This window comes from Bianquea renquensis (assembly GCF_014384895.1).
Classification (GTDB): domain Bacteria; phylum Bacillota; class Clostridia; order Lachnospirales; family Bianqueaceae; genus Bianquea; species Bianquea renquensis.
In genome coordinates this window covers 57,672-115,342 of sequence record NZ_JACRSQ010000005.1, presented here as the reverse complement: position 1 = coordinate 115,342, position 57,671 = coordinate 57,672, and the positions used below count along the sequence as shown (strand labels likewise).

The following is a 57,671-nucleotide window of genomic DNA, read 5'->3' as shown; positions in this document are numbered from 1 at the left end:
ACGTAGCGGTCAGCTCCACCATATCCTGGCGAAATATGTACGTCGTCTTCAGCGCAGTGATGGAAATCTGGGTCTGGGAAAGCGCTGGCAGATTTTCCTGTGCGCCCATAAACCCATAGGACTGCCCATCAATTGAGACTGTTCCAAGTAGCGTGTTGGGCTTTCCAGTCCAATGCCGGGTTGTATCGCCCGCTAAATGGTCAGCCATGGACCAAACACTGAAATAGGGGTCCACCGTTATAAGAGGAACGGCTGGTGCTCGCAAATTCATTCGGATTCCTTCTTTCATAAAAAGTACTTGCTTTTTCCATATTTGTAGTATACCATTGGATATATCGCAAAGAAATAGAAAAAACAAGTAAAAAGTGAGGAATCCTATTTGTACGAAGACTTACAATATTTCCCTGGTATGGATCCGACACTGCCATTTCGAATCCTTCTCACAGGCATCTCGTATTGCGACGGCAGTTATCGGATCTCTCGAATGAAAAGTCCCTTAACCGTTCTGGAATACGTGGTAAAAGGGACAGGTTCGATCCTCTGTGACGGAGAATCTTTTACCGCCTCCTCTGGAGATGTCTACATTCTGCGGAAGGGCACCTGCCATACGTATTCCTCCGACGCGAAGGATCCATGGATAAAACTATTCTTTAACCTTGACGGCTCCCTGGTTGAACTTCTCCTGGACCAGTATGAGATCGGCAATCCCGTGGTCCTGCACCGCTGCCCTGTGGAACCCCTTTTTCGCGAGTTTATCCAGACTGCCTTTACATCCGGTTCCGATACACGGCGCACCTTTCATCAGTGCGCACTTCTTTTCCACCGCATTCTCACCGTGCTTTACGATACAAAGCCCCATACACCTGCTATTTCAAGCGAAGCAGTCATCCTGCGGCAGGCTCTGGACAAGGCGGTGTCCGGTTCCATCTCCATCTCACAGCTCGCGCGCGCCATCGGCCGGTCCCCGGACTACACAACCAAACTGTTTAAAAAAACGTTCCATATTACGCCCTACGCCTATCTTCTCCAGCAAAAACTTGCTGCCGCGCAAAACTTGTTGCAGAATACCACCTTGCCGGTTCAAGAAATTGCACGGCAGCTGGGATACGACGACGCTCACTATTTTTCCAATGTTTTTAAGGCGCAATTTGGCGTATCGCCAAGGGCATACCGGCAATCGAAGACGTTCCTATAGAAAAAACGGCGGGTAGACCGCCGTCCCATTGACTATTTTCGAATATAGATGATTCCCAGAGTTCCCGGTCCACAGTGGTTGGTTACGGTACATCCCGCCCATGTGTCCAATCTCTCTGTAAAGGTCTGATATTGTTTTGTTTCCTCCAATACCTTTGTTACCAGGTCCTTTTCACACCGCGTATGGGTACAAAAAATACGGTGTGTTCGGATATCCGTTCTTCCGGAGAGCCTGTCTCGTACATAATTCATCACACACGATTCATAGGACCCCCGGTATTTTTTCCCTACCAACATCCGCCCATCAATAACCTCAATACAGGGCTTTAACTTCAACACATTGGCTCCGAGCATGGCAACGGACGAGCAGCGCCCCCCTTTATGCAGATAGACCAGCGTATCGATGAGAAAGCTGATCTCAACCTTGGGGATCAGATTTTGGATTTCGTCTACAATGGACTGAGGATCCATCCCCTGCTGCGCCATCTCCGCCGCCTCAATGGCGAGTATTCCCGTGCCGGAGGATAGGCTTCTGGAGTCGATGGGGTAAACCCCCTCCATCTGTGCCGCAGCCGCCATTGCGTTCTGGTGCGCGCTGGAAAAATCAGAGCTGATATTAAAGTGAAGGATGGCATCATAGTCCTTTTTGTAAGCGCGAAATAGCTCCGTATAATCCTCGATGGTGGGCGCCGATGTCTTCGAAAGCTTTCCCGTCTGGTTGACATAGGAATAAATATCATCCGGGACAATATCAATCCCATCCCTGTAGGATTGCTCCTCCATATTGATATAGAGCGGAATGACATCCATGTCATACTGCTGTAGCAGCTCTTTTGACAAGTCCATGGTACTATCACCGGTGATTTTGATTTTATACACTCCTTGATCCTCCCGTTCGTCTTTCATTTTGTCAATTCATGTTCCAACAGATGGGATATGCTGTGATACAGATCCTGGACGATACTCTATGCCAGCACCGCATTCTCCGATGTGCAGGAGTCGCCCCTGGGATCTTGGGATCCTCAATGTATTCAGATTTTGTGTAAGCCTCCATCTCCACACCTCCCTCTGGATACGATGATCATATCACAAAGGGACAGTGAATGCAAGCTTTGCTGACCCTCAAAATTTCGATAATACCATAGCGCTGCACTTAGCACGATTGACGCTCTTTCGGATGGCAATCCCTATAATACGATTCCATCTTTAAAAATAGAGATTTCACTGTAACCGCCCCGCTCATTGGCCGTCTCTTCGCCGGAGGCGACACGAAGGACATAGTCCAACAGCGCCTCTGTCATCTCCGGCATGGTTTTTCCCTCCAGCAGCGGGGACGCATCAAAATCAATCCAGTTTTTCTTTTTTTCTGCGAGTGTACGGTTTGTCGCAATCTTGACCGTCGGCACGGGACCTCCCACCGGCGTTCCCCGCCCAGTGGTAAAGAGCACCAGTTGGACACCTGCGGCGACTAGGTTTGTAACGGCGACTATGTCATTTCCCGGCCCGTTCAACAGGGAAAGCCCATTCTTGGTCACCATATCCCCATAATCCAGTACATCGGCAATTGGACTGCCGCCGCCCTTCTGAACGCATCCGAGGGATTTCTCTTCCAGCGTCGTAATGCCCCCTGCCTTGTTTCCCGGCGAAGGATTTTCATAGATCACCTGATGATGGCGTGTGAAGTAGTCTTTAAAATTATTGATCAGCTCCACTGTCTTTTGAAAGAGTTCCTCTGTGGGACAGCGCTGCATTAGCAGATGCTCTGCGCCAAACATTTCCGGCACTTCCGTCAGAACACAGCTTGCCCCGTAGGAGACTAGCCGGTCCGACAGTGAGCCCACCAGCGGATTGGCGGTGATTCCGCTGAAACCATCGCTGCCGCCGCATTTAAGTCCAATTTTTAGTTTGGAAACCGGCACCGGCACTCGCTGAAAAGTGTCCGCATACCGCTGCAACTGGCGGACAAGTTGCACGCCCTCTTCGATTTCGTCTTCGCATTCCTGAGCGTTTAAGAAAGACACTCGCTTAGGGTTCCAGCTTCCAAGTACCTTCTGAAATTCTGCAATATTGTTGTTTTCGCAGCCGAGTCCCAGCACAAGAACGCCTGCTGCATTGGGGTGATTGACCAATCCCCGCAAAATCAGCTGTGTAATTTTCTGGTCATCCCCTAGCTGCGAGCAGCCAAAGGGATGCTCAAAGCACTTTGCTCCCGTAAGCTCCGCAATCCTTTTGCCCACCTTGTTCACACAGCCGACGGTGTGGATGATCCAAACATCGTTGCGGATCCCGACCTCGCCATCTTCGCGCACATAGCCTAAAAAGGTCTGGCTGGTAGGGACCCTCTCCGTCTCCACATAGTTGGGCTGATACCTGTACTCCAGATTGCCGCTGAGATTTGTCCGCATATTATGGCTGTGAACATGCTCGCCCTTGGCAATATCCCGGATCGCATGTCCAATGGGATTGCCATATTTAAGAATCATTTCACCGTCTTCGATAGGACGCAGCGCATACTTATGTCCATTTTCCAGATTGACCTCCACATTATCCAGGGGATGAATTCTCATAAGGCGCGCTCCACAGCTTCGGTCAGATACCTCAGGTCGCTGCCCCAGAGTGTTGTGTTGGATAGAATCGAGGGCACATCCGATTGCTTCATAAAGGCGATTATCTTATCGTCGTCGTTGGGCGTACCGGTTTTATAGAATTCAATCAGCTTGGCAAAAGAGAAGATCAAATGCTCTGGCAGCTCCCCGCACCGCTTTATGTATTCCAGGATGGAGGGCAGAACGCGCACCTTGAATTTGCTGACGGAATTCAAGGCTATGGAGGCACACAGATGCCGGATATATGGATTACAAAAGCGCTCGAAGACATTGTCGGCGTACTCGCGCAGCTCCTGCTCGGGCAGATCGAGGGTTGTAAGGATTTCATCGTAAACACAGGCCTTGACAAAGGCGCTCATCTTGGCATCGTCCATACAGTCACCCACCGTTTCCAGTCCGCTTAACATGGCGTAGGGAATCATGGCCGTGTGCGCGCCGTTTAAGATGCGCACCTTGCGCGTCCGATACGGCTCCAGATTATCCGTGACAATGATGTTCAGCCCCGCCTTGTGGAAGGGAAATTCCTCTTTGATGGAGGCCGGCCCCTCGATGACCCACAGATGGAAGAGCTCGCTGGTATTGACCATGTTGTCCTCATACTCAAGATCGATTTTTTCATCCCGGGGATACCCCGTCACAATTCTGTCCACAAGAGTATTGTAAAAGATATTGTCCCGCTGAACCCAGGCAATAAAATCATCACCCAGCCCCCAAAGTTTTGCATAGTCGATCACGCACTGTTTCAGTGTGGTACCGTTTTGTTCGATCAGCTCGCAGGGCAGAAAGATAAAGCCCTTCAATCCCATGGCAAAGCGCCGGTGCAGCAGCAGTGTCACCTTTGCCGGGAATGTTAGATTCGGCGCATGTTCGGGTTTATCCTCACCGTCGAAGACAATCCCGGCTTCCGTTGTGTTGGAAAGGATAAACCGAAAATCCGGATTTTCTGCCAGCTTGAGGTACGCCTCAAAATCCTTATAGGGCTCCACCGTTCTGGAGATGACGTCGATTCGCTTTTGCTCCACAGTCGGGATCCCGTTTTTCATTCCGCGCATGATGTGCGTATAGACACAGTTTTGCTCTTCCAGTTTTGCGCACATTCCATGCTCAATCGGCTGCACAACGACGACAGACGCGTTAAAATCCGTCGCCTCGTCCGTCAGCTGGATAATCCAGTCTGCAAAACCTCGCAAAAAGCCTCCTTCTCCAAATTGAATGATCTTTTCACACCGCTCTGGTTTGGTACCCATATCTTTCCTCCTATTCTCCCGCCAACCTTATTTTTTTAGTATATATCAATATTTTTATGTTTGCCTCTATTATTTTGCCTAGTTTCAAGAAAAACACGAATATTTTGATTGTCCCATCAGGTTTCCTGTGGTAAACTTGTAGTGTAGATACGCAAAAGGGGGAGTTCCATATGGATCTGGAAGGGAAAAATCCACTATTTTCTCACAACAAGGTGACCAACCAGCGCAAAATTACCGGTATCCATTGTCACAGCAGTTATGAGTTGTACTACCTGAGGAACGGGGAAACAAAATACTTTGTTGGCGATGAAATCTTTCATTTGGAGCCCGGCAATTTTATCATGATCCCCAAGGGGGTTCTGCACAAGACAGATAGCGAGACCTGTCTTCACAGTGAGCGGATGCTCATAAGCTTTAACGACAGTCTGATTGACAGCGAAACCCGTCCCCTCCTGGACGAACTCTGTGGGTGCAAACGGATCAGTCTCCCAGTCAATCAACTGTATCAGGTGGAAGAAATTCTGCACAAGCTGGAAACTGAATTTGAAAAGCACAGTGCCTTTCAGCAGATCATGATCCGTCTCTACATCCTGGAGCTTCTGACACTGCTCTGCCGCCTAAAATGCGATTCCATTCCGCATGAGAACGCATCCGACAAATTGATCCGCACCGTCTCTGAATATATCAGCGCCAATTATGCCAACGACCTGTCGCTGAAATCGCTGAGCAAACGCTTTGCTCTCAGCGAGGGATTTCTCTCCAGGAAATTCAAGGCCGTATCCGGCATGGGCATCAATGAATATATCACCCATGTGCGCATTCACAATGCCGCCCGGCTGCTAACAGCATCGAGCCGCTGTTCCATCACGGAAGTCGCCGCACAATGCGGATTTAATGACAGCAATTACTTTACCTCCGTTTTTAAAAAGATAAAGGGAATCACCCCTTATAAATTCTATAAAATGAATGCAGCGGTGCAAGCTAACGGTCTTCTGAGCTGAGCGAGGCTGCGTGCTGGGTGTCTCACATTCCAGCTTCACTCCGCTTGTTGGCAGGAAGGACAGTAGTAGATGCTTCCGCCGAGATAGGCTTCTTTCTTGATGATGGCATTGCACCGTGGGCACGGTGTCCCGGCGGTCTTACGGCTGAGGATTGTCGAATACCCTCCTGGCGCGCCCAATAGATCCTTTTCTGTATCGCGGCCGCCCTGATCCGTCATCTCCCGCAGCACAGTCTTGATTGCGTGATAGATACGCTCTTTGTCTTCGTCTGTCAGCGCAGATAGCTTTTTCTTTGGGTGAATTCCACTAATAAACAAAATATCTTGGAGGACTCCGTTCCCCAGTCCTGGAATCCGCTGTTCCGTTGCCAGCAGCGCTTTTACTGACAGCTTACCCGGCAGGCCAGCGCACAGCTTATCAAAATACACTTCAGAGAATTCATCGCTGAGCGGTGACGGCTTGTCCGCCGCGACTTGATAATAGCCGTTCTCCCACGCGCCTTTCGCGAAGGCCATGATTCCCCCGTACATTTGGGTCGTAACCACAAGCGCGGATCCGTCATCCAGCTCCGCTATAAATTGATGTTTGGCCGGTCTCTTTGTACCGGCTGGTATCAGGCGCAGGTTGACGCCGTCGAAGAAAACCATCTCCGAATCCTGTGCCTGGATCCGCACAAACCCTCCCACAGAAAAGGCGGATTCTATGACGCGGTCCGTCAAAATTTGAGGATACTGTGCAGGATCGCCGGCGTACCACGCGAATCCGTGGGGGGTATGGTTTGCCTCAACTTTTGTCATGGTCCTACCCGTCAGAAACTGATTGCTCTGCTTGGCTAATGTCTGTGCTTCTGGAATTTCGATCATACTGACTCCTCCTCATTATTTGGTTGCTTTGCCCTATATTATATCACAACAATAGGAGGATTGTATATCTTTTTTAACGCGCGTTAGCGTTTTATAGCTGACGCGCGTTAGCTGGTCAAGAGACTTAAAACCATCCATTTCTATAAAAACCGTGCGATTTCTTCCTTTGAGGACTTTCGGCGGAGCCAGATCTTGCGGATCAAATCGACCGGAATAATGGAAAGCGCCAGCAAAATAACAAACGCCAACTCTTTCGCAGTCAATCCGTAAGCCCGAAATACGGGACCTCCCAGATAGATCAGTCCTAGCTGTATGGCGAACGTCATCCCCATAATCCCTAAAAAGGCTTTATTCTTCCAAATATTGGCTAGCAGATTGATCCTCGGCGTCCTGGCATTGAGGGCATTGAAGATAAACGAAAACATGAAAAAGCCAAAGAAGCCTGTGAGAAGATAGCGCTGATCCGGCGCGCTGCGGAACATATTCTGCAGCAGGGGCAGCTTGTAGAAGGCAATACTCAGAAGCATGGTGTAGCCCCCGGCCAGTCCAATTTGGGACGCCATATAGCGGTTAATGATTTTATCCTCCCTCCGCTTCGGCTTTTCTTCCATATATTCAGCCAGGGGTGGTTCACCGGCGAAGGCAAGGCTTGACAGGGTATCCATGACCATATTGACCCACAGCATCTGGATGACTGTGATGGGCGTATCGATGCCGATAAAATGCCCGACAATAGAGATCCCCACGGCGCATACGTTGCTGGAGAGCTGATAGATGATAAATTTTCGGATGCTCTTAAAAATGGTTCTCCCGTATAAAATCGCGTTTCCGATGGATAGAAAATTATTATCTAGAATAATGATATCGCCGGCCTCTTTTGCCACCTCAGAGCCGCTGCCCATGGCAAATCCAACGTCCGCCTTCTTCAAGGCCGGAGCGTCGTTCACCCCGTCGCCTGTCATGCCTGTCACGAGACCCATTTCCCCGGCCACCCGCACCAGCCGGCTTTTATCCCCAGGTAGCGCCCTCGCTACGACTCGAAGAGAGGGCAAAATCCTCTTAACCTGTTCATCGCTTAGCCGATTGAGTTCATCCGAGGTCATGATCGCGCACTCCGGATCGCGACTGCCAACAAGACCTATTTCCCTGGCGATGGCCGCCGCCGTATCTTTTCCGTCCCCCGTAACCATCACCACCTGAACGCCTGCCCCCGTCACCTGCCGGATGCTATCTCTTGCCGACTTCCTCGCTTTATCGCGGATCCCCACAATCCCGATAAGAGTCAATTCTGGAAAGGAAGTCTTCTCTCTCACCTCCGCATCGGATACGGCCAGTGCCAGAAGCCGAATTCCCCGCGACGACATGTCCTTCATCTTCCGCCGCAGGGAGAGTTCAGCCGTGAATTCCCGCTTCTTGCCCGACATGTCATAATAATACCGACAGCGGGATACTATCTTTTCCGGCGCTCCCTTCAATAGCGTCGTGTTCCAATCTCCTGCAATCCTGGCTGCCGCATACTTGTTTTCGCTTTTAAAGGGAATCGTGGACAAAACTGTAATGGATTTTTCCTGGGGAAGCCCCCCTGACACTGCAAATTCTAGCAGTGCTCTGTCTGTAGAATTGCCGCCCATGACCGCTGGCCTGCCGTTTTCATGCCCCAATTGGGAGCTATTGTTATACACGGAGGAAATATAAAACATTTCCCATATATTGGGATAGGCTTGCAGATCCCGCGGTGTGTCCAACTCCGTCCCATCTCCATTTAAATAACTGGCAACGCTCAATTTTCCTTCTGTCAAAGTTCCTGTTTTATCGGTAAATAAAATATTCAGACTTCCCGCCGTCTCAATGCCCACAAGCTTTCGCACCAGCACATTGTCTTTAACCATTTTCTTCATATTCGAAGACAGAACCACGGTGATCATCAGGGGCAGCCCTTCCGGCACGGCAACGACGATAACCGTAACCGCCAGGGCAATGGCTTTTAACAAGTCCCCTAAGAGCCGGTACGGATCTGACACATGCGCCAGCATCGCGGCCCCGACAAAATGATTATCCAGGCCGATGGATTCGAATAGCGATGCACAAAAAACTAAAGCGGCTCCCATATAGCCGAATTTACTGATGGTCTTCGCCAAATCTGCCAAGCGGCGCTTTAGAGGACTCTCCTGGTCCTCGATCTGCAATTCCTTTGCAAGATCCCCGTAAAAGGTTGCGTCACCTACATATTGGACCCATAAAATCCCTTCTCCCTCGCACACGACGCTTCCGCTAAACAGGGTATGGGGATCCAGCAGATTTCGCCTTCGCTCTGTAGGCTTTTGAAGATATGGGGCCGCGGTCTTGTGCGCCTCCTTCGTCTCTCCATTGAGCGCCGATTGATCCACCTCCAGATTCCCTTGAATCAAAATGCCGTCTGCCGGTATGCGGTCTCCAGCCTGGAGCTTGACATAATCACCGACAACAACATCTGTAACTGGCAGCTCCTCCAACACATTCCCTCTCCATATTTTACACTTCGTCCTGGAGGCGTCCGCCATAAGCTTATCGAAGGCTACCTGGCTTCCATGTTCCGACATGGTGGATACCAGCGTCGCAACCAAGATTGAAATTGCAATCCCTACCGATTCATACCAGTCAAAATTACGAAGGAAAAATATGACATTCAGCGCGAGGACCACAAGCAAAATTTTAATCGTCGGATCTCCAAAGCTTTCGAGATACCGCCGTCCAAAACTCTTTGCCTTTTTCCTTGTAATCTCATTGGATCCATATTGGCGCCTGGACTCTTCCACCTGCCCCCAGTTCAATCCCAGCTGTTCTTGTCTTTTTGGTTCATTGCCGGACATCGTCTCCCACCTCACATACAGTCTTGGCTCTCCCTCCCTTTGTTGGGACAGGCAAGCCACTATTGCATATATATGAGGACATGTCCCGGCTTAGAACCGCTCTACTGATCTACTTGAAAAAGTTCGCGTTCCGCGAACTTTTTTCTCCGGTTCTTCGGATTCAGGTCCGCCTTTGGCGGACTCACCGCGGGGAAAAATTTTGTAAAATGTGTATTGACATCCCCGAACCCCTATGATATAATAATCTTCGCGTTAGGACATGGCCCGTTGGTCAAGCGGTCAAGACACCGCCCTCTCACGGCGGTAACGAGAGTTCGATTCTCTCACGGGTCATTTTTCGGGCCTTTAGCTCAGTTGGTTAGAGCATCCGGCTCATAACCGGACGGTCCCGGGTTCGAGTCCCTGAAGGCCCATTTTTCTTTCGATTCGCCTTTCGGGGATCGTTGAAAAATTTGGCGGAGTAGCTCAGTTGGCGAGAGCACGCGGTTCATACCCGCGGTGTCGGCAGTTCAAATCTGTCCTCCGCTACTACAACAGCATATTGCTGTTGCATATTGCTGTTGCATATTGCTGTTGCATATTGCTGTTGCATATTGCTGTTGCATATTGCTGTTTTTATCTGCGCGAATGGCTCAGAGGTAGAGCATCGCCTTGCCAAGGCGAGGGCCGCGGGTTCGAATCCCGTTTCGCGCTTGCTGATGTAGCGGGTTCCCGGTGGGGGACCTTTTTTAGTTCATGGCTCGTTCATGAAATTTTTGAAACTTTCGACCTCCCAGCAAACTTCTCCGCTTTTGATTCCACCTCTGCGCCCCATTTCCTGGAGTTCTTCCCGACTTCGTTCTGAATTTGGAATGAGGCCCTTATACTGGCTCGCTGTAATTCCTTGTCGGTCATGGGTGAAACGCAGCGCTTTTGATTCTCTTCTGCAATTATTGCTTCATCTGACACTCCTTTCCCCTGTAGGAAGGACGTCAATTGTCGTGTCTGCTTCTAGAATTTCAATGTATCCTCTGCCATTCTCTTCAATTCCTTTAGCTCTCTTGCCTTACTAGCCATATCGGTTATGCTCATCTTGGGGCGCCTTGCTTTTGATGAGATTAGCTTTGCATGTGGGTACATGTATTTCAATTGGCAAGCCTTATATATGTGGGAACACATATATTAAAAGTTTAGCCATATTGTATATGGACACACATATTTACATATGCTATAATGATCATGAAAGATGGAAAAGGCGCTGATTTATTTTATCGTCCCATTATTCCATAATAAAACCATTGAAATGGATGGTGAGGCTATGCCACAAGAAAAGAAGAGCACGTATACAGGGCAGACCGACGCTAGGCGCAAGGCTAATGCAAAATACCTAAAAGAAGCCGTTGAAGATGTGCGCATAAGAGTCCCTAAAGGTCAAAAGGCAATTATTAAAGCTCATGCAGAGAGCCAGGAAGAAAGTATGAATGCCTTTGTTGTTCGCGCCATAGATGAAACCATGGAACGTGACAATGAGGAATAGGAGGAATCCCATGCCATTACACGAATCCAAGAAAGCAATTTTAGCCGACTGGGAAGCCCTGGGCGAAGATGTTCGGGCTGAACTGATCGATGGCGAGATCTACAACTTGGCCGGTCCTAGTGCTAACCATCAACGAATCAGCACATTTCTAACCCGAAAAATCGGAAATTATTTAGAGGGCAAGGCCTGCGAAGTATTTACTGCTCCCTTCGATGTTTACCTCCAGCACGAAGACGAGGATACGCCCAACATCGTTCAACCTGACCTTATGGTCATCTGTGATCGTGATAAGATCACAAAGAAGGGTTGCATAGGCGCCCCCACATGGATTATAGAGATCGTGAGCCCTAGCACATCAAGACGGGACTACTTGACAAAGCTAAACCTTTACGCGGAATACGGCGTCAAAGAATACTGGATTGTCAACCCCGACAGAGAAGCGATCACCGTCTACCATCTGGCGGACCAAGACATTTCCCCAGAAGCCTACACCTTCCGCGACACGATCAAAGTTCACACCCTAGCGGACCTCAGCATTGACTTCACCCAGCTAGACCTTGCATAACCCCTCTCAGAGCCCCGTGAAGGGGCTTTTCTTTGGTATGGGGACGTCGGTTGTCAAAGAGCCGATTACAAGTGGGCAGATAGTGAATACCCTTAATCCTCTAAGATTTCTGCCAAGTCCACATCTAAGGCCGCTGCTATCTTCCAGCCTGTATCGTCAGAGCATGACCGGCCATTCTTTACAGCGGATACAGTTAGCCTTGACACTTCGGCTAGTTTGCCAACCGCTTTATTGTGTAATCCCTGCGCGTCGTCTTTGGGTGCCTCCCTGTCTTTGATGATACTATCATAGCACAGATATCTGTGTATTTTAATTGATTTAATACACTAAATTCTGTGTATTAATTTGTGCATATTATACATTGATTTCTGTGTATTCATGTGCTATACTGGATACAGTAGAAGCGATCTATACTATCAGTAAAGGGGGGGCACGCTTGCCACTTGTCTATAAAATAGACGTGCTTGCCGCTATAAAAGAAAAGGGCTATAACACCACTGTCTTACGCAAGGAAAAACTTCTGGCGGAAGGAGTTATACAATCGTTACGAGAAGGGAAGCCTATTTCCTGGAAAAACATTGAAACCGTCTGCAATCTTTTAGACTGCCAACCCGGGGACTTTATGGAATACATCTCAGATGAAAAATAGAAGGTGAACCATCCATAACAGACAGCGAAAAGCTAGACCTAATTCTAGAGAAGCTAGACTCTGTGGAATCTGAAATGAAGGCCCTTAGGCGGCAGCACATGAAAGACACCGCAGAGCTAAAGGCAATGGACAGCCTAATCCTTGATGAAGTGGAGGTGAACCCCATGCCATTGCACGAATCCAAAAAAGCAACCTTAGCCGACTGGGAGGCCCTGGGCGAAGATGTCCGGGCAGAACTGATCGACGGTGAGATTTACTACATGGCTCCGCCCAGCCGGAAGCATCAAGCAAGTGTAAGCTTTTTACATTTAAAAATCGCGTCTTATCTCGAGGGCAAGCCCTGTAAGGTCTATCCCGCTCCCTTCGGTGTCTATCTCCACAATGAAGATGGAACGACCGACGCTGTAGAGCCAGATATCAGCGTTATTTGCGACAGAGATAAGCTGTCCACCCGCGGTTGTGAAGGAGCTCCGACTTGGATTATTGAGATTGTCAGTCCTGGGAACATGGCCCATGATTACGTTACGAAATTAAGTTTATATCTGCGCCACGGCGTCAAAGAATACTGGATTGTCAACCCCGACAGAGAAACGATCACCGTCTACCATCTGGCTGATCAGGATATCTTTCCAACAGTCTACACCTTCCGCGACACAATCAAAGTTCACACCCTAGCAGACCTCAACATCGACTTCACCCAGCTAGACCTTGCATAACCCCTCTCAGAGCTCCAAATGGTTTTTTTCTTTGGGTATAAATCCCTGGTTCTGAACCAAGAGCGGCGGTTTGTTTGCTTCTGGTTTTCTTCCGGCTGCGCAGGGTGGTGTACAATTCTGCCTCCGCTCCTATATCATGTCTGTATATTGCCCCCGATATACAGACATGATATAATAGTGTCACAATGGATGATGAAGTCAAGTTGAGGATGGAAAAAGGACAAAAGGACAAAATCAAATTCCACGCAGAATCGTGCCATAGATGAGGCCATGAAACGCAATACTAAGGAATAGGAGGTGAACCCCCATTGTCACTATACGAAACCAAGAAAGCAACCTTAGCCGACTGGGAAGCCCTGGGCGAAGACGTACGAGTGGAACTGATCGACGGCGAAATTTACTATATGGCTGGACCGAGTGCCACACACCAACGGATTCTTAATTTCCTTCAATATACCGTATACGGGTATTTAAAAGGAAAGACTTGTGAAGTGTTCTCGGCTCCATTTGACGTTTATTTCCAGCACCAAGAGGAGGACACGCCCAACATTGTCCAGCCTGACTTGATGGTCATCTGCGATCGAAATAAGATCACCAAGAAGGGCTGCATCGGTGCCCCTGACTGGATTATCGAGGTTGTAAGCCCCAGCACCGCACACCGGGATTACCTGACAAAGCTTCCCCTATATGCGGAACATGGTGTGAAAGAATATTGGATCGTCAACCCCATGAATGAGACAATTACCACGTACCGTCTGATGGAAGAGCTGACCCCGGCAGTCTATACCTTCCGCGACACGATCAAAGTTCACACCCTAGCAGACCTCCGCATCGACTTCACCCAGCTAGACCTTGCATAACCCCTCTCAGAGCTCCAAATGGGGGGTTCTTTTTCTATGGGTATAAATCTACCCGTTTCTGTGTTTAAATGTCAGAAGCGCTGTTACAACCCTGGTTCTGAACCAAGAACGGCTGACTACGTGCCTCTAAAGGGGAGCTTTTTTCTACACATTCAGCAATATTTCCCCTTCACTATAAAATTTGTTAATCCTCTTGCATTATTCACATATTTGTGATAATCTTAGGATATATTTTGCAGATTGGAGTGGGTAATCTTGCATATAAATGAAGATGCTGGAATCTTTTATGATATGATATTCTATAACATATTTTACTTCAATAGAAAAACTATCGAGACTGACTATCAGAATAATGGATTTAATATCGAAACTTCGTTCTCTTACTATGACGATCTTCGAAGAGCTAAGACTAAACTCGATCCCCCTGATTGCTTATACCCCTTTTTCTTTTTGTATAATCATAACACTTGCGTCCTTTCCGAGTTCTTTCATTCCAATTTTGATTTATTTGAAGATACTATTGACTCTTTTATTCACAAGGTAACCCATACTCTTACTTTCAAATATTTCGTTTTTTCTTACTATTTATCCGATTTTAAGGATATCGTATCGATTGATGACATACACCGGCGAAATGGCGAAAGCATCGGGCACGCTTTAGCCCTACTCAGCAAACGGGTGGACATCGAGCATTTTACTTTTATGTTTTACCATTTCTCTGCGCTCGTTCAGAAATTAATTGCCTATCTCAACCAATTGCGGATTCCAATCGAGTCGCTTCACAATCGACAAAAAGAGGAAACGCGCCATGTCATCCAGGAGTTTATATCCGAAGACAATCAAGCTATCGTCAGACGATGTAACCCCGACAAGATGCGTGACCTTGGCAAGTTTGAAGCACAAACTTATTCCGTCTGCTATCTTCATAAATATTTGATTATGCGTACATATAATTCTACCATACATCGATATGCATTCCTAATAGGGTGTGATGTCTGCTCTGTTTTGCGGCATTTACAAGCCGTTAACTATGACTTCATGTCGGCTACTTCGGTTTTGATTTCGCTAGGCCATGAGGTTAAGCTTGACATACTCCACGAATTACGGTTTCGCGATATGACAATATCCCAATTGTCACGAAAACTCAACCTCGCGAGAACATCTATATCAAGGTATGTAGAGGATCTCTCATCTGAACTCGTCATTATTCGAATTAAGAAAAAGGGAGCTGAGGTTTATTACCGTATTAATCCTTCTTATTTTCGTAGGGCGAAACCCCTACTAAATGAATACCTTGATACTTTACTTGTTGAGACGGAGCGGTAAATTTTGGATTAGAAATAGATGTCTCATAGAATATTGACCATCTCTTCTTCTACCTTGTAGATTGTTGCATCGCCATGGGTACTTTCTCCAAATATATGTGCCACCTTGACATGGTCCAACTGCCGGCATCATTCCAGCGGCGAATATCACTGTTAGTTTGTGTCTTTGCGCTGCTCGACACAAACTATGTTACAAATGCAGCGCAGAAATGGAGAGTAAATTGAAAATTGCAGTTTCCTACGAAGACGGCCAAGTGTTTCAACATTTTGGACACTGCCAACAATTTAAAGTCTATGAGGTTAAGGGTTCATCCCTGCAGACGAGTCAAATTCTGGACGCCAGCGGAAGCGGGCACGGCGCTCTCGCTGAATTTCTGAAAAACCACGGCGTAACCGTCCTGCTGTGCGGTGGGATTGGCGGTGGCGCTCGAGAGGCGCTGGCCAGCGCTGGCATCACATTGTACCCTGGTGTGCACGGGGACGCCGACCAACAGGTTCAGGCGTTTATCAGCGGAACCTTGCAGTATGACCCTGACACCCAATGCCATCACCACCATGATCACCGCGAAGGCCATTGCCACGGCCATACCTGTTCCCATTGACGAGCTGACAGCTGTACCTTTTCCTCCATAGTCCGACAGAGGCTGACGCAAAACAAGAATTCATTCTGTTTTGCGTCAGCCTCTGTTGTTGTACGGCGGTGAGATTCCAAAATACAACACTGTATTTTTCAGCCGGAACGATTGCTTTTTCCCATCGTCCAAAGTATAATAGGACCCATCACAACCAATGGATTACAGTTAGGAGATAATCAGATGGAATCTATTTTTCACTATTCCTTGCTAGGCGGTGAGTCGGCAGTGGTCACCGCCGTGTCGGAACAATGCTTTCGCATTCGCATCCAGAAGGAAGGAGATCCGGAATCCGCGCTGAACCGCTATTCCATTATACAAGAACCCGCGGTGACATTCCCCCTCAAGGTCGAAGAGGCAGCGGATGCGCTTACCCTGACTACGGGAAAAGCGAAACTCCACTTTCAAAAGAAAGATGGCAGCCTGATGCTCTTTGACGCCAGCGGGAAGGTTCTGCTCCAGAGCGCAAAACCACCCCGCAATTCACAGAAAGTAGGGTTCGATGTTCAATTTCGCCTCACGGAGGACGAACGGCTGTATGGCATGGGGGATGTCAACCGGGAATGCATTCAACGCCGGGGCTTTAAAAAGAAGATGTGGGTCTGTAACGTGGCCAGCTATGTCCCCATTCCATTCCTGATGAGCTCGAAAGGCTACGGCATCTTGCTCAATACCACATGGAAGCATTACATCGATGCCGGCTGTGATGTTCCCGATGTCCTTCGCTTTTGGGGACGCCACGGAGAATTGGATTTTTATCTGTTTACCGGCGAGGATTACGGGGCGATTCTCAACGCTTACACTGACGTGACCGGAAAACCGAAGCTCCTGCCTATATGGGCCTATGGCCTGACTTTTGTGTGCAATCAGCAAGCTTCCGCCAAAGATATGCTGGATGACTGCCTCAACTTCCGCAGAGAAGAGATTCCCTGCGACATCATCGGGCTGGAGCCGGGATGGATGAGCCAGTACTATGACACCACCACGGAGAAAAACTGGGATTCCCACCGGTTTTATCTTCCCCCTTGGGCCCCCAATGCGCCGGAAACATTCATCAGCGCCGCCAGGCGGTTGGGATTTCGCCTGAGCCTGTGGCTCTGCTGTGATTATGACCTGAGCTTTTACGAGGAGGCTCTTCTGGGAAACAATCGCTACGACTCCACGGACAATTCGCCAACCTTCCATGAGGACGACTTTGAAAAGGATGAACATTTTGGCCACGGCGCCCTGAAAATGGACAAGATCACAAAGCCTGAGGAACCCTGGTTCCAGCACCTGCAAAAATTTGTGGATCAGGGCGCCTGTGCCTTCAAGCTTGATGGCGCCTACCAGGTCAATGAGCATCCGGACCGGATGTGGGGAAATGGTATGTGCGATGAGGAGATGCACAACCTCTACCCCGCAATCCTGAATAAACAGATGAGCCTTGGCTTTGAAGCGTACACTGGCCGAAGAAGCATGATCTATAGCTCAGGTGGATACACCGGCATACAGCGTTTTAGTGCCACCTGGGCTGGCGACACAGGAGGCGGCCCTAAGTCCCTGGTTTCCATGCTAAACCATGGTCTTTCTGGCCACTCTAACACAAGCTGTGATATGGATGTTTTCACAGCGGAAGGTATCCACTGCGGGTTCTTTCAGACCTGGTCCCAGCTCTCCAGCTGGGCGTACTGGAGGCATCCCTGGTTTCTGACAAAACCGTTGAAGGAGACATTTCGATTCTACGCAACTCTCCGCAATCAGCTGATCCCCTATATTTATACCGCAGCGCATCAGGCCTCAACCACAGGATTTCCTGTTATGCGGGCCATGTCTCTCGTCTATCCTGAATTGGAACAGGTGGATACCCTACTTCACCAGTATATGTTCGGCGAATTCCTTCTCGTGGGTGCCTTCTGTAAGGAAATCACTCTTCCTAGCGGCCGCTGGATCGACGCTTGGACTGACGAGAGCATCGAAGAAGGTGGACAGCAGCTCGACGTAGTCTACCCCTCCCACGCCGGAGGCGCGCTGTTCATCAAGGAAGGGGCCATCATTCCAACTTGGGCTGCCAGGGACAGCGTGGAGACAAGCACCACGGAGGAACTCGTTTTAAATATTTACCCTTCACGGGAAAAAAGCTGCTTTGTTCTCTATGAAGACGATGGAGAATCCAACCGCCATCTCAACGGCGCGTTCGCCACGACCGCCATAACGGCGGTCCGCCATGATTCCAAAACCTTGGTCACCATCGGCCCGAGATGCGGCCAATTCGAGGGACAGACCGCTAACCGTCGCTATCAAATTAAACTCTACGGTCTGAATGCCACCGGCACTGTGACTCTCAACGGCCAGCCCGCAGAGGCCACGGTTTCATACGAAGGCTGGTGCGGCCCTGCTAAATCGGGAATTCTGTGTCTTCAGGCTGACGCCATTGGGGATCATGAATTGCGGGTCGTGATACAAGAAGCCAAATAATCCAAACTCCATCCCATCACTGCAAAAAACGGCCATGGTGGGATGGAGTTTTTTCTATGGGATCGTCCGCCGTGAGGCGGACCTGGATCTTATATTCGGATCCCTTCTTTATATTGGCTAGGCGGCATGCCAAAGTGTTCTTTAAAGAGTCGGCTGAAATATAATGGGTCTTCATACCCTGCCATCTGGGCAATCTGCTTTAAGGGCAAATCTGTCTGCATCATCAGCTCACAGGCACGCCGCAGCCGGAGATCGATGATAAAACTTTGCGGCGATGTGCCCATGCACTCTCGAAAGACCGTCCGGTACCGGCTTACACTCAGATGCTCCATGGCTGCGAGAGCATCCAGTGTCAGAGATTCCGTGTAATGATGATGGATGAAATGAAGAGAGGTCAGAATCCGGTCCAGTTGTCCGATCTTTCGAGTTGCATTCGTCAGACATTGGCCGACAATTGTAAGAACGGTCATAAATCTACTGGCCGCCGCCACTTGATACCAGGATTCCCGGCGGATAAAATCCGTGAACATCTGTTTGATCTGCCGGATGATTTCATCATTGCTCCCGATGGTCAGCAGCTTCCCGCAGGGAACATGGCATTCCTCCAGGATCGAGGCCGCCCCAAACCCTGTAAAATGAACCCAATAATATCGGATCTCCTCCTCCCCCATCATCTGATACCGATATTCATGCTTTGGGTACATGACCATCGCCTGGCCCGGCAGCATAGGGCGCATTGTGCCCTCCACCTGCATGTTGAGTTTTCCCTTGCACAGATACAAAAAGTAGTAATCGTTGCGGCCCTGGGGAGCATGGGACGTAAAGTGGTTCGGCAGCACACACAGTCCAGTACAATTGATCACCAGATGACGGTCCATGGCGATTTCATTACAATCGATGCCGTCTTCCAATCGGTAAAATGATTGGCTATCCAATCGATCACCTCCAGGATTTAGTTGATTTCTCCATGTATATAGTCTCTTTCTACATTGTTTTATATCTTCTTTTAGTATATAGTAAAGCCAGTTCAAATGCAAGACATTTTACTAGAAAAGGGGTGTAAACCTTATGAAAAAGGCCATTAATGCATGGTCTGTTCCCGGCGGTATATCCTTCGAAACCATGTTTCAGCAGATTGCAGCGGCTGGCTTTGACGGAGTGGAATTGAATCTGGATGCAGACGATTCCTCCAGTCATTCTTTGACCATGGCCACCAGTGCGGCGCAGCTGGTCCAAATCCGAGAGCTGGCCAAGGCCACCGGACTCACGATCTGCAGTGTGTCTACGTCTCTATACGGCAGCAATCCCCTCGGCTCGCGCGACCCGGCAATGCGGGAAAAGGGGAAAGGCATCGTCCGGCGACAATTAGAACTCGCCAGTGCATTGGGCGCTGATGGAATTTTAGTGGTTCCGGGCGGTCTTGATCAAGACACAACGCTTCTACAGGCCCACGAAAATGCTTTCAATGCCCTTTCTTCCCTTACGTCTGAAATCAAGGCTTCGAAACTCCTCGTCGGCCTCGAAAATGTTTGGAATGGATTCTTTATGTCCCCCTTCGACATGGTATCTTTCCTTGATGCATTGGATTGCCCATCCATCGGCGCGTACTTTGATGTTGGAAACGTGGCGGTCCACTCAGAGCCAGACCACTGGATTGAAATTCTGGGAGGCCGGATCGTAAAAGTCCATGTCAAGGACTTCCTTCGCTCCCACGGGCTCTACTCCGGCTGGTTCGTCAACTTGCTGGAGGGCAGCATTCACTGGGACAAGGTCATGGAGTCTCTGCGCACAGCCGGCTATGACGGCTATCTGACAGCAGAACTTAGCGCCATGCCCCATAGCCCTACGTATCTGTATCAGATCACCTCATCCGCTCTGGATATTCTATTGCAGGCAGCGTAACGCCGCCTTGTCTACGCCGAGACCCTCCGCGCAGACAAGGGTGTCCAGGCGCTCAATGCTTGCTTACATCATTTGGCAAGAAACCATAAATCTGTTAGAGGCCCTATCCCTGATTGAAAGGCTGAAGGCAATTCGTCCAGAAGAGGCAAAACAACTGCTACCGATGCCAAATTTGCCTGAGAGAGAGATCGGAAACGGGTGAAGCGATCAATGAGTATTACTTTTCTGCCATCTCCGATCAGATGCCTGGAGCACAGCGTTATACCCGGAAAAAACGAATTGAATCCGTAAATATCAGCCTATTTCTTGTTGGCATAATTTTAAAAAAATGGCTGATGATTGTCATTAGACACTTATTCACAGCATTAAAATTCTGCCAAATCGTACATGAAGGCCGGGGATGGAAACAGTAGAGAGGCTACGGGCATGTTGCGCTGAATCTGGTGCAGGCCGCGAGGCGTCGGCAACACGTTGAAACGGAATAGGACCCTAAAAATTTTACAGTATCCAACTAAAGCAGGAGGAAGCAAAATGAAAAAATTAGCGATCATCGGCTGCGGCGGTATCGGCCGCTATCATCTGGACCATTTTTTACAATTTCGCGATATTGAACTGGCTGGTTTCTGCGATATCATCCTTGAGCGCGCGGAGGCTTTCGCAAAAGCCGCTGGCAGTGGGCAAGGGTTTACGGACTACAAAGAGATGTACGACGCAGTCCAGCCTGACATGGTCTTTATCTGTATTCCCCCTTACGCTCACGGCGACATTGAATTCGAAACCATTCGCCGGCGCATCCCATTTTTTGTGGAAAAACCCGTCGCACTCTCCCTAGATCTGGCCCACGAGATTCGCCAGCGTATCCAGGAGGCTGGTCTGATCACCGCCTCGGGTTTTCAGTGCCGGTACAGCAATCTTGTGGAGCCCACTGTAGAATTTATTCAGGATCATGAAATCGTCTTTATCGACTGCGTTCGAGTCGGCGGAATTCCCGGGACCGAGTGGTGGAAAAAGCGGGCTCTGTCCGGCGGTCAGATCGTTGAACAGACCATCCACCAATTTGACATCATCCGCTATGTCTTTGGGGAACCGGACACCGTCTTTACCATGGGCACGAAGGGCTATGTCACCGATGTGGACGGATACGACACGGAGGATCTAACCACCACCGTCGTCCGCTTCCAAAACGGGGCTCTCGCCGCCATCTCCACAGGTTGCTATGCCTCCGCTGGCGCCAGCGCTGACAGCAAGGTGACCTTTGGCGCGCGGGACAGCCGGGCAGACCTGTATATACTGGATAAGCTCCGCGTATTCGAAGAAAAGCAAGCTGCCGTGGAGGACTCCAGCCTTGTTGTCAAGGGGGATGGTGCGATGAACGGGAAGGGGACTACGGACACCGTCTACCGGCAAGAAGGCGACAGCGGTCTCCTCTGCGACCGCACCTTTATCGACGCTGTTTTGAGCGGCGATCCGTCCAAAATTCGGTCTCCCTATGAGGACGCCGTCCGCTCTCTGGCTTTTACCTTAGCTTGCAATGAATCTCTGGATACGGGCCTTCCCGTCAAAGTGAATTTGGACTGATACAAAATTTGAAACGCATGGCGAAACCTCCCAATGAGGATTCGCCATGCGTTTTTTGAGCTATTGGGCTAGCTCAGACTCAACGGCGTGAATGATCGTTTTCAGCGCCTTAATCCTGCCATATCGTTTATCATTGGATTCAATGATGTGCCACGGCGCGAATTCCGTTGACGTCATCTGGAACATATCATTGACGGCAATTTCATAGGCGCTCCACTTTTCCCGGTTCCGCCAATCCTCCTCTGTAATCTTCCACCGCTTCTCCGGCGTATTTTGACGGTCCATAAACCGGGCCAGCTGCTCGTCCTGGTCAACATGAAGCCAGAACTTGACGAGGATGGCCCCCCAGTCATGCAATTCCTTTTCAAACTCATTGATCTCTTGGTAGGCACGCTTCCAATCGTCTTCTCTGCAGAATCCTTCGATGCGCTCCACCAACACCCGGCCATACCAGGTCCGGTCAAAGATGGCGACATGGCCGGTCCTTGGAAGATTCTTCCAGAAACGCCAGAGATAGTGATGCGCAAGCTCGGTCTTGTCCGGCGCGGCGACAGGAATCACCTCGTAGCCCCGCGGGTCCAGCGCGGCTGCCACACGGCGAATATTGCCCCCTTTCCCCGCAGCATCCCATCCCTCATAGGCGATGATCAGGGGCCGCTTACTCAGGTACAGCTTGTTATGGAGCTTGGCCAATGTCTTCTGCGCTTTCTTAAGTTCGGCTTTGTAGTCCGCCTCCTCCATCCTTTTGTCCAGGTGGACCTCGGCGAGGTTGGGCATGGACACCATGGGAAAACCTAAAGGCGATTCATATGGTTTGGCCGCCGTACAGGGCTGAACCCAGGACATAACCCCATCCTCCCGATTTTGCAGCGCCGTCTCGACGGAGGTGACCAGGATTTGATAGACCGAAAGAAGTGCGCAGCGCTCATGGTGTGCATCAATCAAATGCCACGGCGCGCAGGCGGTATCCGTCTCCTGTAGATAGTGGTCATAGGCCGTCCAATATCTCTCATACTGCTTGTTTCGCTTCCAATCGCGCTCCGTCACTCTCCACCGCGTGGTTTTGTTCTCTTCCAGCTTGCGAAGTCGCTTCTCTTGTTCTTTTTGACCGATATGGAGGAAAAATTTGAGAACCACATACCCATCGTCTGCCAGCTGTCGCTCAAAAGTATTGATACTGTGCACGCGCCTTGCCACTTCGCTCTTCCTGATGTTCTCCTCCAGCGGCGCAATCATAATATCCTGATACCAGCTCCGATCGAAAATGGTGAACTGTCCGTATTCGGGCAATTTCATCCAATACCGCCAGAGCAGAGGTTTGCGCAATTCATCCTGGGATGGCTCGGTTATGGAATAGACCGAGTATCCGCGCGGATCCATGGATAGCATTACATCCGAGATGATACTGCCCTTCCCAGCGGCGCCCCAGCCTTCGAATAGAATGAGCACCGGCAGCTTCTTTTCCCGCACGGTCTGCTGTAGCATGGCCAGCCGCCGCTTTAGCTCCCTCACCTCCTGCTTATACTCCGCCTTTGGAATCTCCGTCATCAGATTTATAGAATCCAGCATACTTGCCCCTCCCAGTCGATTCGGTTATTTTTCCCTATTATACTGTACATGGGAACAACTGTCAAATAGTATGCGCACCCCAATCTCATTTCATACTAGATTACGTATAGTTGAATTTTCTATTCCACGGGAAAAGGCTTTCCCAGCTGTATTGTGCAACAGCCGGAAAAGCCTTATTTTTCTTCCGTAGAATCTGTGGCCCTGCCGCAGATGTTTGGTTTTGCATATATGATCTTTCGGATGCTGTCCGGAGAGAGACGGTATGCGTCGGAAAGCTCATCCACCGTCTGCCCTTGGTCAAACCGGTCTCGAATCTCTTGGTTGCGCTTTCTAAGATACTGCCTGGCCCCGCTGCCTTCGCCCCAGCTCTTTCGCCGTTCTTTGAGCTGCGGAATATACAGCAGGTCTCCCGCTGCATACTTCTGCACCTCTGCCAGCAGCGTCTCCGGAATGATATCATTCGCATTCTTATATTTCATTCTAACCTCTCCTCTAGCCGCGCGGCGGCGCATTGGGAGAAGAGAGGCCCACGCCCCTCCTCGTCCTTACATGTATGGGTTCCATCGCTTTAAGGACGCAATGTCGTTAGAATGAAACGGCGATCAAATCCTACTCCATGCAAGCCTCGCCGTCATTCCTCGGACATTGCATGGAGTACGCGTATGCAGAGAAAATCTAGTATCATTTGCATCCTCCTTTATTGGATCCGCATCACACGGAAGATGCTGGGCCGCACACCCGGCATGGAAGAACTCACGCGGACCACAAAGTCTTCCTCCGTGTCGGTTACTTCAAGGATATATTCCTTCCGCTCTAAGGACTCAAGGTCGAAATCCACTGGCTGCGCCAGTTTCCATCCAGCCCCTTTTGTCTCCGCCCAGACCGTCCCCTGAACCCGGTAAGGTTCATGATTCCAAAGGCGCAGAACCATCGCCTTTCCATTTTCCCGCGCCTCAACGGTAACGGCCGTGGTCACACAGGGGGGATTCTCACCGCGCAGATTCTTTTGCAGGCCGATTCCTGCCATGGAGCGCCCGCTGTAGCCCTTTCGGAATGCCTTCGAGTCTTCTGCGAGATTCCAGTCGCCCCACACCGCGTCCTGAAAATCCTCCGGGGTTGCCGATACATTCTCTTTATACAGATAGGTTCCATCCTCGGAGCCATTGGAGCGAACGTCCCACCTTGAATTGAATATATGGCTCAGAATCGCCGGTGTGTAGGGGATCTCCTCCCCGTCCCGGTACAGCGTATGAGTTTTGTCATCATAGCGATAGTGGAACTTAAAATCTGAGCAGAACACATTCCCCTGGATGAGGCCGCTGCCAGGCACCACATCCCCGTTTTTATAGCACTCGTCGATTTCCGCCAATTCCGGATATTTTTGCATGTATATGGGATCGGTGGCGCTGACCTCCACCGGGCTGGGATAGGCTTTGTTCTGTGCGTCCGTATTCTGAATGTGGTAAAACCGGTCTTTTAGAAACTGGGTTACCATTTTTCTCCATACCGGATGGTCATCTGATCCCCTGCAATCCACAAAAATTGCAGGATTGCACTTTACGAAGACATTATTTTTGACCGTGAAGTTTCGGCCGCCGCCCATCATGACTGACCGGGAGGTCTCGACGAAGTAATTATCTTCCATCACCGTTCCGGACACACAGTCATCATTGTAGATGCCCATCGTGCCCATGCCGACGCCGCCCAAGTGGTGTACATAATTATGGCAGACCCGGTTTCCACGGAATGTATAATCCCGCCCCGTGTAGATAGCGCCCGCATCCCCCGTCTCCATGACGACACTGTAGATCTCATTGTCCTCGATGGTCATGTCATTGCCCCAGTACAAAATCGCGGTGTGAGGACAATCATGGATCAAATTATTTTTCGCCGTCATCCCGACGCCTGTCATATGAATCGGAGGCTGATAGCACCGGGACCACTGGCTCAGCCGGTACATATGGTTGTTGCAGATTCTGAAATCCGCAGACTCCAGCGTCAAACGATCTCCGCCGACAGCCTCCACCCCACAGTCACCGCAGTCATGGAGAGTCGAGTTTAGGACCTGATTGTTTTTTCCCCGCAGCAAAATCACGCCGTGATTTCCAATATTGCGGATATGGCAGTTGTCAATGGTGACACCCGTACAATCCTCCACCAAAATTCCGCTGCCGCAGGCCGCTTCCACCTGCAAGTTACAGAACGTAATATCCGCGCTGTCCTTGACCGTCAAAAGTGGCTCATCGAGCAACGATAAAATGGCTTCCATCTCGGCCCCCTGAACCGGCGGGATACAATATAATTGATTCGTCTGGCGGTCAATGTAATATTCCCCGGGCTCCGTCAATTCTTCTATAATATTCAGAAAACAAAACCGCTGTCCCTTTTTGAAGGCGAAGTTGCCGTAGGGAGCCGCATTGACAATCTTGTAATTTGCAGTGTCCAGCTCCGCAACGCGCTCGTAGCTGTTGGCCCAATCCCAGCTCCAATAGCCATGGACCCAGATATCCTCGCTGGCGGACCAGGTCTTCGGTTCTTCATCGTCGTAGTAAAAACCAGCTTCCAGCTTGCCGGCCTCCTCCCCCCACTCATTGACATCCGCGTCCACAACGCCGGCAATGGTCAGGAATTCATCCTCCTTAGGGTACCGGGTGAGCCGCTGCGGTTCCCCGTCGATGAATAGCTGGGAGTGGGAGGGAACCACCGCTCGCCCATATCCGCGGGACACCATCGCCTTTGTATCTCCGATGCCATTCTCCCGCAGATCGCAGACAAGAACCGTCCCCTTGGCCTCCGGTGCGATCCTGTCGTCCTCTGCCACCTTCCAACCGGTTAACCGCTTTCCGCCAATCAGGCGTACTTTGCCCTCTCCGCGCACTGTCATGCCCGCGTGCTCTTTTCGGAGACACAGGCCCTTGTCAAGATCGTACTGCCCTTCCTGGAGCACGATCTCCACCTCCGCACCGGCATTCTGATCGAGAATCCGCTGAAGATCCGCGGTGTTTTGTACCATGTCTCTTGTAATTTGGATTGATTTCATTTCGTTTCCTTCTTTCCTACGATTTGCTTGTGTCATTGGGGCAGGATGGACGTGTAGGCCACCTGTGCGTAGACCCGATGAAAAAAATCATTGGGATGGTTGATATTGTTGCCTGTCATATCGATAAATCGCTTCTTCTTTAGCAATTCTCTCTGTACATCGCGCACGTTGGCCACGATGACGCCCTCCCGGCAGAGAGTGTCCAGGGCCTCCTTATAATCGGGCTGTTGATTGTAAAAGGGGATTCCCTCAAAGGTTAGCGCCTGCGGGTTTGGAAGGGATGGTGCGACAAGCACGAATTCCACATGGGGAGATGCCTTCCGTATCACATCCATCATCGCTTCTGTGTTCGCCGCAAATTCCTCCGGTGTACGGCCGCTGGTTCCATCATTCATGCCAAAGGCTAGGAAAACCAGATCTGGCGCGTGCACGCTGACCCTCTCTCCCACATGCTCAAGTCCCCACTTGCTGTCCATGCCAGCCTTGGAGGGGTTGTGGCAGCAGATAGCGGTATGGTACTCCGCCTCCAGATAGCGCGCGGTTAGCTCTCCCCAGGCGGGCTGCTGCGGCGCTACCCCGACACACCCGCTGGCGTTATAGCCTTCTGAGATGCTATCCCCGTAGATGATCATGGTTAGGTCCCGCTTATGCGTCAACTTTTCCGCGGTGTTGGGCAAGCGGTCCCCCTGTCTGGGCGGTATGTAGCCGGTCCACTGGCCTGGTTCACAGGTATAGGTGACGGCAATCTGCTTTTGATGGAAGGAATCGCCCTCGCTGAAATAGAGATAGCCTCCGCCTTTTTTGGGAAAGCAGGCCCCCTCCCGATACTGACTGATTTCCAGTTCTTCCTTTTCTGTTACGGGAATCCGGCTGCCCTTGGGGATAACCAGCATGTCATCCTCTAGAATCCAGTCGCGGCCAGGCTCATACTGGATGGTCAGAGCGGCGTTCTGAACGGCTGTGATCTCCTTGGGATGGCACAGGAGAGGTGCTTGGATCCGCTCTCCCTCGCGAACCATGAGGAGGGATTCGTTTTGGATGACTGTGGAAGCCCATATAGGGGTGGGCATCATCGGTGATCGTCTCCTTTGAAATGGCTTGGTTTTCTTTATCCTGGGGTATTATAGCACGGTTGGACGGGGTTGTCTAGATGGTGGGAAGGATTTTTGTGAAAAGGGTTTGAGTGAAAAAGCAGACTCTGAATTAGGTTTGGAGAGAGGGCGGTCAAAATCCGGCGCTCTCCATGGCGGCCATCCAACCTTGAATCACTATTTTCGCCATTTTTTTGGAACCAACGACAGCAGATATCGATATTGTCCAGTCAAAAATAGCATAATAAGATATGTTATTCCACACGCCAAACCTTTTATCAGGGCAGATATGATAACATGATCCACATCTATCCTTTTTATCAAAATCATGATGACACTCATTACAAGGACCATACTCAACTCAGGAAGCAAGTCTCGATAGAATTTAACAAGAGATTCGTGCAGACAGCGACGTATTAAAAAGTAGTACTCAATAACGAATCTAACAATGAAACTAACTGCAACAAAGATCGACAGTATCTCAATATTGCCAACGATTATTCCTATTACTATGCATACTATCTGAATGGGTACATAAATCACTCCACTGTAAAACCGTGTCTTTGAGTCGCCAAGACTTTTGAATACACTTGTGCAACTGGCGGCGGTCATTTGAAACCAAATAGATATGCTTAATGCCCTGACGCACGGAATCGCACTTTGCCATTGACGACCATATAGAATAAGGATAACTTCTTCAGCTGCGAAATAACAATATACAGAAAAAAATGTGCCCAACAATGAAAGCACTTTGAATATACGGATATACTTATCGTATATCGTTTTCCTTTCATTCTGATAATCAGACAAAATCGGATGTAACACGGGTGTAATCGCATAAGTCAAATAACTGACAGGGTACAACATCAAGTTGTACGCCTTATTATAGTACCCTAATGCTACTTTACCTATAAATTTGCCTGTCAATAAATTGTCCAGGTTTCGACCGAAGTAATTAAGAACTTCATATGCAAAATTAAAAATCGAATAATTCAAAATTTTCTTTATACTATTGTAATTAAAGCGTAAATGAATTCTCAATTTAACACTGCGGTAATTCCAAGCGAAAGCCAAAAAAGCTGAAACAATCGACTGAAACACAAGGGCATAATAGCGCCATCCCAATAAAGCCAATGCAATTGCCACACCATAACTAATCAATGCAACCACGACTGTGCGGATTGCGATTACAACGAACTGCTTCTCCTTCTGTAGGAGCGCATTAGGGATCATATTTATAGCATTAAAAAACAAAGAGAATGATAAGCAAACACCCAAAGTAAAATATACGCTGTCACCATACCATAATGATATAGGGTATGAACAAAGTATGAATAATACCATAAGTGCCAGTCCCAAATAAATCGTAAACGAAAATATATTGCTGATGTCATCATCATTTAAATCTTTGTTCTGTATTATGCCAGACCCCAATCCAATATCTGCAAATAGCAAAAAAAAGGTCGAAAAAACTGTAACAACGGCGACTACACCATAATCCTCAGGTGATAATATTCTTGCCAATATGGATGTAGCCAACAGATTGAAAATGACATTCGTATATTTTGCTGCCGCATTTAACAGCGTTGCTGTTTTAATCGATGTAACTTCTCTCATGTTTCCCTCTTTCTAGCCATAATCTCCGGTATGTAACGTGTAATTAGCCATGCAACGATCCCCAAAATCACAAGAGACGCCAAAAACACAAGCCACCAATTAAGTATCGCATTATTAAACCGAATTAGTTTTTTTAATACCGTAAAACATTTTATTTGAAGTGCATAATATACTAATGTATTCTTTCCTATGAATTGCAGTCCGTCTATCTTATGCATATGTCTGCATATCACTGTTAAGAATGCAATTGCACAAATTGCAGTAATAATAAATACTGGTATATTGGTATAGATACCTAAGTGAATATCAATATACATATTAGGAAAAATGAAATAGAGCGCTATATAAATCACAAAGCTGATTATAGCAATCCGCTTTTCCAATATACTCGTTATCCTATTCTCGTTCTTTCTATACAGCTCACCAATCAAGACAAATATCCCCATCGTCATTGCAGTCTCAATATGCCACGGCAATTGAATCCTCAAACTACTTAGAGTAAAGCCCAATATACACATACCGATATAGGCAATTGTCGTGGCTAAGAAATTCTCCTCAAATAAACACTGGATAATCCATGTTAAGATCTCACAGAGAATCAGGCATGAAATAAACCACAACATATCCTGGCCGGAGCCAGGAATCTGCACAAGAAATCCTATCACTCCTGCTAATATATCTGAATGAGTAAACAGCGCATCCGCAAGCAAATTAATCAGACCAAAAAAGATGAATGGGATGAACAGTGCTTTTATTCTCTTACATAGCCATTTAATATTCTTTTTCTTTGTCCCGGTAAGGTATCCAGAAACGAAAAAAAAACCAGTAAGAAAAAATGGAGAAAATAACCTATATATATAATCAGGAACCCCTAAATGGACCGCCAAAACTCCAAACATGCATAGGCCACGAAAATAATCTACCCATGCGATTCTACATTTTTCTTCATGATTGCTCACACTTATCCTCCTTTCTTAATCTGTACATGCACAATCCGATGCCTATAAATAGATTATAGAATACAATGTTATAGCTTGCTGTTCCAAAGTCTGAGAACAGGGTAAGAATCACATAGTAGAGAATGATTGCCTGCTCATAGGGCAATTTTATATATCTTTTAAGTCCGCTTACAATAACCTTTATATGCCCCCAATAGTACGACAAAAAAAATGCGATACCACCAATATCCAGTAATAAAATATAATTATTATGAGGATGCGATAGTCCATTATGACTCGCCCTGAAGTAGTTAAATGTTTGGTCAAACCCAAATCCGAAAAATACATGCTCATAGAATAATTGCAGACCCGTAATGGCCAAACGCACTCTCTCGCTAATTGACGAATCGCTTGATAAGGAACTAAATGAGCTCACCAGCGTAAGCAACCGATCACCTAGATTTCTATTTAATCCTGGTATTATATTGATAAGTTTTATCCCTACCATTAAAACAAGTACCAAAACAGCCGCATACTTAAATAGTCTAATCACATGTTTTTTATTCCTTCTGAACATATACATGACGTAAAAAAGTACTGGAACCAATATAGCTTTTCTTACACCAGAAAACAAAATCAGCAAAGAGCATTCACACAAGCCAATAAGAAGCAACGTTTTTACACGCCACCTTTGTTCTTCACTTATCACATAAATAAGAACACAGCAAATCGAAATAAGATAGTACGACAGGGAAATAGAGCTATCTATCTTTGTCCCGGTAAGCATACCATTATTTCCGAATCTGGTTAGTCCAAACTTATCATGGTATACAATTATTAGATATGTGCAGAACAAAACTCCAAAATAAGCATACATCTTAAGAAAATGTATTAAATCCTCATTATAGCGCATATTTTGTGTAACAGTATAAATAACAATGAATGAAAAGCAGATTGTAGTAAAATACGCAAAACTGGAACTGGTATATAAAGTAACTATAAAACTGAAAATAACATACACACCATACCAGATAATTGCATGATCCTTTACGATCTTCCACCTGTTATGTATCAATGTTAAACCTGCAAGTAAAATCATTAAAACCTGATCCAGTGATCCAGGAAGAATGTCTTTAAATAGCAAAACGAAACAAGATAGCGTCAACAAATATTGACTGATATATTTCCATCTTATTCTCATTTGGCTTTTTCCTCTCTTTCACCTACAATTGATTTAAGGTAATTCTCCCATTTCCTTCCTATTTCACTCGCATCAAATCGCTTTAAAGATTCCGGGCATTTATTCGCCTTTGCAATAGCCTCATCCATATGCTCGATTACATAGCAAACTTGTTTTGCAATCGACTTTGCATTCCCACATTCGGCGAGATATCCATATTCACCGTCAACCAGCAGCATACGGGCGCCTCCAGGGCTGCAGTCAGTAGCAACAATTGGAATTCCTACCATCATTGCTTCAATTACCGCGTTCGGAATTCCCTCAAAATCAGAAGTAAATAAAAAGATACTTGATTTAACCAGCTGCCTATAAACATCATTTGTGACCCCATTAAATCTGACGTTCTTGTGTATGTTTAACTGCTCGCACTGTGCTTTAACCGCCGCATTATCATATCCGCCGCCATAAACTTCAAGCACAAAATCGGAATGCACCTTTAAGATTTCACTAAATGCTCTGAACATAATATCACTACGTTTCTGAACCGGATCATATCGTCCAACATATACAATACTTTTATCCGCTTTCGTTGCATCCCACCTTGGAACATCATCTGCCGGAACTACTGGATTCGGAATAACTATCGCATGCTCAATTATATCTTTTTTAAAGAAATCACGGGCCCCTACCGTCTGGAAGACAAATCCATCACATGAGTAATACAACTTTCTTTTCAACCTGTCTCCCATACCGCGGCAATGATAAGGATCAACTCGTTCAGCCACTACCACTTTATAATCCAGCATTCCCCTAAACAGCAAGACAAAATATAGGCATGGGTCGCCCACAGAAAGCACAAGATCAAACTTCTCTTTTAATATAAGCTCATAAAATTTCCTACATTTTTTAATTAGAATCGACGTGTTCCGCTTAATTTTAGATGTAGATTCAGCAATCTCAAACGAAACGAACTTTACATTTTTGCCTAATCTATCCGTATAGTCACTATGATATACTGAACACAGAGTCACACCATTGCCCTGTTCCGTCAGATACCCTGCAAGCCAATTCATCATTTTAGATAATCCGCCATAGCGGAAACAGTCCATGACTATCAAAATATTCAACCCAATCCCACCTCGTATCCTAACTTTTTGTTATATATTTGTTCATACAAAATTGAATAATTACTGCCTCAATATGTAAATTGCTCCATAAACGCTCTGATATTATCCGTGGGAAGCTCAATTCTTGTTTCCCATTTTCCACATATCATATCGTCGAGCTGGTCAATGTCACTTTCCTGGATAACAGGAATCCCAAAATCTTTTTGAAGTTCTGTTGCCCGATTGTCGATCGCAATAATGATTGTCCTGCGGCCCATCTGCATTGCGCGCATACCGCCATGTAATCTAGTACCAACAAAATCCGTATCCTGATTAAGCAAAAAATCGTTGTAAGATTCCAAATTGGGTTTTAACAGTTTAATGCCCTCCGTTCTCTGCAACGTCTGAAAATAGGCAGCGTCACCATTGCCCTGTACCCAAAACCAGACATTCTTATAATTTCTTTTCAGACACGAGATCAGCTTTTCATCTCTATTTTTATCCTGTTTATAGTCTGTCAGTGTAAATACAACAGTTGATGCCTTTGAAGTTGGGATTGATGCGCACTTTTCTTCTGTTAAACTCCACATTGTAGGACATGCAGTATTCACTACATTATGGATACCTATGCTTTTCAATGCCTGCTCAGTATAACTATCGCGAACGGAGTGCAGATAATCTTTGTTAAATAGATATTGATAGGCACTTCTTGTGTAAGCGTTGATTTTTTGATTGTATTGCTGAGACCCTACACCAATAAAAACACAGGGACCCGCTTGCCTTATAGTAGAAGCGGAAAGAGCCCACTGGCGCATATGAATAAGACTATTCAATTTGCCTACAATTAAATTACTTCCGCAGACAATCTTCTGTGTCACAGGGGTTCTATGAATATATCTTAAATATCTCCAGGATAGCGGGTTATGCGTAGACATCTCGATCGTAAATGCATCCGATAAATATCCACTTAACGCATACTTAACACTATCTACGATGATTTGGTCACCAAAGTTATCGCTTCCAATTGAAGGCTCATACAGAATTACTTTCTTCATATAAACTCCTTTTTTGCTAATCAAATTTTTCTATTTAGCAGTTGACGACTTCTCTCAACCAGTGTATTCAACAACAAACCTAATCCCAAAACACATATCACCGCAATCAACGGTATCACATAGGAAAATGATCCCATTTGCTTTTGTAATTCTCTTTCGATCAAGAAACCAATATTCTGGTGTATCACATATATCGAGTAAGAATTTACACCAATATATTCCAGTAAAGGATTTCTAAGGAACGGAATCTTATTATACAGACATAGCACGACCATAACCGCTGCTATCACCATCTCAATCAGGCCGACATAAGTGTGCAGAATTACTTGATAGCCAATAGACATAACAAGTATTCCCCAGTGCACGACTCCCATTTTTTCCCGGTCAATTAAAACAGCTTGCATTAAAAGTCCAAGTACAAATAGTGATATATATCGACCACCGAGCAGTTGTAACACAAAATATGCCGCCTTCGCTGCAATGGTTTGACCAGATACCTGCTGTACAATATGTAGTACCATACTGGATACGATCCATACATTATAAACCCAAAATCTTCTGTTATAGAAAAACTTATATATTACAGCTATCACAAAGTAAATTCCAATAAGTGATGTAATATACCAGTGCGCACTGTCCACATAGTCCACACCAATAAACCCATTCACAAAGAATATATTTATGAAAAATTCTGATAAACTGCATTCACGTCCCGGCAAACTAAACAGATGAGTAAAAAAGAATATTACACAGATAGCTACAAAATATGCCGGCCAAAGCCTGCGAAATTTCTTTCTGGCAAACCCGATTATTGTCCACTTTTCATGCTTTCTCGTCATATATAAGCCTGATAGAATAAAGAAAATCGCTACACCTAACTGTCCCCAGTAGTTTATAAATGCAAATGTTATAGTTCTGTTATTATACAGTTCTTGATATCTACAAAACATATGGTAGCACACAATAAGAAGAGCGGATCCCCCTCTCAAACCATCTATTGAGTAGTTCCTTTCCTGCAAATTTGACATAGATTTCTGTCCTCTCGTCTCCCACCAGATCAGCCCTGCATATACAGTTCCAGATATTGAGTATACGCTATTTCTTTCTTATAATTATTAGCATGCTCAACACAGGCTTCAATAGATTTCGGATTTTTTTGACACTCAAGAATTGCCTCCTTTATTCCTTCCAGATCATTTTGCTCCACAATGATTCCGCATTCACAACCTACCGATTCTGGGCTTCCTGTTCCGGTAAATGTAATGACCGGTGTTCCACAAGCCTGCGCCTCTAAATTGGTTGTAGGGAAATTATCACATCGTGTCGGATTCAAAAACACATCAGCTGCTGAATACAGCTCTGCAAGCTCGTCAACACTCTCTGTATGCTTCAATGCAAGAATACGTTTGTCTATATTTTTAATTTGCATTTCAGTAAGCCCGACCATAATGATCTGATATTTTCTAAAATCTAATGTATCCGCCAAATACTCAAACACGTCCAGTCCTTTTGGATACCCCCAAACATTAGCTACACCCAAAATTACAAATTTATCTCCAATTCTATACTTTTCTCTAACACTGTTATCTCGGGGATAGAACACATTTACATCGATCCCGTTGTTAATTACCTCTATAGGATACTCTTTGAGAAATGATTGCTGCACTTCGCGTTTCAGCCACTGCGAAGGAGTAACGATCGTCATTCGATCAACACCACAGAAGCTTCGTCGTTTATCATTATAATTTCGTTTGGAGCCATCCCAGAACAAACTCTTTGGATGCTCATGTTTTCGGATACATTTTTTACATCCTGTTTTCCATTTCTCACACTTCTCCAAAGAATAATATGGGCAATGCCCCGTATAACTCCAGCAATCATGGAGCGTCCAAATCACACGCTTGTTTGTCTTCTTTAGATAGTCAAACAACAAAAATACATTAATGTAGTAACCATGAAGGTTGTGCATGTGAATTACATCTGGATTATATTCTTCCAGATAACGAATTAGCTTCTTTGTCGCAAAATACGAACCGTAGCCGCACGCGTCAAACAATCTGGTCAAAAGGACATGCAGATAAATGCCGGCCGTATTTCCAATTTTATATGTTGTAACGTCTTTCGGTGGCACTCCACGGCCATACACAATTGTACTCTCGATGTCATTGTTCGTCAAAACCCGATAACAGTCAACAGCAATGCGTCCAACGCTCCCACCGCCAAACATTGTTGTAATCTCCAACACCTTCACTAGTTACTCACATCCTTCCTCGCCTACACATTTTTTGATACCTTCCGCAAATGTTGTCTCTACTTTCCAATCCAGCGATTTTACAACTTTTGAATTATTAGGCTGCAAATCTATCGGCCCATCAGGGCCATACGATTTCGCTCCATATTCAATCAAACTCTCGCTGCCAATGACATCTCTGATCTCCTCAACATATTCCTTTAACGGTCTGATATTCCCACTGGCAACATTATAGATACCGTTTTCGCAATCGACTTCCGCAAATTTCACCATTGCTCTCGCGGCATCTTCAACATATAGGTAATCCCAAAGTTGTGTACAGGCTGTCACTTGAATGGATTCATTGCGCTTCATCTTCTCAATCGATGACATAATCAATGTTCCAGGATCATCGTATTTTCCGTAAACACTGAAGATACGAGTCCAGATAAATTTCATGTCATACTGCTTTGCCATGTCTGCAAGGGTCTCACAGGCGTGTAACTTCTCCTTGCCATACGCGGTGTTCGGATTGCATGGAGCATTCTCCTCAACAGGACTGGCTGTTTTTCCATACTCAGCCTGAGAACCGGAGCCAATGAACAGACTACAACCCATTTCATGCGCCGCTTCCATTGCTTTTACAGCGCTATCATAATTGTTTCTTTGTATCTGCACGTTGTCACGATAAGGTACTCTGGCACCTTCCCATGCTAAATGATAGAATACATCCGCTCTTTTAATGTGCTTTGGAAGCTCCTGATACTCAACCATTTCTAGCTCTATTACCTGAACACAGGTCTCGTTGGGAAGGCGATTCAAATTCTTGCTGTTAGGCCTTACAATTGCATAAATCGTGCATTCTCTCTTCGCCCACTCTCTAATCAAATGTACGCCAATAAAGCTTGTGGCACCTGTAATGACAACATTCCTTTTCATGCAATCTTCCCCATTAAAGTGAACTCAAATAGTTAAACAAAGCGCGGTCCATTAAGGGCTCCTGATCTTGATTAGGCTTTCCAAACTCAAGTTTCGGAAACACATATGTGTTTTCCTTGATACTCACTTCGATCAAACAAGGGGCCACTCCTTCGAATAAGCTAGCCCTCACATCATCAGCAGACTCAATCTTGTAGTATTCAATTCCATAAGCCTTCGCAATCGCGCCAAAGTCAGGCACAGTATAGCCCCCCGTTGCCACAGTCTGTACATAGTTTTCCCCAAAATACATTTCTTGGAAATGACGAATCATACCCAGCGCGGAATTATTCATCAGTACAATCTTTATCGGCAATCTCTCCCGTGCAATTGTTTGCAATTCCTGGATGTTCATCTGGATACCACCGTCGCCGTTGAAGCTGACGACCGGACCGTGTGATGCATAGTAACAGCCGATAGCGGCTGGAAGAGAATAGCCCATAGCTCCATGCCCGCCAGAGAAGACCACCTTCTGACGCTCTTTAACCCTTAGAGACTGTGCAACCCATATCTGGTTTTGCCCAACATCCGCAGTTATTACAGCATTGCTGGGAATGTGTTCACTTATTTGTTCGACAATCTCGTTCGGCAGCCGTTTATCCATGCCAGCCAGCATAAACCTAATGGTACTACAAATCTCCAGCCATTCGCTGTAATCGAGCAATATATTATCCCATATATCGTTCAAAACGCGAAGCACTGCTGACACATCTGCACAGATCGCAACTTCATTGTCATGTACCCGATATGCAAGCTCACCTTCATCCACTTCAACCCGGATCAATGTTGCATTGGGCGCAAAATTTTCACGCTTAGCACCAACCTGACGGACATCTAACCTTGCACCGAGGGAGAGGAGCAAATCACTCTTGGCTACAATGAAGTTAGCTGCTCTGTCGCCGTAAGCACCGATGAATCCATAGTTTAACGCAGACTCATTGACAATATCCATAGAAATCATTGTCGACACAGTCGGTATACCTAGCTTAGCAATTACCTTGCGGGCATCAGCTACTGCATTTGCCATCTTGATGCCATTGCCCAACAGGATAACCGGTCTTTTTGCTTGTTTTAAGGCTTCCCTGATCTGCGCTATCCTTGATTCATCAAGTGTGCTCTCGTGAATTTCACTAGCCTCATAGACGCTTACTTGATCAGCATCGATCTCCGCATGTAAGATATCCATCGGAATATCCAAAAGCACCGGTCCTTTGCGACCAGATTGTGCCTGGGCAAAAGCAAAGTCCAATTGCCATTTCAAGCCATCTGCATTGTCAACCTTCGCTGCATACTTTGTGACACCTTTCACCATAGACACGATATCCGTTTCCTGAAAGCCACGTTGTCGAACCGGCATCTCATTCTTGGCTTCGAACGTATTTACTTGCCCCGTAATAAAAAGTGTTGGAATTGAGTCAAAAAACGCATTGCAGATGCCTGTTATCAGATTCGTAGCACCCGGACCGCTCGTAGCATATGCGACGCCAACTTTGCCACTTGTCTGTGCGTAACCGCAAGCGGCAAACGCCGCCCCTTGCTCGTGATATGTTACATGCGCGGCTATCTGCCCTTGATACTTGCTGAATGAATCCATCAGATGTGTAACCATGCCACCCGGATATCCGAACACATCCGTTATCCCTTTACCAATTAAATATTCAACAATATAATCAGACGCTTTCACTGATTCGTCTCCTATTCTGACTTATCGGTTAATAGCCTCGATAATGACCTGCGCCATATAGTCGATCATCTCGTCGCTCATTCCCGGATACACACCAACCCAAAAGGTGTTATTCATAATAAAATCCGTGTCATCAAGGTCGCCTACAACTCGATATGCATCAGTTCCTCGGATCTGATCAAAACAGGGGTGCTTGATTAGATTACCACTGAACAGCAGACGGGTTTGAACATTGCGCTCTTCAATATATTTTGTGATGTCATTGCGCTTCCGTTCGCTCTCTGGCTTCACGGAAATTAAGAAACCAAACCAAGAAGGGCGGCTATCCTTCGCAGGCTCTGGCAAGATAATTTTATCCTGGACATGCTCCAGCGCCGCATGGAGACGCTCCCAGTTGTGACGGCGGCGTTCAACAAAGACCGGGAATTTTTTTAGCTGTTCCACTCCGACCGCTGCTTGCATATCTGTTACTTTCAAGTTATATCCGAAATGGCTATATACATATTTGTGATCATACCCCTGCGGTAATTCACCATTTTGTCCATCAAAACGACGGCCACAGAAATTGTCTTGGCCAGAGGGGCAAATACAATCTCGACCCCAGTCACGATAGGAGAGAATCAGACGATGCAGCTTCGGATTATCCGTGTAAACACATCCGCCCTCTCCCATGGTCATATGATGCGGCGGATAGAAACTGCTCGTGCCAATGTCACCCCATGTACCCGTAAATTTCGTCACTCCATCAATCGTATACTGGGTTCCGAGTGCGTCGCAGTTGTCCTCCACCAGCCATAGATTGTGTTTATCGCAGAAGGTTTTCACCGCAGCTAAATCAAACGGATTGCCCAAAGTATGTGCAATCATAACTGCTTTCGTCTTATTGCTCAGAGCTTCTTCTAGCTTTGTCACATCAATGTTATACTGTGGTACGGTTACATCGACAAAAACTGGAACGGCACCATACTGAAGGATAGGGTTCACAGTAGTTGGAAAACCGCAGGCAACGGTAATAACCTCATCGCCGCGCTTAATCTGGCGGTCTCCTAATTCAGGAGCCGTCAATATAGAAAACGCGATTAAATTCGCGGAAGAGCCACTATTGACTAGATGGGCATACTTCACACCAATCCACTCTGCAAAATCTTTCTCGAACTGATCTGAGAAACGCCCCGTCGTCAGCCAAAAATCAAGCACAGCATCTGTCAGACTGCACATTTCTTTTTCGTCAAACACACGGGAAGCATAGCTAATGCGATCGCCGGGCTTGAATTCTCCTTTTTTTTCCTTAAAATCATGATAATAGTTGACAACCATGGCTTTGATCTGCTCACGTGCTTCTGTTTCATTCTTCCAATTACCCATTTTGCTTTCCTCCATACATCCTTCTACTCATCGCTACCCATCTTGCAAAAACTCCTCAATCTGCCTGTCCATGCAATGCCTCACATCATTGCCATTGATCCAGCATTTGCTCCACTCCACAACCTTTTCAATGGCCTTATCTAGAGTCCAATGTGGCTTCCATCCAAAGGCCGCCCTGAGCTTTGAGCAATCCAGCTTCAGAAAGTTCGCTTCGTGTGGACCGCCATCACAGCGGCTGATCCAATTTATGTTATCACCCCAAAGTTTCACAAACAGATTGACAAGTGCTCCGGTCTGAAAACAGTCTTGCTCATCCGGTCCAACATTGTAATAACCGGCAAAACTGCAATCCTTATACTGCATTGCTGCAATCAACAGATAGACATACAGGGGCTCCAGTACATGCTGATAGGGTCTCGTCGAGTACGGATTTCTTACAAAAATATCCTGTTTATTGATTGCAGCACGGATACAATCCGGGATTATTCGATCATTGGCAAAATCACCGCCACCGATAACATTACCGGCACGAGCGGTAGAAATAGCCACACTTCCATCAGCAAAAAAGCTGTTCTTGAAAGAATGTGTAACAAGCTCGGAACAGGATTTTGAGTTAGAATAAGGGTCATAACCATCCAGTTCATCGTTTTCCCGATATCCCCATGCCCATTCCTTATTAAGGTAAACCTTATCGGTGGTTACATTCAGGAACGACTTTACACAGTTGCTGGTACGTACACATTCTAGAATATTGACTGTACCCATGACATTCGCTTCGTATGTATATCGGGGATCTTTATAGCTATCCCGAACAATCGGCTGAGCAGCAAGATGTAACACTATTTCCGGCTGCGCTTCATGAAAAGTTTTCTTCAGCTTTTTGTAATCTCTGATGTCACCAATAACAGAGTGAACATCCTGTTCAATTTTGGCTATCTCAAACAGGGAAGGTTCCGTCGGGGGATTTAGAGAGTATCCCGTAACAATGGCTCCAACATTCGCCAATATTTTACAAAGCCATGAACCTTTGAATCCAGTGTGGCCAGTTATGAATACCTTTTTTCCGCCATAAAATGATATATCAAAACTCATTAGTCTTCCCACACTTTCCAAGGCGCTTTTTCGCTGGCCCATAGTTTTTCGAGCTGTTCCTTCTCTCTTACAGTATCCATGCACTGCCAGTAGCCTTCGTGCTTGTACGCCATAAGCTGTCCCATCTTGGCCGCCTTCTCCAATGGTTCCTTTTCCAGCACAGTGGCATCGCCGTCGATTAAGTCGATAAATTCCGGTTTGCAAATCATATAGCCGATATTAATCATATTGCCATCCCCCCGAGTCTTTTCACGAAACTCCGTGATGTGCCCCTCAGGGTCAATATCCAATACTCCGAAACGCTGACCAGCATTATATGCAGACATGGTCACCAGCTTGCCATGCTCTTTGTGAAAAACAAGCTCTTTATCTAAATCTACATCCGCCACGCCATCGCCATATGTCAGGAAGAATGATTCATCCTCAATGTATTCGCGAATACGCTTCACCCTGCCACCGGTCATGGTGTTCAAACCCGTGTCCACCACAGTAATCCTCCACTGTTCGCAATTCTGATTGTGGACAATCACCTCGTTTTTACCATTGGTATAATCAAACGTAATATCACTATTGTGCAGAAAGTAGTCAGCAAACCATTCTTTAATCACATGCTGCTTATAGCCAGCACAGATGATAAAGTCTTGAACACCATAACTTGCATATAGTTTCATAATATGCCACAGAATCGGCATACCGCCGATTTCAATCATCGGCTTTGGCTTATAAATGGATTCTTCTGAAATACGAGTGCCAAACCCTCCCGCCAAGAGAACTGCTTTCATTGCTACTTATCTCCTTTGCTCTTCTCAAATAACATCGCATCTACCAAGTAACGGTACCAATATGCATGAAAATATGCGTAAAGTTTTCCTTCTTTACCATCTAAAAATCCAAGTCGGAAATAGTAACGATATATGTAATACATCCATGCTCTTAGCCCAGAGGGCAACTTATAATAAACTCGATATTTAAGTATTCTCTTGATCTTTGCACTTCTTTCGAGTCCTGACAATTCTATAGCCTTAGCATCTTCTTTTTTCTGGGCGAAGTCATTGGATGCCCACTCGGCATACTGCACATGCTTCTGTGACCAATTCACAAGTCCCTTATAATCCTTATGCAGTAAATAGCTATTCATATAAACCATTTCACCGCTGATCAGTCGGATATGCTGGTCGAGCAAGATATCTTCCATAAACGCTGTTTTAGGGCGAAACACCCGCAGCTTTCGCAAAGTTGAAGCGCCGTACTTCAGCGACTTGCCCATAAACTCGATACGGTATTTGACCACAATTCCATTTACGTTTGATGCTACATGCTGGTCACATAGCGATTTTAACTCGCTTCGAGACTCCTTTGTCAGGCGTTCATCTGCATCAATAAACAAAATCCAATTAGAATCGAAGGTGATGCTATCCATGCCGAACTGAAAGCGATCGAAGTATCCGCAATCCTTCTGATACACTTCTGCCCCACAGCACTTTGCCAATTCAACCGTGCTGTCCTTGCTACAACCATCCAGCACAATCATTCTGTCAGCAATATCTTTTACAGATTCCAAACATTCCGCAATGTTCTTTTCTTCGTTATATGTAAGTGTAACTGTCGTAATTGTTGACATTTCTTCTTCCCCTCACAAACCCAGAATTGCATTCTTATACTTTTCCAGGCTGACATCCTTGGTCAGATTCTGTTCTAAATTTTCACGTCCACGCTGCCCCATAGCAACCAGCTCATCGCTGTCAGCATTTTCAATGAACCAACGAATATTATCTTCAATAGTCTTACAATTACCAGGTTCAGACACCAAACCGTTCTGAGTTTCCTCTATGATAAGATGTACTTCTGAACCTTTCTCAAGAACAGCAAGAATTGCTTTCTGGCAGCTGGCAACCCCATAATATTTCGACGGACAAGAGACTCCTTTTATACCCTTCGCATTCACAACCCAGTGTACATCGGCCGCATTTAGGCTGTAAATCAAATTTGCCTTGTCCTGATAGGGAATAAATGTTACATTATCCATATGATGCCTATCTACATATTTTACAAGCTTATCCAGTACAGTACCAGCACCCACAAAGGCGAAGATAACGTCTCGTCCATCATTCGTTTTTGTTCCGGGTTCAAATTTTTCTATTACCGTGATCAGGTCCTCCAAACCATAGTACAACCCGATATTTCCTGAATACATAATGACAAACTTGCCTTCCAGCCCATATTTCCTCTTAAAAGCAACAACACCTTCATTATCTTTATCCAGCTGATAAATCTTCTTCTCGTCAATCCAGTTGTTGATCATCACCGTCTTTGGCACTTTCTTTCCCTTGAACCGTATATTCATCGTCTCTACTAAGTCTCGACCAACTGTAATAACCAAATCGCTCTGCTTACAACTAAACTTATCTAACCATATCATCGCTTTTAGAATCAGTGGGTTCTTGCTGTATCCCACTGCCATGACTTGTTCTGGATTGAAGTCTTGAATGTTATAGATATACTTGGCACGCTTGATCCATTTGCCCCATACCCCCAATAAACCGCCAAGGATTGGCGGTTGGGAAATGGAAAATACATAATTTTGCTTCCCCACTTTGAATGTGGCTACCATCGCCCCAAAGAAATACCCGAGGATATTTTTGATTCTGCTCATCTTGTTGGACTTTGTAAACTCCGATACCCGGACACGTAGCACGCGAACCCCGTCAATTTGCTCCTCATAAAACAGCTTTGTCTTATATGCCGACGCAATCGTACCTTCATATGAGGGCACGACGCAAATGACCGTAATATCAAAGGCATCGAGTATTCCTTCCGCCAATTCTCTCAAAATTTGACCTGTAGATGCCACATCCGGTACATAGTAATGGGCATAAATCAAAAGCTTCTTCCTTGTATCCATTGCTTCGGGTTCCCTTCATTCAATTCTCATACAGCCAGGACGCTTTTTTTCATCCCTCAGCGTTATCAATATAAAACGCCTTATACCACTGTGCAAATTTCCGCAGCCCTTCACGCAAGCTCGTACTCGGCTTAAATCCGAAGTCCCGCTCCAGCGCACTCGTATCCGCATACGTCACAGGTACATCGCCGGGCTGCATCGGTACAAGCTCTTTATGGCTCTCAAAATCGTAGTTCTCTGGCAGCAAGCCTGCATAAATCAACTCTTGCTGCAGAATATCTACAAAGTCCATCAAGTTTTCCGGGCTGTTGTTTCCAATATTGTACACAGCATACGGCGGGATAGGTAACCCGTCTTCTCCATTCACCTTCTCAGGCGCATGCTGCATAACACGCACAACACCTTCGACTATATCATCCACATAGGTAAAATCTCGTTTGCACTTTCCATAATTGAAAATCTGAATCGTCTCGCCACGGCGAAGCTTATTGGTAAAGCCAAAATACGCCATATCCGGACGTCCTGCTGGACCGTAAACAGTAAAAAAACGCAGGCCCGTTGAAGGAATGCTGTACAGCTTTGAATATGCATGTGCTAGCAGCTCGTTGCTCTTTTTGGTCGCCGCATAAAGCGACACAGGGTTATCCACTTTATCATCTGTGGAATACGGGACTTTCTTATTAGAGCCATACACAGATGAACTTGAGGCATATACCAGATGCTCCACCGGGTGATTCCGGCACGCCTCCAGAATATTGAAAAATCCAATTAGATTGGATTCAATGTACGCATCCGGGGCGATGATAGAATAGCGTACTCCAGCCTGCGCCGCTAGATTGACAACCACCTGCGGTTTATATTCAGTAAAAACCTCTTCAATCAGCTGTTTGTCTGCAATATTTCCCTTTACAAATACAAAATTCGGATATTGCACCAGCTGCGCAAGACGATACTCTTTTAAATGAACATCGTAGTAATCATTCATGTTATCCAAACCGATGACCGCTATGCCTTGCATATCCGCATACAATCTTTTTACTAAATTAGAACCAATGAATCCGGCAGCGCCAGTAACCAGAATCGTGTTATGATTTAAATTAACATTTGATTTCAGCATATGATCCCCTCATACATTCGCACAACTTTCATTGCACCTTTCAATCGCGTCGAAAAATATCGCGCGTGTACACCTTATCTTTCACATTATCCAGACAACTATCATACCGATTGGCGATGATAGCATCACACATACTATTGAATTTTTCCAGGTCATTGACCACAAGACTTCCAAAAAACGTACTTCCATCTTCCAGCGTGGGCTCATAGATCACCACAGTTGCCCCTTTTGCTTTTATCCGCTTCATAACCCCTTGTATACTACTCTGTCGGAAGTTATCAGAATTGCTCTTCATTGTCAGGCGGTACACACCAACCGTTGCTGGCTTTTCTTTGCTCTTGCTGTACTGGTTATCTTCCTCATAGCCATAGCAGCCAGCCATTTTTAAGACTTGGTCAGCAATAAAGTCTTTCCTCGTCCGATTGCTATCAACGATCGCCTGGATCAGGTTCTCCGGCACATCCCCATAATTTGCCAGCAGCTGCTTTGTGTCTTTTGGCAGGCAGTATCCGCCATACCCGAAGCTCGGATTGTTGTAGTGACTCCCGATGCGAGGATCAAGGCAAACACCATCAATGATCTGCTGCGTGTTCAACCCCTTCATCTCTGCATATGTATCCAGTTCATTGAAATAGGAAATACGAAGGGCCAAATAGGTGTTTGCAAATAACTTCACAGCTTCGGCTTCCGTAAAGCCCATGAACAGCGTATCGATATTTTCCTTGATGGCGCCTTCTTGGAGTAACCCAGCAAACGTATGAGCCGCATTTAGCAGATGCTCATCATTCATATCCGTACCGACGATAATCCGGCTGGGATACAGGTTGTCGTACAATGCCTTTGACTCTCTTAAAAATTCAGGGCTAAAGATTATATTCTTAGAACATGTCCTCTTTCGAATGCTTGCTGTGTAACCCACCGGAATCGTAGACTTAATAACCATAACAGCATCTGGGTTACACTCCATAACCAGCTTAATTACGGCTTCCACGGCAGACGTGTCAAAGTGTTGCGTAGCCGAGTCATAGTTTGTAGGTGCCGCGATCACAACAAAATCCGCATTACTGTATGCGAGCTTTGCGTCAAGTGTTGCGGTCAAATTCAGATCTTTCGCAGCGAGATATTGTTCGATATAGTCATCCTGAATCGGAGATTTTCGGTTGTTAATTAGCTCCACTTTTTCAGGAATAATATCCACCGCATATACAGTATGATGCTGCGCAAGAAGAACAGCCAATGAAAGGCCAACATAGCCAGTCCCTGCTACAGCAATCGTATACTTCTTATCCATAGTTTGTTTTCCTCGTCTCTCTTAGCTAAACTGATAGTGGTATCTATTATAATCACTGTGGGATTGATACCATCTGATCTTCACTGAATCCTTCTTCTAGCCAGCATCCCGCAACTCACACAAACTCCCAATCCCAAACGTCGACGCCACTATCCTGGAAAACCCCTCGCAGTCTCTCGGACAGTCTCTCCCTACTCACACCCTTCTTCAGCACCGCCTGTAAGAAGCCACCGCCGCCAGCACCGCAGATAAATCTCGCCTCAAGCAGATCGTCGCACGCCAGGAAGATCTGATCAATGCAGGTATTCGTAGAGCCACTGTCCAGCTGCTTGGACAGTTCCCAATGCCGGTCCAGGAGCTCTGCAAAGGCATCCACATTTCCCTGCTCCAGCTCAAACTGCATCAGCACGGCGAGCCGTTTCATCTCATGCAGCGCCTCAATGCTCTCCGAGCGCCCTCCGATGTAGCCGCCCACCACGTCCTTCAACAGATTTCTCGCAAGCCGCCTCTGCCCGGAATAAATCAGGACAAATCGCTCTTGTAGCTCTGCGATCGTTTCTGCCGGGATCTTCAACGGCTGCACCTCAATATCCTGGCAGAGTCCCGGTTTTGTACGGATTAACTTGATACCACTGGTCAACCCACCAACTTGATCCTGCCAGCCGCCTCCGGTACTCATCAGTTGTTCCATACAAAGCACAAGGCTGTACAGGGAGGCATCGTCAATTTTCCGTCCCATGAATTCAAAAAGGGCTTTCCCACAGGCCGCCGACAAGATACTGCTGGTGCCCAGGCCGGATCCCTTCGGCACGCCCACCACCCAGGTAGACAGCTGAATGCCCCCGCCAAGCTTTCGAAGCACTTCTGTCAGGTCCGCATTCCCTTTCCTTGGAATAACCCCACATGCGATCAGGGCTGCTTTATGGAGCGCAAAGGAATCATAGGGATTCGCGCAGTTCTGAATGTCCTCCACCGAAAGCGCTTGCCCGCTTGCCCCAATGTCGGTACTTTCAAACCGAACCACCAATTCATCCAGTTTTTTCACTTCCACATGAACCGGCAATTCTCCGTTCAGCCTTATGGCGGCATTCAATACAAGGCCACCGTGCTCATTGCAATAAGGCGGTGTATCCGTCCAGCCTCCCCCCCAGTTCACACGGACCGGAAGCTCTATACTCACACAATCTTTTGCGATCGTATAGGAACTACTGTCCTGGATATACTGCACTGCTTCGTCTGTGATGGCCTGACGTATGCTATGGAAGCACAGCGATTCCAGATAATCGTACCCATGCCCGCTAAGCTTTTTCTTTTTCATCTTCTGGTACCGTGACAGATAGTAATAAATTCGAATCTTGGCTTCAAAAGGCTTCTTCTCCGCTTCTTCCATCAGCAGCGCATACTTGGCTTCATCAATGCCCTCATCCCCAAAAATCTGTAGAGCGTCCTGAACTGATTCCCGTCTTTGGATGGCGTCTAGGAAGCGGGCTACAAGAATCTGTTCCTCCAGGCGCTGTTTTCTGGGTATAATCGCTTGTACATCGGCTTCATTAAAACTTTCGAAAAGGCTTGTGCGCCTGGATTGTCTCCAGTGCAGCAAGGTGTCCGGGGAAAGGGGAGAGCCCGCCGCCAAACGGTATACATCCAGTGCCGCTGCAACGGCTTCCCTCATGGTGTCACAGACCGGGTACAATTTGGCAAACCACAGGTAGGGCTCCTGGTCCGGCCACAGGTCCTGGACCAGTAAGCCATAGGTCTCCAAAAATGCGGATAATGTTGTGCCGAGAAATCCGGCATTGTCTTCTAACTTCCCCTTAGGATTATCCAATACGTTGTAAATCCGGACAACATACTTCCCATCCTTGAGAACAAGGCCATGAAGTGCAACGCAGTCCGGGATTGCCACATGATCCAAATCCACATTGGAAATAACGCATCCTCTGCCGATCTCGACATCATGGGAAATGACAGAGTTTTCTATATATGTGCCGTCGCCAATCACAGCGCCATGATCGATCCGACTGGTGTGCACAGCACAGGTCCCGCCCAATTCTGCATTGGTCATGACCATGTGTTTCCATGCAAGGAATGCATAGCTGTTGACCCCCTCCGTAACCAGTGCCGCCAGTTCCCTGGTGGTTCCAAAATGGATAAATTCTGCCGGAGAAAGGCAAAGCAACTTTAAGGAAAACCCCTGTAACACATCCCATAATTGTCTCCTGCAATCGAGAAGCTCCTGACAAATCGTGCCTTCCGCCGCCTCTCGGCAATACTGCTCTAACGTCGCACTCTTAGCCAGGGGGTACAGAAAATCCCCATAAAAGCTAAGCCGCGCTCTCTCGTTGACAAAGGCCTGATATTTCCTCTTATCGATTGTATGATCCGTACAGAGGAGAGAGTAGAGCGCATTCAGCATATGGGCATCCAGGGCGATGGCACCGGTGTCAAGATCCACATTGCCTTGTTCATTCACCGCGCCAAGTCTTTTCAGATGCTCCTCCGACTGCTTATGCAAAAACAGATCCACGTACCCCTTTCCGTCACTTAAGAAGACCCCGTGATTCTTTCCGGTCTCCACTGGTTCTTTGATGGATATGGCCATGGCGCCACGAAACTGAAAATCAATCTGTAGCGGATTGAAAAGCAGAAGGACATCCCCAGATACGACAAGCATCCCCTCTTGAATCCGCCCTGGCACCCCTGACATCCCGATGATAAATTCATCAAAGAGGGTAGACGCTTGGCCGTTGGGCAGCTCACGCGGGACTGGTGCAAACAGTTTTCCGCAAGCCGAGTACTGGGGAACTCGTTTGCTGTCCCCACCAGAATGAATCACCAGGATTCGCTTATTATGAAAAGGATTTAGGGAAACAGAGGCTTCCTGTTCCGCAATATACCGAAGCACGTTGAAGGTAGCGCCGCCGGAGCCAACGCGCTTTCCATCCGGGTCGGGGAGCACAGCATATTTTGTAGAATCCGGCAGAAGTTTTCTATCCAGCCGGTACTGTAGCTGTTGTCGGTAGCTTGCTGCCTGCTCCTCATTGGAAGCTGTCAGGATAATATAGTCCCACTTTATAAAAGAAGTTTTTCGGAGACTTCTCACATAATCTTCCCAGGAATCCAGATAGCTCTGCTGAAGAAACAAATTTTTAATCGTTTTATAGGTATAGTTCATATATGCTGTTCCTTATTGTCAGTCGCTGAAATTTAGGTCTCAAGGTTGACCGATAGCGCGAGGAAAAAATCCTCCCGTTCGAAACTGCACCAGCCTCATTCCCCCTGCATGGTCACCACAGCTTTGACGGTCCCAAAAATAATTTTCCAGTCAACCCAGAAGCTGCGCTCCCGTATGTATTTCTGATCCAGTTCCATCCACTCTTCAAAACTAAGTGAATTCCGATGGGGTTGAATCTGCCAGTAACAAGTCAAACCCGGCTTCACAGACAGGCGTCTCCGATCAAACTCGTCATACTGCTCAACTTCCCGGGGAAGCGCCGGCCTCGGCCCCACGAGGCTCATATTCCCCTTTAAAATGTTGAGCAGCTGCGGCAGTTCATCGATGCCGGTCTTTCGAATAAACTTACCAATCCGCGTGATCCGCGGATCTTCTTTGATCTTGAACACCGGGCCGTCCATCTCGTTATCCTTGAGCAACTCTCCCAGCTTTTCCTCCGCCTGCGGTACCATGGACCGGAACTTAAAGAAGCGAAAGGATTTTCCATTCTTTCCGATACGCTCCTGCACAAAAATTGGCCCAGCACCCGGGCTATCGATCACGATGATGAGAGCCAAAAGCAGCATAAAGGGCGCCAGCGCTAGCAAAGCCAGGGCAGAAAAGAGAATATCCTGTGCCCGTCTCCCAAACTGGTACGCTCTCTTTGTTTCAAACGGTTCCCGGCAGTCACTCAGGCCCATTCCTTCATTGGGCTCCACCCGTGCAAGAGTATCCAACTGGATTCCTGGCCAGGACTCATCCACATGTCGTTCCACCATTGTCCCCTCCTTGTGTAATCCTTAGCCTGCCTCTCCGTACAAAATCTCTCTCAGGTACGCTCGACATTGATTCAAATCCGGAACTAGCACCTGCATCTTTCGGATGACCGCCGACGAGTACATCCCGTTTGCAGGAATACGGAAGGACTGCACATCGTCAACCCCCATGGTTAAGATCTCCATTGCATACCCCAGGATCTGGCTGGACTCCATATCCGTCGTCAAAAGAGGCATCGCCTCGTTGATAAGTGCCACCAGTGTAATGGGGTCGGAGCTCTTCATCGCAGTAAAGGCAGATATCAAGACCTCTCTCTGGCGCTCGGTTCTTCTGTAATCAGAATTGCCGATGGACCGGTTTCTGGCATGAATGAGAGCCTGCTCCCCTGTGAGATGATTCATCCCCTCCGATAAGTCCCAATCTGGCCGTTCCGCCTGAGGATACAGGACATTCCGGTTACGGCCACAGATATAATCCGCTTCCGCCTGACTCAGATAGAGGTCGATCCCCCCCATCATATCGATCAGGGTTTTAAATCCGCTGAAATCGACCTCCACATTTCCATCGATGTGAATTCCAAAATTCGTCTCAATGGTGTCGTCGAGCAGATCCATTCCGCCAAAAGCGTAGGCAGCATTGATTCGATTGTCGCTGTACCCTGGGATTGGAACATACATATCCCGCATGAAGGAAGTCAAGTAGATGCTCTGGCTCTTTTTGTTGATGGTGGCCAAGATCATGGAATCAGAGCGCTGCCGTCCCTCGCCCTCCCGCCGGTCCTGGCCGATGAGAAGAATATTCACCACATCCCGGTCCTTCATCACATCCGGGTCCGCATTGGCCCACACAATCTCATCCGGATTCAGGTGCGGGACTTCCGTCTCGCTGGGAAGACTTTCATCTACCTCAAAAAATTCCTCATTGGGGGCGATCTTTGCCTCCTGCTTTGGGTCAACTCTATGCATTTTGCTGAGAGTATACCGCACATAGCCGTAGGCGCCGCCTGCTATAAGAGCCATGACGATGAGAAGAATGAGCAGGATTTTGGCCCAGACAGGCATTTTCTTCTTTCTTCTCTGTGATTTTGTATTAGTATCCATCGTTTCCCCCACTATTCTTGTATTCCATCTTAGATGGAATTCCATCTAGGATGGTATTTCATCTAAGATGGAGCGAGCCGTCTCCATAGCGGTTTCTCCATCTTGCCCCAATATCTTGACTGCCTTCTGGAACCATCCATAGGATTGAACCGGATCGGTGTGTACATCGCTGCCCAGGAGATGGGCCTGTCCCGTCTTGAAAAGCTTACACAGCTTTCGCCGCTGAAGCCGGTTGCAGATGTTCTCCGCATTCACCTGGATCCCATACCCCATGTCCAGCAGATTCTCTTGCATGGATTTCTCATAGCGGTCGATGTGGGCGATGACCACCCGCAGCTTCCGCGCCGACTCGATGTACCCGATGGCGTCGGCAATCCAATTCTGCCATATACCTCTCGGCATCTCCAATAGAATCCAGTTCGTCCCCTCGATGGTCAGCTGCTCCAAGCCTTCTAGCGTCGGTAAATCATAGCTCAGATGGATCTCTCCGCCTTTGATGATCCGAATCCCCGTCGTGTTCGACTGAACAAGCGCCTCATAGGTCCGGTCCCGCCGGCTCTGAAATTCTTCCGCCGTATGGCCTGATTCCAGATAAAAGTGCGGGGTCGCGACAATCGTATCCACCCCCACGTTCTTCGCTGCCCAAAGCTGTCTCAGAGAATGTGCAAGGTCCGGACTTCCGTGGTCTGCTCCCGGCAAAATATGGGCGTGAAAATCCACATACACTCCGCGTCCCTCCTTTTCTCGGCGTGGCTATCGCTTCGCCTCATAAGACTCATAATATCGATAGTGATAGTCTCCCTTGTATTTGTAGGAATGAGCTTCGGCGTTAAACCCATTAAACAAAATCCCCACAACTTTTGCTCCCACACGATTTAGATCCTCCAGGGCCAGCCGAATATCTTCCGTTTTCGTATAGTCCTGGCGAGACATCATCACCAGCCCTGTCACCTTGGGAGCTAACGCCGCCGCATCCGTCACCGCCAACACCGGCGGCGTATCGATAAAAATATAATCATAGTCAACACGCAAGGTTTCCAACATCTCGTCCATCTTTTTTGACATAAGCAATTCGGCTGGATTCGGCGGAATCGTTCCCCCTGTCATCAGCTTTAAATTCTCATACGGCGTATCGTGGATTGGCAGCACATCCTCCAGCCCCGCCAACACTTCACTGAGCCCTGGCTTCGCCGGTACGCTGAAATAATGGTACAGCTGGATCTTCCGCATATCGGCGTCGATGAGCAATGTCTTAAACCCTGCTTGCGCAAAGGTAATCGCCATGTTAATGCAGGTGGTAGTCTTGCCTTCTCCAGGAATGGAGCTTGTGAACGCAATCACGGGACACTTCTCTCCACCGCCGAGAAACATCAGATTTGTCCGCGCGGCTTTGTATCCCTCGACCACGCCAAAATCCGTCTTATCACTGAGCATCATGCCCCGGTTTGGCCGTGTTTTTGCCTTCTGCTTTTTTTTATGATTTGAACGATTTAGTCCCATTGGTCGATCTCCCATTTGTGATTTTCTTTCCATTGACGGCGTTAATTGTCGGAATCACACCGATAATCGGTATGCTTGTAAGCTTCTTGATATCCTCAGCCGTCTTGATTGTGGTGTCGAGAAACTCTTTTAACACCACAATGGCGGCGGAGAGAAGGAGTCCCAGCAAACCGCCAATGAGTGTATTGCGCACTGTATTCGGTGAAACTGGCGAAGTCGGCAGGGCTGCTTCGTCCACAGTCTCCACGGAACCCGCCTTGACGACCCGAATAATCTCTGACGGCGCCACCTTTAGGAATGTGTTCGCCAGCAACTGCGCATGTTCTGGATTCGGATTCTTGATGACAATCTGAAAAACCTCTGTGTTGTTGATGGCAGAGGCGGAGAACATCTCCTTGATTTCTTTCGCTGAATATCCTAGCGCTGACTCCTCCGCAACCTGATTGAGAACGGCGTCGCTCTGCATGATGACGATGTAGGTCTCAACTAGCTTCTGCGATGTGGTGATATCGCTTTGGGTGATGCTCTCACGGTTATCTGTATTATATACATATAGAGAGGCGGAGGCCGCATATTGGGGCGTGATAAAGGCCTTCGTCAGCAAAAATGCTATCAGGGCGCCCATAATCGTAGCCCCGGCAATCAGCCAAAGGCAGTGCAGCAGAATTCCAGCTATCTCCTGCAGGCTGATCTCTGTCTCATCTGTCATGTCCTTCATTTGCATAGTCAACTCCTGTTTACTTCTTTCGTAAAACTAAGTATTTTACGAACCTCAAATTGCAATGTGAAATTCCTATCTATTGCTATCTTTGGTTTATTATACTGCATCGAAAGGTCTTTGTCAATTTTTCTTGTCTTATTATACAAAATTTGTCGTTCAAAGGACGCCAAAACACGTTTTGTAAGAGTATTTGTGGTCAAAAAATTGGTCAAATTCTCAAAGCAAATTCTTAACAATCCGGTTATAACCAATGCTTCATCTCGCAGAGCGTCATTCAAGTATACCTGGTCACGATTTTGGTAATATCAAAATAAATGGCGAAAAAAGAAAGAAGAAAGGCTATTTTTCGTAAAATACTTAGCTTTATGAAAAAATTGGCAAATTAAAAAACCCCCATAGACAATTCGATTTCTATGGGGGTTTTTACAGTCACTATCAAATTTCAAAATCCTTGTACCAAAAAAGTTTGACTTGCGACGGATTTTCCATTACTCTCCTTGCTGGCTCTGGAGATGGTGCTTTAAAACATTTTTCGCTGTATTGTTCACATGGCGCGTCATACACTCTTTTGCAAGTTCTCCATCGCGGCTGCGGATTGCGTCCAGCACCGCTTGATGTTCCTCCAATGAGCTCTGCGCACGGCCTTCGCTTTTCAGTGATGCTCCTCTCGTGCGGCCCACATAGTTGTGAAGATCCCGCAGAATATGTTTCAGCATCCTACTTTTGGACATGCTGTACAACAGCTGATGAAACTGTCCATCCATGGTCTTGAGCTGATCATAATTCTTTCGCTCCAGATAAAATCGGGTCAAATCTACGATTTCCGTCAGCTTCGCGATGTCTTCGTCCGTCGCTTCCTTTGCGGCGCGCTCAGCGGCCATTCCTTCGATGAGCGACCGGATCTCGTAGATATCCTGGATATCCTCCGCTGTGATCCCTGTGACGACCGCTCCCTTGTTGGGCGTGATCTCCACCAGCTCTTCCAACTCCAGCTGACGGAGAGCCTCCCGCACCGGCGTGCGGCTCACATGAAGTTCTTTTGCTAGTCCTAATTCGGTTACCGCTTCCCCGATGGAATATCGGCCGGATAAAATATCGCTGCGGATTTGGGCATATACCCTGGTGGTCAAATTCGTACCCGCCGGAAGAGAATCCGAATAGCCTGCGTCCATGTCCTATATCCTCCTTGTCCTGCCTACCCCGCAAGCAGACGGTTACATCGTCTCGATGGTCGCCATAATATAATCCGCGAATTCCTCTCCCGTGGCGCCGTCGTCCCGCCCTGTCATGACCAGCTTTCGCTCTCTGTTGCCACAAATATCAAGGGCTGCATACAACTTATCCGCCTCCTCAGCGTACCCGATATGGGCCAGCAGCATTGCCGCCGCGCGAATCACACTGGAGGGATCCGCATACTGCGCGCGTCCTTCCCGGACCATCCGCGGTGCAGACCCGTGAATTGCCTCAAACATGGCGTAGCGCTTGCCAATATTGGAACTGCCCGCTGTACCCACGCCGCCCTGGAACTCGGCGGCCTCATCTGTCAGGATATCGCCGTACAGATTGGGCAGCACCACAACCTGGAAGTCCTTGCGGCGCTTCTCGTCCACAAGCTTCGCCGTCATGATGTCGATATACCACTCATCAAAGGTTATGTGCGGATATTCCGCCGCCACTTTCCGGCATTCCTCCAAAAATTTGCCGTCTGTCGTCTTGATCACGTTGGCCTTGGTCACTGCCGTAACCCGGGTCTTTCCATTTTTATCGGCAAAGTCAAAGGCAGCACGGGCGATTCTCTCTGCGCCAGGGGAGGTGATAACCTTAAAATCAAAGGCCAAATCCTCGGTGATGTTCATCCCCTGACTTCCAAGGGCATAGGCTCCCTCCGTATTTTCCCGGAAAAACGTCCAGTCGATCCCTTGTTCTTCAACTTTGACAGGACGAACATTGGCGAACAAATCCAACTCTTTGCGCATGGCCACATTGGCGCTCTCAATATTCGGCCAGGGATCGCCCTTCTGCGGCGTCGTGGTCGGCCCCTTCAACAGGACATGGCATTTTTTGATCTCTGCCAACACATCGTCCGGTATGGCTTTATTGCAGGCCGCACGGTTTTCAATGGTTAACCCCTCAATGGTCCGGATCTCAATCTTTCCCTCTTCCACCGGCTTTTTCAGCAAAAATTCCATAATCCGCTGCGCTTGCTTTGTGATCATGGGGCCAATCCCATCTCCGCCGATGACGCCGATAATCAGCTTATCCAGAGACTTGTAGTCGATAAAATCGCCTTCACTCTTTAGCCGCTGTACTCGCGCGTCCTGCTGTTCTAATAGCTGTTCAAACCGCTGTAAAAACAAGTCATATTTTCCCATGATTACCCTCCTACTGTGCCTGTCTGATAAAATTGATTTTTCCGCCTGCCAATAGAACCTGAAGTTCCTTATCTGTCAGTTCGATGCGAAATGCCATTTCCTGGCCGCTCTTGGCATCTTTAACCGCGACACGGCCGCTCTTGACCTGCTGGATGGCGTTCTCGATGATCAAATCTTCCATCAACGTCAACGCATCATAGTCCTCAGGATTCTCAAAGACCAACGGCAGAATTCCACTGTTAATCAGGTTCGCTTTATGGATTCTGGCAAAGCTTTTAGCTAAAACCGCCTTGATGCCTAGATACAGAGGGACAAGCGCGGCGTGCTCACGGCTGGAACCCTGTCCATAGTTGTCGCCTCCCACGATAAATCCGCCGCCGTTGGCTTTGGCTCTGGCTGGGAAGTCTGGATCGCAGGGGGTCAGGCAGAAATTCGAGAGGTGCGGAATATTGGAACGGAAGGGCAGCAGGCTCGCATTGGAAGGCATGATATGGTCTGTGGTAATATTGTCCTCCACCTTGATCAGAACCTTACCTTCGACTGTCTCCCCGAGAGCCTCGTTCACAGGGAAATCTTTAATATTGGGTCCCTTGATTACCTCCACCGTCTCCGGATTCTCTGAGGGCGGGATCAGCATATTGTCATGGACAAAGAACTTCTCAGGCAGTTGGACGGATAAATCCACACGGTCCGCGTAGGTGCGGGGATCCGTCAGCTTTCCTTCCAGCGCGCTCACAGCCGCCGTCTCCGGGCTGACGATATAGACTCCCGCGGAAGCCGTACCGCAGCGACCTTTAAAGTTTCGATTGATCGTCCGCAGAGAGATCGCGCCCGTCGCCGGCGCCTGCCCCATGCCGATACAGGGCCCACACCCAGACTCCAGAATTCTGGCTCCTGCGTCGATCATGTCCGCCAAAGCTCCATTCTCCGCCAGCATGGTCAGCACCTGCTTGGAGCCGGGCGCAATGACCAGACTGACTTCCGCCGGGACTGTCCTTCCTTTTAGAATGCGCGCAACCCGCATCATATCCAGATAGGAGCTATTGGTGCAGCTGCCGATGGCGACCTGATCGACCTTAATTCCCTCCGCTTCCTTCACTTTCTTTACGTTATCCGGGCTATGGGGCAGAGCCGCCAGCGGCTCCAGCGCCTCCAGATCAATGGTAATCTCCTCATCATAGGTGGCATCGGCGTCCGGCTGAAGCTCTACGTAGACATCCCCCCGTCCCTGGGCCTCCAAAAATGTCTTTGTCATCTCATCCGTAGGGAAAATCGATGTGGTCGCGCCCAATTCGGTTCCCATGTTGGTGATTGTGGCGCGGTCCGGCACTGTCAGCGTTTTGACTCCTTCGCCTGTATACTCGACAATTCGGCCGACTCCGCCCTTAACGCTCAGGCGGCGAAGGACCTCCAGAATCACATCCTTTGCCGAGACAAAAGGCTGGAGTTTTCCCTGTAATTCCACCTTTACGATCTTAGGCATATTGATATAGTACGTGCCACCACCCATGGCTACGGCTACGTCAAGACCGCCGGCGCCCATGGCCAACATCCCGATTCCACCGCCCGTGGTTGTGTGGCTGTCAGAACCTAACAGCGTCTGGCCCGGCACGCCAAAGCGCTCCAAATGGACTTGATGACAGATTCCATTGCCTGGCTTGGAGAAGTAGATTCCATGCTTGCTCGCCACCGTCTGAATATATTTATGATCATCCGCGTTTTCAAACCCTTGCTGCAGCATATTGTGGTCAATATAGGCAACAGACCGCTTG

Annotated in this window: 49 protein-coding genes and 4 tRNA genes (2 of these 53 cut by a window edge); 15 read left to right on the top strand and 38 right to left on the bottom strand. The window is 47.5% G+C overall.

The window, feature by feature from the left end; translation table 11 throughout:
* Positions 1–289 carry the start of a glutaminase domain-containing protein gene (locus H8730_RS05290; protein ID WP_283243868.1) on the bottom strand. It extends 1,628 nt beyond the left edge of the window, so only the first 289 of its 1,917 coding nucleotides appear in the window; the start codon lies at positions 287–289; its stop codon lies off the left edge, out of view.
* A gap of 90 nt (positions 290–379) precedes the next feature.
* Here H8730_RS05290 and H8730_RS05285 point away from each other — a divergent pair, with 90 nt between their 5' ends.
* Positions 380–1,195 (top strand): AraC family transcriptional regulator, encoded by an 816-nt coding sequence (locus tag H8730_RS05285; protein ID WP_249289537.1) that lies wholly within the window; start codon positions 380–382, stop codon positions 1,193–1,195.
* A gap of 32 nt (positions 1,196–1,227) precedes the next feature.
* On the opposite strand, the gene H8730_RS05280 is transcribed toward H8730_RS05285, so the two are convergent.
* The 3 genes from H8730_RS05280 to H8730_RS05270 form a co-directional block, all read right to left on the bottom strand.
* Positions 1,228–2,073 (bottom strand): DegV family protein, encoded by an 846-nt coding sequence (locus H8730_RS05280; protein ID WP_249289535.1) that lies wholly within the window; start codon positions 2,071–2,073, stop codon positions 1,228–1,230.
* 308 nt (positions 2,074–2,381) lie between these two features.
* Entirely contained in the window at positions 2,382–3,761 is a 1,380-nt protein-coding gene (locus H8730_RS05275; protein WP_249289533.1) for a UxaA family hydrolase, read from the bottom strand.
* Entirely contained in the window at positions 3,758–5,047 is a 1,290-nt protein-coding gene (locus H8730_RS05270) for a tagaturonate reductase (RefSeq protein ID WP_249289531.1), read from the bottom strand. Before H8730_RS05270 ends, H8730_RS05275 begins: the two co-directional genes overlap by 4 nt.
* Before the next feature lie 170 nt (positions 5,048–5,217).
* On the opposite strand from H8730_RS05270, the gene H8730_RS05265 reads away from it, so the two are divergent.
* Positions 5,218–6,048, top strand: coding sequence for an AraC family transcriptional regulator (locus H8730_RS05265; protein WP_249289529.1), 831 nt, complete (start codon positions 5,218–5,220; stop codon positions 6,046–6,048).
* 35 nt (positions 6,049–6,083) lie between these two features.
* On the opposite strand, the gene H8730_RS05260 is transcribed toward H8730_RS05265, so the two are convergent.
* Together H8730_RS05260 and H8730_RS05255 are read right to left on the bottom strand one after the other, a co-directional pair.
* Positions 6,084–6,911, bottom strand: a complete 828-nt coding sequence (locus H8730_RS05260) for an endonuclease VIII (protein ID WP_249289528.1) — start codon at positions 6,909–6,911, stop codon at positions 6,084–6,086.
* A 140-nt stretch (positions 6,912–7,051) separates the two neighbouring features.
* Positions 7,052–9,760 (bottom strand): calcium-translocating P-type ATPase, PMCA-type, encoded by a 2,709-nt coding sequence (locus H8730_RS05255; protein ID WP_177719873.1) that lies wholly within the window; start codon positions 9,758–9,760, stop codon positions 7,052–7,054.
* Positions 9,761–10,021: 261 nt separating this feature from the next.
* Here H8730_RS05255 and H8730_RS05250 point away from each other — a divergent pair.
* The 4 genes from H8730_RS05250 to H8730_RS05235 all read left to right on the top strand — a co-directional run bounded on the left by H8730_RS05250 (position 10,022) and on the right by H8730_RS05235 (position 10,453).
* A tRNA-Glu gene (locus tag H8730_RS05250) sits at positions 10,022–10,093 on the top strand.
* Positions 10,094–10,099: 6 nt separating this feature from the next.
* A tRNA-Ile gene (locus H8730_RS05245) sits at positions 10,100–10,173 on the top strand.
* A gap of 41 nt (positions 10,174–10,214) precedes the next feature.
* A tRNA-Met gene (locus H8730_RS05240) sits at positions 10,215–10,288 on the top strand.
* Positions 10,289–10,381: 93 nt separating this feature from the next.
* A tRNA-Gly gene (locus H8730_RS05235) sits at positions 10,382–10,453 on the top strand.
* 51 nt (positions 10,454–10,504) lie between these two features.
* On the opposite strand, the gene H8730_RS05230 is transcribed toward H8730_RS05235, so the two are convergent.
* Positions 10,505–10,708 carry a hypothetical protein gene (locus H8730_RS05230; protein WP_177718230.1) on the bottom strand — a complete coding sequence of 68 codons (204 nt, stop codon included), beginning with the start codon at positions 10,706–10,708 and terminating at the stop codon, positions 10,505–10,507.
* A 277-nt stretch (positions 10,709–10,985) separates the two neighbouring features.
* Between H8730_RS05230 and H8730_RS05225 the strand changes: the two genes are divergently transcribed.
* Both H8730_RS05225 and H8730_RS05220 read left to right on the top strand, forming a co-directional pair.
* Entirely contained in the window at positions 10,986–11,276 is a 291-nt protein-coding gene (locus H8730_RS05225) for a hypothetical protein (RefSeq protein ID WP_249289526.1), read from the top strand.
* A 10-nt stretch (positions 11,277–11,286) separates the two neighbouring features.
* A complete protein-coding gene (locus H8730_RS05220) occupies positions 11,287–11,841 on the top strand; it encodes a Uma2 family endonuclease (RefSeq protein ID WP_249289524.1) in 555 nt (184 codons plus the stop codon).
* Between the two features lie 92 nt (positions 11,842–11,933).
* Here the strand turns inward: H8730_RS05220 and H8730_RS17555 are convergent, their stop codons facing one another.
* Positions 11,934–12,119 carry a helix-turn-helix domain-containing protein gene (locus tag H8730_RS17555; protein ID WP_177714391.1) on the bottom strand — a complete coding sequence of 62 codons (186 nt, stop codon included), beginning with the start codon at positions 12,117–12,119 and terminating at the stop codon, positions 11,934–11,936.
* Between the two features lie 158 nt (positions 12,120–12,277).
* Here H8730_RS17555 and H8730_RS05210 point away from each other — a divergent pair, with 158 nt between their 5' ends.
* From H8730_RS05210 to H8730_RS05190, 5 genes are all read left to right on the top strand, one after another.
* Complete coding sequence (locus H8730_RS05210) at positions 12,278–12,490, top strand: helix-turn-helix domain-containing protein (protein WP_177714387.1); 213 nt, start codon at positions 12,278–12,280, stop codon at positions 12,488–12,490.
* Positions 12,491–12,588: 98 nt separating this feature from the next.
* Complete coding sequence (locus H8730_RS05205) at positions 12,589–13,206, top strand: Uma2 family endonuclease (RefSeq protein WP_346726555.1); 618 nt, start codon at positions 12,589–12,591, stop codon at positions 13,204–13,206.
* 308 nt (positions 13,207–13,514) lie between these two features.
* Positions 13,515–14,066, top strand: coding sequence for a Uma2 family endonuclease (locus H8730_RS05200; protein ID WP_177714388.1), 552 nt, complete (start codon positions 13,515–13,517; stop codon positions 14,064–14,066).
* Positions 14,067–15,612: 1,546 nt separating this feature from the next.
* Positions 15,613–15,993, top strand: coding sequence for a NifB/NifX family molybdenum-iron cluster-binding protein (locus tag H8730_RS05195; RefSeq protein ID WP_177714389.1), 381 nt, complete (start codon positions 15,613–15,615; stop codon positions 15,991–15,993).
* Positions 15,994–16,206: 213 nt separating this feature from the next.
* On the top strand, positions 16,207–18,480 hold the full coding sequence (locus H8730_RS05190; protein ID WP_249289520.1) for a glycoside hydrolase family 31 protein: 2,274 nt from the start codon (positions 16,207–16,209) through the stop codon (positions 18,478–18,480).
* Positions 18,481–18,569: 89 nt separating this feature from the next.
* On the opposite strand, the gene H8730_RS05185 is transcribed toward H8730_RS05190, so the two are convergent.
* Complete coding sequence (locus H8730_RS05185; protein ID WP_177719684.1) at positions 18,570–19,415, bottom strand: AraC family transcriptional regulator; 846 nt, start codon at positions 19,413–19,415, stop codon at positions 18,570–18,572.
* Between the two features lie 133 nt (positions 19,416–19,548).
* On the opposite strand from H8730_RS05185, the gene H8730_RS05180 reads away from it, so the two are divergent.
* Entirely contained in the window at positions 19,549–20,382 is an 834-nt protein-coding gene (locus H8730_RS05180; protein WP_177719685.1) for a sugar phosphate isomerase/epimerase family protein, read from the top strand.
* A gap of 531 nt (positions 20,383–20,913) precedes the next feature.
* Positions 20,914–21,960, top strand: a complete 1,047-nt coding sequence (locus H8730_RS05175; protein ID WP_177719686.1) for a Gfo/Idh/MocA family protein — start codon at positions 20,914–20,916, stop codon at positions 21,958–21,960.
* A 60-nt stretch (positions 21,961–22,020) separates the two neighbouring features.
* Here the strand turns inward: H8730_RS05175 and pap are convergent, their stop codons facing one another.
* The 29 genes from pap to H8730_RS05030 form a co-directional block, all read right to left on the bottom strand.
* Positions 22,021–23,529 (bottom strand): polyphosphate:AMP phosphotransferase, encoded by a 1,509-nt coding sequence (gene pap / locus H8730_RS05170; RefSeq protein ID WP_177719687.1) that lies wholly within the window; start codon positions 23,527–23,529, stop codon positions 22,021–22,023.
* Between the two features lie 173 nt (positions 23,530–23,702).
* Positions 23,703–24,008 carry a CD3324 family protein gene (locus tag H8730_RS05165; RefSeq protein ID WP_177719688.1) on the bottom strand — a complete coding sequence of 102 codons (306 nt, stop codon included), beginning with the start codon at positions 24,006–24,008 and terminating at the stop codon, positions 23,703–23,705.
* Between the two features lie 218 nt (positions 24,009–24,226).
* Positions 24,227–26,569, bottom strand: coding sequence for a right-handed parallel beta-helix repeat-containing protein (locus tag H8730_RS05160; protein WP_177719689.1), 2,343 nt, complete (start codon positions 26,567–26,569; stop codon positions 24,227–24,229).
* A gap of 32 nt (positions 26,570–26,601) precedes the next feature.
* Positions 26,602–27,642 (bottom strand): SGNH/GDSL hydrolase family protein, encoded by a 1,041-nt coding sequence (locus H8730_RS05155; RefSeq protein ID WP_177719690.1) that lies wholly within the window; start codon positions 27,640–27,642, stop codon positions 26,602–26,604.
* Between the two features lie 195 nt (positions 27,643–27,837).
* Complete coding sequence (locus tag H8730_RS05150; RefSeq protein ID WP_177719691.1) at positions 27,838–29,277, bottom strand: lipopolysaccharide biosynthesis protein; 1,440 nt, start codon at positions 29,275–29,277, stop codon at positions 27,838–27,840.
* Positions 29,274–30,236, bottom strand: a complete 963-nt coding sequence (locus H8730_RS05145) for an acyltransferase family protein (RefSeq protein WP_177719692.1) — start codon at positions 30,234–30,236, stop codon at positions 29,274–29,276. Before H8730_RS05145 ends, H8730_RS05150 begins: the two co-directional genes overlap by 4 nt.
* Complete coding sequence (locus H8730_RS05140) at positions 30,223–31,416, bottom strand: O-antigen ligase family protein (protein ID WP_177719693.1); 1,194 nt, start codon at positions 31,414–31,416, stop codon at positions 30,223–30,225. The genes H8730_RS05145 and H8730_RS05140 overlap by 14 nt, the downstream gene beginning before the upstream one ends.
* Positions 31,413–32,522 carry a glycosyltransferase gene (locus H8730_RS05135; protein ID WP_177719694.1) on the bottom strand — a complete coding sequence of 370 codons (1,110 nt, stop codon included), beginning with the start codon at positions 32,520–32,522 and terminating at the stop codon, positions 31,413–31,415. The genes H8730_RS05140 and H8730_RS05135 overlap by 4 nt, the downstream gene beginning before the upstream one ends.
* A gap of 68 nt (positions 32,523–32,590) precedes the next feature.
* Positions 32,591–33,556, bottom strand: a complete 966-nt coding sequence (locus tag H8730_RS05130) for a polysaccharide pyruvyl transferase family protein (protein WP_177719695.1) — start codon at positions 33,554–33,556, stop codon at positions 32,591–32,593.
* A gap of 20 nt (positions 33,557–33,576) precedes the next feature.
* Positions 33,577–34,584, bottom strand: coding sequence for an acyltransferase family protein (locus tag H8730_RS05125; RefSeq protein ID WP_177719696.1), 1,008 nt, complete (start codon positions 34,582–34,584; stop codon positions 33,577–33,579).
* 29 nt (positions 34,585–34,613) lie between these two features.
* Positions 34,614–35,783, bottom strand: coding sequence for a glycosyltransferase (locus H8730_RS05120; RefSeq protein ID WP_249289518.1), 1,170 nt, complete (start codon positions 35,781–35,783; stop codon positions 34,614–34,616).
* Between the two features lie 27 nt (positions 35,784–35,810).
* On the bottom strand, positions 35,811–36,725 hold the full coding sequence (locus tag H8730_RS05115) for an NAD-dependent epimerase/dehydratase family protein (RefSeq protein WP_177719698.1): 915 nt from the start codon (positions 36,723–36,725) through the stop codon (positions 35,811–35,813).
* A 13-nt stretch (positions 36,726–36,738) separates the two neighbouring features.
* Entirely contained in the window at positions 36,739–38,448 is a 1,710-nt protein-coding gene (locus H8730_RS17845; RefSeq protein WP_177719699.1) for a thiamine pyrophosphate-dependent enzyme, read from the bottom strand.
* Between the two features lie 21 nt (positions 38,449–38,469).
* Positions 38,470–39,813: a lipopolysaccharide biosynthesis protein RfbH gene (rfbH, locus tag H8730_RS05105; RefSeq protein ID WP_177719700.1), complete on the bottom strand. Its 1,344-nt coding sequence runs from the start codon at positions 39,811–39,813 to the stop codon at positions 38,470–38,472.
* 33 nt (positions 39,814–39,846) lie between these two features.
* Positions 39,847–40,905, bottom strand: a complete 1,059-nt coding sequence (rfbG, locus tag H8730_RS05100) for a CDP-glucose 4,6-dehydratase (protein WP_177719701.1) — start codon at positions 40,903–40,905, stop codon at positions 39,847–39,849.
* Complete coding sequence (rfbF, locus tag H8730_RS05095) at positions 40,905–41,687, bottom strand: glucose-1-phosphate cytidylyltransferase (protein WP_177719702.1); 783 nt, start codon at positions 41,685–41,687, stop codon at positions 40,905–40,907. The genes rfbG and rfbF overlap by 1 nt, the downstream gene beginning before the upstream one ends.
* 2 nt (positions 41,688–41,689) lie before the next feature.
* Positions 41,690–42,526: a glycosyltransferase family 2 protein gene (locus H8730_RS05090; RefSeq protein WP_177719703.1), complete on the bottom strand. Its 837-nt coding sequence runs from the start codon at positions 42,524–42,526 to the stop codon at positions 41,690–41,692.
* Positions 42,527–42,538: 12 nt separating this feature from the next.
* On the bottom strand, positions 42,539–43,807 hold the full coding sequence (locus tag H8730_RS05085) for a glycosyltransferase family 4 protein (protein WP_249289515.1): 1,269 nt from the start codon (positions 43,805–43,807) through the stop codon (positions 42,539–42,541).
* A 49-nt stretch (positions 43,808–43,856) separates the two neighbouring features.
* The gene (locus H8730_RS05080; RefSeq protein ID WP_177713583.1) at positions 43,857–44,924 is read right to left on the bottom strand and encodes an NAD-dependent epimerase/dehydratase family protein; all 1,068 of its coding nucleotides are present in this window, start codon (positions 44,922–44,924) and stop codon (positions 43,857–43,859) included.
* 40 nt (positions 44,925–44,964) lie between these two features.
* Positions 44,965–46,215, bottom strand: coding sequence for a nucleotide sugar dehydrogenase (locus H8730_RS05075; protein ID WP_177713584.1), 1,251 nt, complete (start codon positions 46,213–46,215; stop codon positions 44,965–44,967).
* Positions 46,216–46,330: 115 nt separating this feature from the next.
* Positions 46,331–49,390: a fucose pyrophosphorylase domain-containing protein gene (locus H8730_RS05070; RefSeq protein ID WP_177713585.1), complete on the bottom strand. Its 3,060-nt coding sequence runs from the start codon at positions 49,388–49,390 to the stop codon at positions 46,331–46,333.
* 95 nt (positions 49,391–49,485) lie between these two features.
* The gene (locus H8730_RS05065) at positions 49,486–50,130 is read right to left on the bottom strand and encodes a sugar transferase (RefSeq protein WP_177713594.1); all 645 of its coding nucleotides are present in this window, start codon (positions 50,128–50,130) and stop codon (positions 49,486–49,488) included.
* Between the two features lie 99 nt (positions 50,131–50,229).
* On the bottom strand, positions 50,230–51,306 hold the full coding sequence (locus H8730_RS05060) for an LCP family protein (RefSeq protein WP_177713586.1): 1,077 nt from the start codon (positions 51,304–51,306) through the stop codon (positions 50,230–50,232).
* Between the two features lie 45 nt (positions 51,307–51,351).
* Positions 51,352–52,032 carry a CpsB/CapC family capsule biosynthesis tyrosine phosphatase gene (locus tag H8730_RS05055; protein WP_177713587.1) on the bottom strand — a complete coding sequence of 227 codons (681 nt, stop codon included), beginning with the start codon at positions 52,030–52,032 and terminating at the stop codon, positions 51,352–51,354.
* Positions 52,033–52,059: 27 nt separating this feature from the next.
* A complete protein-coding gene (locus H8730_RS05050) occupies positions 52,060–52,806 on the bottom strand; it encodes a CpsD/CapB family tyrosine-protein kinase (RefSeq protein WP_177713588.1) in 747 nt (248 codons plus the stop codon).
* The gene (locus H8730_RS05045) at positions 52,781–53,530 is read right to left on the bottom strand and encodes a YveK family protein (protein WP_249289513.1); all 750 of its coding nucleotides are present in this window, start codon (positions 53,528–53,530) and stop codon (positions 52,781–52,783) included. The genes H8730_RS05050 and H8730_RS05045 overlap by 26 nt, the downstream gene beginning before the upstream one ends.
* Positions 53,531–54,015: 485 nt before the next feature.
* Complete coding sequence (locus tag H8730_RS05040) at positions 54,016–54,699, bottom strand: GntR family transcriptional regulator (protein WP_177713590.1); 684 nt, start codon at positions 54,697–54,699, stop codon at positions 54,016–54,018.
* A gap of 42 nt (positions 54,700–54,741) precedes the next feature.
* Positions 54,742–55,899, bottom strand: a complete 1,158-nt coding sequence (locus tag H8730_RS05035) for an isocitrate/isopropylmalate family dehydrogenase (protein ID WP_177713591.1) — start codon at positions 55,897–55,899, stop codon at positions 54,742–54,744.
* 10 nt (positions 55,900–55,909) lie between these two features.
* On the bottom strand, positions 55,910–57,671 hold the 3' portion of the coding sequence (locus tag H8730_RS05030) for an aconitate hydratase (RefSeq protein ID WP_177713592.1). 167 nt of this gene lie beyond the right edge of the window; 1,762 of the gene's 1,929 nt are visible here — the last part of the coding sequence; its start codon lies beyond the right edge, outside the window; it ends in the stop codon at positions 55,910–55,912.

What these genes read in the sequence shown, in the direction of transcription:
- H8730_RS05225 (WP_249289526.1), top strand. Translation starts at nt 10,986, where the DNA reads ATGGAAAAGGCGCTGATTTATTTTATCGTCCCATTATTCCATAATAAA.
- H8730_RS05090 (WP_177719703.1), bottom strand. Translation starts at nt 42,526, where the DNA reads ATGTCAACAATTACGACAGTTACACTTACATATAACGAAGAAAAGAAC.
- pap (WP_177719687.1), bottom strand. Translation starts at nt 23,529, where the DNA reads ATGCTGGATTCTATAAATCTGATGACGGAGATTCCAAAGGCGGAGTAT.
- H8730_RS05270 (WP_249289531.1), bottom strand. Translation starts at nt 5,047, where the DNA reads ATGGGTACCAAACCAGAGCGGTGTGAAAAGATCATTCAATTTGGAGAA.
- rfbH (WP_177719700.1), bottom strand. Translation starts at nt 39,813, where the DNA reads ATGGGTAATTGGAAGAATGAAACAGAAGCACGTGAGCAGATCAAAGCC.
- H8730_RS05045 (WP_249289513.1), bottom strand. Translation starts at nt 53,530, where the DNA reads ATGCAAATGAAGGACATGACAGATGAGACAGAGATCAGCCTGCAGGAG.
- H8730_RS05115 (WP_177719698.1), bottom strand. Translation starts at nt 36,725, where the DNA reads ATGAAAAGGAATGTTGTCATTACAGGTGCCACAAGCTTTATTGGCGTA.
- H8730_RS05265 (WP_249289529.1), top strand. Translation starts at nt 5,218, where the DNA reads ATGGATCTGGAAGGGAAAAATCCACTATTTTCTCACAACAAGGTGACC.
- H8730_RS05155 (WP_177719690.1), bottom strand. Translation starts at nt 27,642, where the DNA reads ATGATGCCCACCCCTATATGGGCTTCCACAGTCATCCAAAACGAATCC.
- H8730_RS05060 (WP_177713586.1), bottom strand. Translation starts at nt 51,306, where the DNA reads ATGGATACTAATACAAAATCACAGAGAAGAAAGAAGAAAATGCCTGTC.
- H8730_RS05125 (WP_177719696.1), bottom strand. Translation starts at nt 34,584, where the DNA reads ATGTCAAATTTGCAGGAAAGGAACTACTCAATAGATGGTTTGAGAGGG.
- H8730_RS05160 (WP_177719689.1), bottom strand. Translation starts at nt 26,569, where the DNA reads ATGAAATCAATCCAAATTACAAGAGACATGGTACAAAACACCGCGGAT.
- H8730_RS05065 (WP_177713594.1), bottom strand. Translation starts at nt 50,130, where the DNA reads ATGGGCCTGAGTGACTGCCGGGAACCGTTTGAAACAAAGAGAGCGTAC.
- H8730_RS05040 (WP_177713590.1), bottom strand. Translation starts at nt 54,699, where the DNA reads ATGGACGCAGGCTATTCGGATTCTCTTCCGGCGGGTACGAATTTGACC.
- H8730_RS05180 (WP_177719685.1), top strand. Translation starts at nt 19,549, where the DNA reads ATGAAAAAGGCCATTAATGCATGGTCTGTTCCCGGCGGTATATCCTTC.
- H8730_RS05140 (WP_177719693.1), bottom strand. Translation starts at nt 31,416, where the DNA reads ATGAGAATAAGATGGAAATATATCAGTCAATATTTGTTGACGCTATCT.
- H8730_RS05175 (WP_177719686.1), top strand. Translation starts at nt 20,914, where the DNA reads ATGAAAAAATTAGCGATCATCGGCTGCGGCGGTATCGGCCGCTATCAT.
- H8730_RS05190 (WP_249289520.1), top strand. Translation starts at nt 16,207, where the DNA reads ATGGAATCTATTTTTCACTATTCCTTGCTAGGCGGTGAGTCGGCAGTG.
- H8730_RS05075 (WP_177713584.1), bottom strand. Translation starts at nt 46,215, where the DNA reads ATGGATAAGAAGTATACGATTGCTGTAGCAGGGACTGGCTATGTTGGC.
- H8730_RS05035 (WP_177713591.1), bottom strand. Translation starts at nt 55,899, where the DNA reads ATGGGAAAATATGACTTGTTTTTACAGCGGTTTGAACAGCTATTAGAA.
- H8730_RS05070 (WP_177713585.1), bottom strand. Translation starts at nt 49,390, where the DNA reads ATGAACTATACCTATAAAACGATTAAAAATTTGTTTCTTCAGCAGAGC.
- H8730_RS05085 (WP_249289515.1), bottom strand. Translation starts at nt 43,807, where the DNA reads ATGGATACAAGGAAGAAGCTTTTGATTTATGCCCATTACTATGTACCG.
- H8730_RS05205 (WP_346726555.1), top strand. Translation starts at nt 12,589, where the DNA reads ATGAAAGACACCGCAGAGCTAAAGGCAATGGACAGCCTAATCCTTGAT.
- H8730_RS05130 (WP_177719695.1), bottom strand. Translation starts at nt 33,556, where the DNA reads ATGAAGAAAGTAATTCTGTATGAGCCTTCAATTGGAAGCGATAACTTT.
- H8730_RS05080 (WP_177713583.1), bottom strand. Translation starts at nt 44,924, where the DNA reads ATGCTGAAATCAAATGTTAATTTAAATCATAACACGATTCTGGTTACT.
- H8730_RS05220 (WP_249289524.1), top strand. Translation starts at nt 11,287, where the DNA reads ATGCCATTACACGAATCCAAGAAAGCAATTTTAGCCGACTGGGAAGCC.
- H8730_RS05275 (WP_249289533.1), bottom strand. Translation starts at nt 3,761, where the DNA reads ATGAGAATTCATCCCCTGGATAATGTGGAGGTCAATCTGGAAAATGGA.
- rfbF (WP_177719702.1), bottom strand. Translation starts at nt 41,687, where the DNA reads ATGAAAGCAGTTCTCTTGGCGGGAGGGTTTGGCACTCGTATTTCAGAA.
- H8730_RS05120 (WP_249289518.1), bottom strand. Translation starts at nt 35,783, where the DNA reads ATGTTTGGCGGTGGGAGCGTTGGACGCATTGCTGTTGACTGTTATCGG.
- H8730_RS05255 (WP_177719873.1), bottom strand. Translation starts at nt 9,760, where the DNA reads ATGTCCGGCAATGAACCAAAAAGACAAGAACAGCTGGGATTGAACTGG.
- H8730_RS05165 (WP_177719688.1), bottom strand. Translation starts at nt 24,008, where the DNA reads ATGAAATATAAGAATGCGAATGATATCATTCCGGAGACGCTGCTGGCA.
- H8730_RS05150 (WP_177719691.1), bottom strand. Translation starts at nt 29,277, where the DNA reads ATGAGAGAAGTTACATCGATTAAAACAGCAACGCTGTTAAATGCGGCA.
- H8730_RS05050 (WP_177713588.1), bottom strand. Translation starts at nt 52,806, where the DNA reads ATGGGACTAAATCGTTCAAATCATAAAAAAAAGCAGAAGGCAAAAACA.
- H8730_RS05260 (WP_249289528.1), bottom strand. Translation starts at nt 6,911, where the DNA reads ATGATCGAAATTCCAGAAGCACAGACATTAGCCAAGCAGAGCAATCAG.
- rfbG (WP_177719701.1), bottom strand. Translation starts at nt 40,905, where the DNA reads ATGAGTTTTGATATATCATTTTATGGCGGAAAAAAGGTATTCATAACT.